General features: G+C 73.0%; 40 protein-coding genes and 1 pseudogene. 15 read left to right on the top strand and 26 right to left on the bottom strand.

From position 1 onward, the window contains the following. Positions 1-296: 296 nt before the first annotated feature. The 3 genes and pseudogenes from ACWDBE_RS36820 to ACWDBE_RS36810 all read right to left on the bottom strand — a co-directional run bounded on the left by ACWDBE_RS36820 (position 297) and on the right by ACWDBE_RS36810 (position 2,263). Complete coding sequence (locus tag ACWDBE_RS36820) at positions 297-1,100, bottom strand: DUF3710 domain-containing protein (protein WP_449793399.1); 804 nt, start codon at positions 1,098-1,100, stop codon at positions 297-299. Positions 1,101-1,102: 2 nt separating this feature from the next. After that, a pseudogene (dut, locus tag ACWDBE_RS36815) lies at positions 1,103-1,637 on the bottom strand (dUTP diphosphatase). Beyond that, positions 1,634-2,263 (bottom strand): PaaI family thioesterase, encoded by a 630-nt coding sequence (locus tag ACWDBE_RS36810; RefSeq protein WP_449793400.1) that lies wholly within the window; start codon positions 2,261-2,263, stop codon positions 1,634-1,636. Before ACWDBE_RS36810 ends, dut begins: the two are co-directional and overlap by 4 nt. A gap of 85 nt (positions 2,264-2,348) precedes the next feature. On the opposite strand from ACWDBE_RS36810, the gene ACWDBE_RS36805 reads away from it, so the two are divergent. Beyond that, positions 2,349-2,798: a DUF3093 domain-containing protein gene (locus tag ACWDBE_RS36805; protein WP_402416375.1), complete on the top strand. Its 450-nt coding sequence runs from the start codon at positions 2,349-2,351 to the stop codon at positions 2,796-2,798. Between the two features lie 268 nt (positions 2,799-3,066). Here the strand turns inward: ACWDBE_RS36805 and ACWDBE_RS36800 are convergent, their stop codons facing one another. The 4 genes from ACWDBE_RS36800 to ACWDBE_RS36785 form a co-directional block, all read right to left on the bottom strand. Then, positions 3,067-3,366, bottom strand: a complete 300-nt coding sequence (locus ACWDBE_RS36800; RefSeq protein ID WP_030285479.1) for a DUF4193 domain-containing protein — start codon at positions 3,364-3,366, stop codon at positions 3,067-3,069. A gap of 472 nt (positions 3,367-3,838) precedes the next feature. Beyond that, complete coding sequence (locus ACWDBE_RS36795; RefSeq protein WP_449810145.1) at positions 3,839-4,822, bottom strand: acyl-ACP desaturase; 984 nt, start codon at positions 4,820-4,822, stop codon at positions 3,839-3,841. A 237-nt stretch (positions 4,823-5,059) separates the two neighbouring features. Beyond that, a complete protein-coding gene (locus ACWDBE_RS36790) occupies positions 5,060-6,358 on the bottom strand; it encodes a sensor histidine kinase (RefSeq protein ID WP_449793402.1) in 1,299 nt (432 codons plus the stop codon). 73 nt (positions 6,359-6,431) lie between these two features. After that, positions 6,432-7,085, bottom strand: a complete 654-nt coding sequence (locus ACWDBE_RS36785; RefSeq protein WP_030057689.1) for a response regulator transcription factor — start codon at positions 7,083-7,085, stop codon at positions 6,432-6,434. 442 nt (positions 7,086-7,527) lie between these two features. Here ACWDBE_RS36785 and ACWDBE_RS36780 point away from each other — a divergent pair, with 442 nt between their 5' ends. Beyond that, positions 7,528-7,713, top strand: coding sequence for a hypothetical protein (locus ACWDBE_RS36780; protein ID WP_030057688.1), 186 nt, complete (start codon positions 7,528-7,530; stop codon positions 7,711-7,713). Positions 7,714-7,874: 161 nt separating this feature from the next. Here ACWDBE_RS36780 and ACWDBE_RS36775 read toward each other — a convergent pair whose 3' ends face one another. Continuing rightward, positions 7,875-8,693, bottom strand: coding sequence for an inositol monophosphatase family protein (locus ACWDBE_RS36775; protein WP_449793403.1), 819 nt, complete (start codon positions 8,691-8,693; stop codon positions 7,875-7,877). A 109-nt stretch (positions 8,694-8,802) separates the two neighbouring features. After that, a complete protein-coding gene (locus ACWDBE_RS36770) occupies positions 8,803-9,945 on the bottom strand; it encodes a ferrochelatase (RefSeq protein ID WP_449810144.1) in 1,143 nt (380 codons plus the stop codon). A gap of 133 nt (positions 9,946-10,078) precedes the next feature. On the opposite strand from ACWDBE_RS36770, the gene ACWDBE_RS36765 reads away from it, so the two are divergent. Both ACWDBE_RS36765 and ACWDBE_RS36760 read left to right on the top strand, forming a co-directional pair. Then, positions 10,079-11,347, top strand: coding sequence for an MFS transporter (locus ACWDBE_RS36765; RefSeq protein WP_449810143.1), 1,269 nt, complete (start codon positions 10,079-10,081; stop codon positions 11,345-11,347). A gap of 104 nt (positions 11,348-11,451) precedes the next feature. After that, on the top strand, positions 11,452-12,774 hold the full coding sequence (locus ACWDBE_RS36760) for a D-arabinono-1,4-lactone oxidase (RefSeq protein WP_449793406.1): 1,323 nt from the start codon (positions 11,452-11,454) through the stop codon (positions 12,772-12,774). 3 nt (positions 12,775-12,777) lie between these two features. Here ACWDBE_RS36760 and ACWDBE_RS36755 read toward each other — a convergent pair whose 3' ends face one another. After that, a complete protein-coding gene (locus ACWDBE_RS36755) occupies positions 12,778-13,665 on the bottom strand; it encodes a hypothetical protein (protein WP_449793407.1) in 888 nt (295 codons plus the stop codon). A gap of 517 nt (positions 13,666-14,182) precedes the next feature. On the opposite strand from ACWDBE_RS36755, the gene sepH reads away from it, so the two are divergent. Next, on the top strand, positions 14,183-15,262 hold the full coding sequence (gene sepH, locus ACWDBE_RS36750) for a septation protein SepH (RefSeq protein ID WP_449793408.1): 1,080 nt from the start codon (positions 14,183-14,185) through the stop codon (positions 15,260-15,262). Positions 15,263-15,318: 56 nt separating this feature from the next. On the opposite strand, the gene ACWDBE_RS36745 is transcribed toward sepH, so the two are convergent. Then, the gene (locus tag ACWDBE_RS36745) at positions 15,319-16,197 is read right to left on the bottom strand and encodes a sulfurtransferase (protein WP_449793409.1); all 879 of its coding nucleotides are present in this window, start codon (positions 16,195-16,197) and stop codon (positions 15,319-15,321) included. A gap of 281 nt (positions 16,198-16,478) precedes the next feature. Here ACWDBE_RS36745 and ACWDBE_RS36740 point away from each other — a divergent pair, with 281 nt between their 5' ends. After that, positions 16,479-17,222, top strand: coding sequence for a VOC family protein (locus tag ACWDBE_RS36740; protein ID WP_449793412.1), 744 nt, complete (start codon positions 16,479-16,481; stop codon positions 17,220-17,222). A 59-nt stretch (positions 17,223-17,281) separates the two neighbouring features. Here the strand turns inward: ACWDBE_RS36740 and ACWDBE_RS36735 are convergent, their stop codons facing one another. The 4 genes from ACWDBE_RS36735 to ACWDBE_RS36720 form a co-directional block, all read right to left on the bottom strand. After that, positions 17,282-17,938, bottom strand: a complete 657-nt coding sequence (locus tag ACWDBE_RS36735; protein ID WP_392883724.1) for a thymidine kinase — start codon at positions 17,936-17,938, stop codon at positions 17,282-17,284. Positions 17,939-17,999: 61 nt separating this feature from the next. After that, entirely contained in the window at positions 18,000-19,187 is a 1,188-nt protein-coding gene (locus ACWDBE_RS36730) for an alkaline phosphatase family protein (RefSeq protein WP_449793410.1), read from the bottom strand. 63 nt (positions 19,188-19,250) lie between these two features. Further along, on the bottom strand, positions 19,251-19,850 hold the full coding sequence (locus ACWDBE_RS36725; RefSeq protein ID WP_392883721.1) for a DUF5998 family protein: 600 nt from the start codon (positions 19,848-19,850) through the stop codon (positions 19,251-19,253). 91 nt (positions 19,851-19,941) lie between these two features. Next, positions 19,942-22,809, bottom strand: coding sequence for a bifunctional acetate--CoA ligase family protein/GNAT family N-acetyltransferase (locus ACWDBE_RS36720; RefSeq protein ID WP_449810142.1), 2,868 nt, complete (start codon positions 22,807-22,809; stop codon positions 19,942-19,944). Between the two features lie 227 nt (positions 22,810-23,036). Here ACWDBE_RS36720 and ACWDBE_RS36715 point away from each other — a divergent pair, with 227 nt between their 5' ends. Continuing rightward, the gene (locus ACWDBE_RS36715; protein ID WP_359817494.1) at positions 23,037-23,318 is read left to right on the top strand and encodes an HPr family phosphocarrier protein; all 282 of its coding nucleotides are present in this window, start codon (positions 23,037-23,039) and stop codon (positions 23,316-23,318) included. A gap of 65 nt (positions 23,319-23,383) precedes the next feature. Here ACWDBE_RS36715 and ACWDBE_RS36710 read toward each other — a convergent pair whose 3' ends face one another. The 3 genes from ACWDBE_RS36710 to ACWDBE_RS36700 all read right to left on the bottom strand — a co-directional run bounded on the left by ACWDBE_RS36710 (position 23,384) and on the right by ACWDBE_RS36700 (position 27,618). Beyond that, a complete protein-coding gene (locus ACWDBE_RS36710) occupies positions 23,384-24,577 on the bottom strand; it encodes an RtcB family protein (RefSeq protein ID WP_449810141.1) in 1,194 nt (397 codons plus the stop codon). Between the two features lie 321 nt (positions 24,578-24,898). Further along, a complete protein-coding gene (locus tag ACWDBE_RS36705; protein ID WP_392923950.1) occupies positions 24,899-26,263 on the bottom strand; it encodes a M16 family metallopeptidase in 1,365 nt (454 codons plus the stop codon). 20 nt (positions 26,264-26,283) lie between these two features. Then, on the bottom strand, positions 26,284-27,618 hold the full coding sequence (locus ACWDBE_RS36700; RefSeq protein WP_449793414.1) for a M16 family metallopeptidase: 1,335 nt from the start codon (positions 27,616-27,618) through the stop codon (positions 26,284-26,286). A 306-nt stretch (positions 27,619-27,924) separates the two neighbouring features. Here ACWDBE_RS36700 and ACWDBE_RS36695 point away from each other — a divergent pair, with 306 nt between their 5' ends. The 6 genes from ACWDBE_RS36695 to ACWDBE_RS36670 all read left to right on the top strand — a co-directional run bounded on the left by ACWDBE_RS36695 (position 27,925) and on the right by ACWDBE_RS36670 (position 34,864). Then, the gene (locus tag ACWDBE_RS36695) at positions 27,925-30,375 is read left to right on the top strand and encodes a DNA gyrase/topoisomerase IV subunit A (protein ID WP_449793415.1); all 2,451 of its coding nucleotides are present in this window, start codon (positions 27,925-27,927) and stop codon (positions 30,373-30,375) included. Positions 30,376-30,530: 155 nt separating this feature from the next. After that, positions 30,531-30,863 (top strand): hypothetical protein, encoded by a 333-nt coding sequence (locus ACWDBE_RS36690; RefSeq protein WP_449810140.1) that lies wholly within the window; start codon positions 30,531-30,533, stop codon positions 30,861-30,863. A 29-nt stretch (positions 30,864-30,892) separates the two neighbouring features. Then, positions 30,893-32,155 (top strand): hypothetical protein, encoded by a 1,263-nt coding sequence (locus tag ACWDBE_RS36685; protein ID WP_449810139.1) that lies wholly within the window; start codon positions 30,893-30,895, stop codon positions 32,153-32,155. 14 nt (positions 32,156-32,169) lie between these two features. Continuing rightward, the gene (locus ACWDBE_RS36680; RefSeq protein ID WP_449793418.1) at positions 32,170-33,186 is read left to right on the top strand and encodes a hypothetical protein; all 1,017 of its coding nucleotides are present in this window, start codon (positions 32,170-32,172) and stop codon (positions 33,184-33,186) included. Between the two features lie 17 nt (positions 33,187-33,203). Then, positions 33,204-33,923, top strand: a complete 720-nt coding sequence (locus ACWDBE_RS36675; RefSeq protein WP_449810138.1) for a hypothetical protein — start codon at positions 33,204-33,206, stop codon at positions 33,921-33,923. Positions 33,924-33,961: 38 nt separating this feature from the next. Continuing rightward, a complete protein-coding gene (locus ACWDBE_RS36670) occupies positions 33,962-34,864 on the top strand; it encodes a sucrase ferredoxin (RefSeq protein ID WP_449793420.1) in 903 nt (300 codons plus the stop codon). Positions 34,865-34,948: 84 nt separating this feature from the next. On the opposite strand, the gene ACWDBE_RS36665 is transcribed toward ACWDBE_RS36670, so the two are convergent. Genes ACWDBE_RS36665 through ACWDBE_RS36655 form a run of 3 tightly spaced genes read right to left on the bottom strand, consistent with a single transcriptional unit; the run spans position 34,949 to position 37,755 of the window. Further along, positions 34,949-36,025: an ABC transporter substrate-binding protein gene (locus tag ACWDBE_RS36665; protein WP_449793421.1), complete on the bottom strand. Its 1,077-nt coding sequence runs from the start codon at positions 36,023-36,025 to the stop codon at positions 34,949-34,951. Between the two features lie 37 nt (positions 36,026-36,062). Continuing rightward, positions 36,063-36,917, bottom strand: a complete 855-nt coding sequence (locus ACWDBE_RS36660; protein WP_449810146.1) for an ABC transporter permease — start codon at positions 36,915-36,917, stop codon at positions 36,063-36,065. Positions 36,918-36,945: 28 nt separating this feature from the next. Beyond that, a complete protein-coding gene (locus tag ACWDBE_RS36655) occupies positions 36,946-37,755 on the bottom strand; it encodes an ABC transporter ATP-binding protein (protein WP_392883708.1) in 810 nt (269 codons plus the stop codon). A 249-nt stretch (positions 37,756-38,004) separates the two neighbouring features. Between ACWDBE_RS36655 and ACWDBE_RS36650 the strand changes: the two genes are divergently transcribed. Both ACWDBE_RS36650 and ACWDBE_RS36645 read left to right on the top strand, forming a co-directional pair. Then, positions 38,005-39,600, top strand: a complete 1,596-nt coding sequence (locus ACWDBE_RS36650; RefSeq protein ID WP_449793422.1) for an ATP-binding protein — start codon at positions 38,005-38,007, stop codon at positions 39,598-39,600. Continuing rightward, positions 39,600-40,286, top strand: a complete 687-nt coding sequence (locus tag ACWDBE_RS36645; RefSeq protein ID WP_449810137.1) for a response regulator — start codon at positions 39,600-39,602, stop codon at positions 40,284-40,286. The genes ACWDBE_RS36650 and ACWDBE_RS36645 overlap by 1 nt, the downstream gene beginning before the upstream one ends. A 95-nt stretch (positions 40,287-40,381) precedes the next feature. Here ACWDBE_RS36645 and ACWDBE_RS36640 read toward each other — a convergent pair whose 3' ends face one another. From ACWDBE_RS36640 to ACWDBE_RS36620, 5 genes are all read right to left on the bottom strand, one after another. Beyond that, on the bottom strand, positions 40,382-42,166 hold the full coding sequence (locus tag ACWDBE_RS36640; protein WP_449793424.1) for a solute symporter family protein: 1,785 nt from the start codon (positions 42,164-42,166) through the stop codon (positions 40,382-40,384). Next, a complete protein-coding gene (locus ACWDBE_RS36635; protein ID WP_449810136.1) occupies positions 42,163-42,789 on the bottom strand; it encodes a DUF485 domain-containing protein in 627 nt (208 codons plus the stop codon). Before ACWDBE_RS36635 ends, ACWDBE_RS36640 begins: the two co-directional genes overlap by 4 nt. A gap of 125 nt (positions 42,790-42,914) precedes the next feature. Continuing rightward, positions 42,915-43,610: a response regulator gene (locus ACWDBE_RS36630; protein WP_449810135.1), complete on the bottom strand. Its 696-nt coding sequence runs from the start codon at positions 43,608-43,610 to the stop codon at positions 42,915-42,917. Further along, on the bottom strand, positions 43,607-44,740 hold the full coding sequence (locus tag ACWDBE_RS36625; RefSeq protein WP_449793429.1) for a sensor histidine kinase: 1,134 nt from the start codon (positions 44,738-44,740) through the stop codon (positions 43,607-43,609). The genes ACWDBE_RS36630 and ACWDBE_RS36625 overlap by 4 nt, the downstream gene beginning before the upstream one ends. Positions 44,741-44,860: 120 nt before the next feature. Next, the coding region (locus tag ACWDBE_RS36620; RefSeq protein ID WP_449810134.1) for a DUF1453 domain-containing protein at positions 44,861-45,330 on the bottom strand (470 nt) is incomplete at its 5' end.

Below are 45,330 nucleotides of genomic sequence, written 5' to 3'. Positions count from 1 at the left end.
CACGCTGTTGAGTTCTCAAGGAACGGACGCTTCCTTCGGACCGCCTTCCAGCGGACCCTCCGGGCTTCGTTCTTTCGTGTTTCCAGCTTATCAGATGTTTTCCGCCCCGTTTTCCGGAGGTTCATTCATCGGATTCGCTTTCCGCTTTGTCGCCCCGGTCTCCCGCGGCGACTCCGGAACTGTACGGGGACGGACCCGCCACATGCAAATCGCCCCTGCCCGGGCTCCCGGGCAGGGGCGATCTGTGCTGATCGGTGCCGATCGGAGCCGGCCGGATCAGGGCCGGCCGGAGTCGGTCAGCGGACCTCGGTGATCTCCGGGCCACGCGCGAACGGGTCGAGCGAGGCGCCGCCGAAGCGGTTGTCGCCCTCACCGGCGGCAGCGGCCGCCCCGCCACCGTCGGCGACCATCTGCGCGTCCTCGGGAAGCTTCAGCACGATCGGGTCGCGCGGGGCCATCGGGGACTCGCCGCGCACGACGACCGTCTGGCGGAAGACCTGCTCCAGGATCCCGGCCATCTCCGGCTGCACCGCGGCCTGGCCCGAGATCACACCGCGCAGGAACCAGCGCGGACCGTCGCAGCCGACGAACCGCACCAGCTGCACACCCTGGGTGCCGTCCGGCAGCTGCACGGGGACCTGGGCGCGGAGGTGCCAGCCGAGCGGGCCCTCCTCCTCCTCGATGAGGCCGCCCTGCGAGGTGATGCCGTTGGCGATCTCCTCCCGGACCTCCCCCCAGATGCCCTCCGACTTCGGGGCCGCGAAGGCCTGGAGCTGGATGGCGCTGTTGCCGAGCACGAGGGTGGCGGCCACGATCGCGTCACCGGCGACCTCGACGCGCAGCTCCATGCCCTCGACGCCGGGGACCAGCAGACCCCCGAGGTCGACCCGCCCCTCCTCGGGGTTCTCCAGCTCGGAGTGGTCCCACGGACCGTCCGGCCGCGGGGCCGGCGGCAGGCCGACCTTGTCGGCCGGGTCCAGCTCGGTCACGTTCTCGCTCTCGGCGGAACCTTCGACGTCATCGGCCGTCTCGTCGGCGCTGATGGCGTCGTCGGCGAGCTGCTCGACAGCGTCCTCGCTCTTCTGGCGACGACGGAACACGGTCACTGTCCTTCCCGGTCCAAGACCGATGCGAATACCTGCTCGGCTTCCTGCGAGGCCGCGGGCATGCTAGACCGCGGCGTGGCCGCCGGTCGACCCGAACCCGCCCTCGGCGCGTGCCGACCCAGGCAGCTCCTCCACCTCGTGGAAGCGGGCCTTCTCGACCTGCTGGATGACCAGCTGGGCGATCCGGTCCCCTCGGCGGAAGCTGACCCCCTCGTGCGGGTCCAGATTGACGACGATCACCTTGATCTCTCCACGGTACCCGGCATCGACCGTCCCCGGGGCGTTCACGAGGGCAACGCCGCAACGAGCTGCCAACCCGGACCGGGGGTGGACGAAGGCCGCGTAGCCGTCCGGCAGGGCGATCGCGACGCCGGTGGGCAGCACGGCCCGCTCCCCCGGGGCCAGCTCGGCGTCGACGGTGGTGCGCAGATCGGCACCGGCGTCCCCGGGCTGCGCGTACGCGGGCAGCGGCAGCTCGGGGTCGATGCGCTTGATCAGGACGTCCAGCTGCGGGCGGGGGGTGTCGCTCAAGGGTTCACCTCAAAGGCTCGTGCGCGCTTCATCAGATCCGGGTCGTCGAGGACCTTCTCGATGTCCTCGGGACGACCGTGCGTGGTGAAGTGTTCCAGTTTCACCTGGACGAAGAGGGCCTGGGCGCGCACCGCGACGGGCCCGTCCGGGCCGCCGATCCGCGCCTCGGCGGCGCTGTAGATCTTCCGTCCGTGCACGCCGGTGATCCAGGCGCGCAGGTGCAGCACCGAGTCGACGGGCACCGGGGAGAGGAAGTCGGTCTCCAGCCGGCCGGTCACGGCGGGGGCGTGCAGCAGCCAGTTGAGCGTTCCGAGGGTCTCGTCCATGGCGGTGGTCAGCAGCCCGCCGTGGGCCAGGCCGGGGCCGCCCTGGTGGGCGTCGCGGACGGTGAACTCGGCGGTCACGTCGAGTCCCTCGCCGGCGACCGCGTCGATCCGCAGGCCGCCGGGGTGCTGCGGGCCGCAGCCGAAGCAGTGCTCGTAGTGGGAGCCGAGCCGGGTGCCGGGGGCGGGCGCCTGGGGGTGGCGCTGCGGCAGGACGGCGTCCGGCGGCGGGGTGGTCGGGGTCGGCGGTGTGGCGGGCGCCGGCCGGTCGGTGGGGGTGCTGGGGGCTGTCGTACCGGTCACGGGGTCCAACCCTACCCAGGGGTAGTGGGCCCTCCGGTGGGGGTGGCGTCCCGGGCCGGACGTCAGGGCGACCACAATGGAGGGCATGTACGACGAACGCCTCACGGTGCCGCGTTCCTGGTGGCTGCTCCCGGTCGCGGTGGGTCTCACGCTCGCGCTGATCCTGATCCGGGTCAGTGGTCCGGCCGCGCTGATCGGGCTGGTGGTGGGCATCGCCGCCGGCGCGGTCGCGATCAGCAGCTACGGCTCGGCCCGCATCCGCGTGGTCCAGGGCTCGCTGGTGGCCGGCCCGGCCCGGATCCCGGTGGACGCGCTCGGCGGCGCGCAGGCGCTGAGCCCCGCCGAGGCGGCGGCCTGGCGCGGCCCGAAGGCCGATCCGCGCGCCTTCATGCTGCTGCGCAGCTACGTCCCGACGGCGCTGCGGATCGAGGTGACCGACCCGGCCGACCCGACGCCGTACCTCTATCTGTCGACCCGCTCGCCGATGAAGCTGGCGGAGGCGCTGGAGGACGCCCGGCGCGGCGCCCGCACCTGAGGCGGGCCCGGGCCGGACGAGAGCCGGCCGGCCCCGACACGAGCCGGCCGGAAGGGTCCGGACAAACGGAGAGGGACGGTTCCGCTGCTGCGGGACCGTCCCTACGACTTTGTCCTGACCGGTGTGCCGGCCGACTCCGTCCTCCCGGGCCCGTCCGACCGGACGGTTCCCGGATCTGCCGTCCGGCCCCGCTGCCCGGGGCCGGAAGGAGCGGTGTGCCGGTCCCGCGGGCGCAGCCGCGGGCACCGGGCCCTGTCCGCCGCGGTGCTCAGGCGCCGCAGTCCCGGCAGATCGGGTTGCCGTTCTTCTCGCTGTAGAGCTGGCTGCGGTGGTGCACCAGGAAGCAGCTCATGCAGGTGAACTCGTCGGCCTGCTTCGGCAGGACGCGGACGGCGAGCTCCTCGTTCGAGAGATCGGCGCCGGGAAGCTCCATGCCCTCGGCGGCGTCGAACTCGTCGACGTCGACAGAGCTGCCGCCCTTGTCGTTCCGCCGAGCCTTGAGCTCCTCGATGGAGTCCTCGTTGAGCTCGTCGTCGGTCTTGCGTGGGGTGTCGTAGTCGGTTGCCATTTTTCGCTCTCCCCCTCCGGGTTGTGCGGTGTGTGCGGTATCTCCAGCGCACGTAACGCATGGGGGGCCGGTCTTGTGCCCGACCCGAGGCGGAGATTTTGCCTTACTTCAAGCCCTGTTACTCAATCGACACTCAGCCCGGGCTCCATCGGGGTGATCCCCGGGGCTGCGGAAGGCCTCACGCTGGGCCATCGTCAGTCCTTCCCGAGCCCGGCGAACCGACCACGCACAGTGAGCGCGGCAGCCGCGTGCGTCTGTGGAATCCCTTGCCCACCAGGGATGCCGACCGATCCCGTGGACCGGCCGGCGGTCGGAATCCGGTCACGGACGGCGATCGACACCACTGATGGGGTGATAACTCTCCGAGGTCGCCCGAAATCGTGGAGCGACACGGTGTGAGCTTGGTCACGTTAAGAATCTTCCAGGGCAAACCACGGAAAATCCACCCAGTCCGACCGTTCGGTGCGGCGCCTCAGCCGGCGTTCTTCCGGGCTGCGCGACGCGCCAGCAGGGCGGCCTGGCGCTCCTCGAACTTCCGGGCCTGGCCGTCCAGCCCGTCCAGGAAGACGCCCAGCTCGTTCTGCGCCAGCAGGCCCTCCGGGCCGAGCCCGCCGATCTCCATCACCTTGAGGTGGCGCAGCACCGGCTGGAGCACGTCGTCGTGGTGGATGCGCAGGTTGTACACCCCGCCGAGGGCGATCTGCGCGGCGGCGCGCTCGAAGCCGGGGATTCCGTGGCCGGGCATCCGGAAGTTGGTGACCACGTCGGCGACGGCCCGCATGGCCTGATCCGGGGCGATCTCCAGGGCGGCCTTCAGGAGGTTCCGGTAGAAGACCATGTGCAGGTTCTCGTCGTTGGCGATCTTCGCCAGCAGCTGCTCGCAGAGCGGGTCTCCGGCGTACTTGCCGGTGTTGCGGTGCGCGATGCGGGTCGCGAGCTCCTGGAAGGCCACGTACGCGACCGAGTGCAGCATGCTGTGGGCGTTGTCGGACTCGAAGCCCTCCGACATGTGGTTCATCCGGGCCCGCTCCAGCTCCACCGGGTCGACGGCCCGGGTGACGAGCAGGTAGTCGCGGATCGCTATCCCGTGGCGCCCCTCCTCGGCCGTCCAGCGGTGCACCCAGGTGCCCCAGGCGCCCTCGCGGCCGAACATGGTCGCGATCTCGTGGTGGTAGCTGGGCAGGTTGTCCTCGGTCAGCAGGTTCACCACCAGCGACACCCGGCCCACGGCCGTCACCTGGGACTGCTCGAGCGACCAGGCCTCGCCGCCCAGCACGCCGTCGAAGTCGCGGCCCTGGCTCCAGGGGACGAACTCGTGCGGCATCCACTCCCTGGCCACGCCCAGGTGGCGGTTGAGCTCCTTCTCGACGACCTCTTCGAGGGCGAGGATCAGCCGCGCGTCGGTCCAGCCGCTCGCGACGAGCGGGGAGCTGCTCTGCACAGGGGCGATGGTCACGGTCTTGCTCCTGAGGGGACGGCACGCGCTGGGACGGGCACGGCGCGCTGGATGGGGACACGTCTTTTCGCACCCGACGGCGGGCTGCCGACGGATTCACCTACGGTTGCGTAGGTTACGACACCGTAAGTTGATCGGGCCGGAAATGACAAGCCGCCCCCGCCAGGCCTTATGTCTTCTTGACGGACCTGACGGGGGCGGCTGGAAACGGTCGCCTGCGGAAGGGGCGTTGGACCCTTACGGAGAGGGGATGCGGACCCTCATGGTGAGGCCGCCGCCGGCGCGCGCGGTGGCCTCGATGGTGCCGCCGTGGGCGCGCACCACCGACCGGACGATGGACAGGCCGAGTCCGACCCCCTTGTCGCTGCGGGTGCGGTCGGCGCCCTTGACCCGACGGAACGGCTCGAAGATGTGCTCCAGCTCGTACCCGGGCACCACCGGGCCGGTGTTGGAGACCACCAGCTCGCCGCCGCCGGGCACCGCGGTGGTGGCCAGCTCGACCCAGCCGCCCGGGGAGTTGTAGCGGACGGCGTTCTGCAGCAGGTTGAGCGCGAGCCGCTCCAGCAGCACGCCGTTGCCGGCGGCCACGGCCGGATCGAGCTTCGCGCGCAGCTCGACCTCGCGCTTCTCGGCCTCGCCCCGGGTCTGCTCCAGCGCCCGGGTGGCCACCTCGGACAGCTCCACCGGGCGTCGGTCGGTCAGCGCGTTCTCGCTGCGGGCGAGCAGCAGCAGGCCCTCGACCAGCTGCTCGCTGCGCTCGTTGGTGGCCAGCAGGGTCTTGCCCAGCTGCTGGAGGTCGGGTGAGGCCGCCGGGTCGGAGAGCTGGACCTCCAGCAGGGTGCGGTTGATCGCCAGCGGGGTGCGCAGCTCGTGCGAGGCGTTGGCGACGAAGCGGCGCTGGGAGTCGAACGAGCGGTCCAGTCGGTCCAGCATGTCGTCGAAGGTGTCGGCGAGCTCCTTGAGCTCGTCGTCCGGGCCGTCCAGCTCGATCCGGCGGTGCAGGTCGGAGGAGGCGACGTCGCGGGCGGTGCGGGTGATCCGGCCGAGCGGGCGCAGCACCCGTCCCGCCATCGCGTAGCCCGCCGCGAAGGCGATCACGGCGAGGCAGACCAGCATGGTCAGCGACTTGCGCAGCAGGGTGTTGAGCGCGGAGTCGGAGCGCGCCAGGTAGTCGGCGGCCTGCCACTGGTTGAAGTCCGCGCTGTTCATGTTGCGGACGGCCCCGTCGGGGCTGGTGACCTGGATGTAGTTGTCGAAGCGCAGCTGGCGCGGGGCCAGGTACGAGACGGCGTCCTGGAAGAACACGTACATCAGGAGCAGCAGCACGACGCCGGCCATCAGGAACATCCCGCCGTACAGCAGGGTGAGCCGCATCCGGATGGTGGGGCGGAAGGGCAGCCAGGCGAGCATGCCGTCGCCGGGGACGTAGTGCCCCGGGCGGTGGACGCTCGGCGGGGCCAGGGGCTTCGGCGGGACGGCGCGCGGGCCGCCGGCGGGCGCGCCGGAGGGCCCGCCGGCCGGGGGCGGGGTGGTCATGATGGTCCTCTCGGGGCGTCCGCCGGGGCGGGCGCTCGCGGCGGGGAGTCGCGGGGTGGGCGGACTCCGGTCGTCAGATCCGGTAGCCGGAACCCGGCACGGTGACGATCACCGGCGGGTCGCCGAGCTTGCGGCGCAGCGTCATCACGGTGACGCGCACGACGTTGGTGAACGGGTCGGTGTGCTCGTCCCAGGCCTTCTCCAGGAGCTGTTCGGCCGAGACGACGGCGCCGCCGGCCCGCATCAGCACCTCCAGGACGGCGAACTCCTTGGGGGCGAGCTGGACGGTGCGTCCGTCGCGGATCACCTCGCGCCGCCCGGGGTCGAGCGAGATGCCGGCGCGCTCCAGCACCGGGGGCAGCGGGATGGTCGCGCGGCGGCCCAGCGCCCTTACCCGGGCGACGAGTTCACTGAAGGCGAACGGCTTCGGAAGGTAGTCGTCCGCGCCGATCTCCAGGCCCTCGACCCGGTCGCTGATGTCGCCGGAGGCGGTCAGCATGATCACCCGGGTGGCCAGGCCCTGCTCGACCACCTTGCGGCAGACGTCGTCCCCGTGGACCAGCGGAAGGTCGCGGTCCAGGACGACGACGTCGTAGTCGTTGACCGCGATGCGCTGGAGCGCGGCCTCCCCGTCGTACACCACGTCGACGGCCATCGCCTCGCGGCGCAGGCCGGTCGCGACGGCCTCGGCAAGCAGCTGCTCGTCCTCGACGACGAGAACCCGCACGGTCGTTGTCCCTTCTCCAGGCCGGCCCCGGAAGCGGACGCACGGCTCCGACGGTGCCTCCATCCTGCCTGGTCCGGCGGTAAAGCAGCGATAAGCTGCCCCACGGGCACGGCCCCCGGGTCCCCGGTGGTGACCGTTCGCATCCGCACCACTCCGCTTGGACTGTGACACAGGCAACTTTCTTCCGCCGGGAGGTTTCCCGGCCTCGGGGGCGGGGAGGACAGCTGCACACCCGCGATCTGGCTGACGGCCGGTCGCACCCACCCGCCGTGCGTTCATCCGCGCCGGCCCTGGGGCTGGGACATCACCGGCAGCGGTCCGTGGCCGCTCCGCACCCCGTCCGGAGATTCACCACCTTCCGGCTTGGGTGCTTTCACCGGCTGGACCTCCTCAGGGCGGAGAGCGCACGACCGTGCACGTCCGACACAGTAAGGGGGCCCGTATGGACGCCTTCAAGGCCGGAATCCTGCAGCGCATAGCCAACGCCGAGCAGGACCTGCACCGAGCGATCGAGGCCGGGGACGAGTTCCTCGCCGAGGTGGAGCAGTCCGAGCTGGACGACCTCCGCCGACTCGCCGCCGAGCACGGCGTGGACACGGTGCTGGAGCGCCACCGCACCGCTGCCTGACCCGTCCGGCACACCGACCCGTCGCCGGATCTCCGGCACCAGCGGCCCTGCGGGGGCCGTGCGAAACCCAGGCCCTGACATCCCCCGTGTGTCAGGGCTCTTCGCATGTCCGGTTCCGCCGCGCCGCGCCCGTGGTCCGCGGGCGGGCGCGGCGGAACCGGTCAGTCCGCCCAGGCGCGCAGCGCGGCCAGCCGCTCCTGGAGCGGCTCGTACACCCCGGGGGCGGCGGCCACGGTCAGCTCGCCGTCCGGGCCGTGCCCGGGGCGGCCGCCGACCAGGGCGCCGGCCTCGGTGGCGATCAGGCAGCCGGCGGCCCGGTCCCAGGGGGCCAGGCCGCGCTCGTAGTAGCCGTCCAGCCGCCCGGCGGCGACGTCGCACAGGTCCACTGCGGCCGCCCCGCCCCGGCGGACGTCCCGCACCTCCGGCATGAGCGCCAGCAGCACCTCGGCCTGCCGGACCCGCACCGACTGGACGTAGTTGAAGCCGGTGGCGATCAGCGCCTGGCCCCACGGCGGGGCCGGGCGGACCGAGAGCGGGCGGCCGCCGAGGCGGGCACCACGGCCCAGGACGGCGTGGAACAGCTCGCCGCGGACCGGGGCGTACACCACGCCGACGACCGCCCGGCCGTCCACCTCGGCGGCCACGCTGACCGCCCAGGAGGGCAGCCCGTAGAGGTAGTTGACCGTTCCGTCGAGCGGGTCCACGACCCAGCGGACCCCGCTGGTGCCCGGCCGCTCGGCGCCCTCCTCGCCGAGGTAGCCGTCCTCCGGGCGGCGGTCAGCGATCAGCTCCAGGACGAGCTTCTCGGAGGCGAGGTCCATCTCGGTGACCACGTCGACCGGGCTGGACTTGGTGCCGGCCACGCCGAGGTCGGCGGGCCGGCCGTCGCGCAGCAGGGCGCCGGCCTGCCGGGCCGCGTCCAGGGCGACCTCCAGCAGGTCGTCGAGGAGCCGGTCGTCGGGCAGGGCGGGGGTGGGCACGGGTTCTCCTCCGGGGCGACGGGACAACGGGACGACGGGACGACGGGGCCCGCGGGACGGACGGGGCCGGCAGGTCCGGCGGGACGGACAGGACGGGCGGAGCCGGCGGTCAGCGCTCGGCGACGGCCGGACGCGGGGCGCGCGGGTTGGGGCAGCAGGCCACCGCGCACACGTCGTGGCTGGGGCCGAGGGTGCCGAGGGCGCAGCGGGTCACCGGCTCGCCGCGCTCGGTGGCGGCCCGCTCCAGGACGAGCTCGCGCACCGCGGCGGCGAACCGGGGGTCGGCGCCGACGGTGGCGGCGCGGGCCACCGGCAGGCCGAGTTCGGCGGCCTTGGCGACGGCCTCGGTGTCGAGGTCGTACCTGACCTCCATGTGGTCGGAGACGAAGCCGATCGGGACCATCACCACGGCGGGCGCCCCGTCGGTCCGCTGGGCCTCCAGGTGGTCGCAGATGTCGGGTTCCAGCCACGGGATGTGCGGGGCCCCGCTGCGGCTCTGGTACACCAGCTCCCACGGCCGGTCGGCCACGCCGGTGCGCTCGGCCACCGCGGCGGCGATCAGCCGGGCCACGTCCAGGTGCTGGGCGACGTACGCGCCGCCGGGCTCGCCGCGGGCCGGGTCGTCCGGGGCGCCGGAGCTCTCGGCCATGGTCTCCGGGATGGAGTGGGTGGTGAACGCCAGCCGGGCGCCGGGGCGGACGGCCTCGGCCAGCCGGTCCAGGGCGGCCAGGGTGGCGTCGATCATGGGCTGGACGAAGCCGGGGTGGTTGTAGAAGTGCCGCAGCTTGTCGACCCGCAGGGCGGGCGCGCCCTCCTCGGCCAGCGTGGCCAGCGCGTCGGCCAGGTTCTCCCGGTACTGGCGGCAGCCCGAGTAGCCGGCGTAGGCGCTGGTGGCGAGCACGGCGATCCGGCGGTGGCCGTCGGCGGCCAGCTCGCGCAGGGCGTCGACCAGGTAGGGCGCCCAGTTCCGGTTGCCCCAGTAGATCGGCAGGTCCAGCCCGTTCTCGGCGAAGTCCTTGCGCAGCGCGGCGAGCAGCTCGCGGTTCTGCCCGTTGATCGGACTGACCCCGCCGAACATGAAGTAGTGCTTGCCCACCTCCTTCAGCCGCTCCTTGGGGATGCCGCGGCCGCGGGTGACGTTCTCCAGGAACGGGACGACGTCCTCGGGGCCCTCGGGCCCGCCGAAGGACAGCAGCAGCAGGGCGTCGTACGGGGCGGCGCCGGACGGTGAGGGATTGCGCGCGTCGGACATGGCACCGATCCTGCCACTGAGGGGGCGGGTGCCGTCCCCGGGGCCGCGCGGGCGTCCGGAAAATACCGTTTGCCAACGTACGTAAGCTGTGTTTGCCAGGCTTGTTCCTTACTCCCCCCTGCCCGGAGCTCCCGTGCTGTCCAGCTACCGCCAGATATTCGCCTCCCCCGGCACTCTGGCCTTCTCCTCCACCGGCTTCGTCTCCCGGCTGCCGATCTCCATGACCGGGATCGGCATCGTGACCATGCTGTCCCAGCTCCGAGGCTCCTACGGGGTGGCGGGCCTGGTCTCGGCCTGCCTCGCGATCTCCGCCGCGGTCCTCGGCCCGCAGGTCTCCCGCCTGGTGGACCGACACGGCCAGCGAAGGATCATCGTCCCCGCCATGGCGATCACCGTCGTCGCGGTCACCGGCCTGCTGCTCTGCGCCCGCCTGGAGGCCCCGGACTGGACGCTGTTCGTCTTCGCCGCCGGCATGGGCGTGATGCCGAGCACCGGCGCGATGGTCCGCGCCCGCTGGGCCCACCTCTACCGCGAGGACACCGGCAAGCTGCACACCGCCTACTCCTTCGAGGCCGTGGTCGACGAGGTCTGCTTCATCGTCGGCCCGATCCTCTCCATCGGCCTGGCCACCTCCGTCTTCCCCGAGGCCGGCGTGCTGCTGGCCGGGATCTTCCTCGCCGTCGGCGTCCTGCTGTTCGCCGGGCAGCGCTCCACCGAGCCGCCGATCCACCCGGCCGCCCGGCACGAGGGCGGCTCGGTGATCCTCAACCGCGGCCTCCAGGTGCTGATCGTGACCTTCGTCGCCACCGGTGCGATCTTCGGCTCGGTCGAGGTGGTCACCGTCGCGTACGCCGAGGCCCAGGGCCACAAGTCGATCTCCAGCGTGATCCTCGCCCTGTGGGCGCTCGGCTCCTGCCTGGCCGGGGTGGTCTTCGGGACCCTCAAGCTCACCGGTTCGATGGCGGTGCGCTTCCTCGGCGGCGTCCTGTTCATGGCCGTCAGCATGGTCCCGCTGCTGCTGGTCGCCCACGCGGTGCACGGCATCGGCGGACTGGTCGCGGTCGGCGCGGCGCTGCTGATCGCCGGCATCGCCATCTCCCCCACCCTGATCACCGCGATGGCCCTGGTCGAACGGCTCGTCCCGGCCTCCCAGCTGACCGAGGGCATGACCTGGACCACCACCGGCCTGGCCCTCGGCGTCGCGGTCGGCTCCTCGGCCGCCGGCTGGGTGGTCGACGCCTCCGGCGCCGCCGCGGGCTACTGGGTGCCGCTGGCCGCCGGCCTGCTCGGGGTGGTCGCCGCCCTCGCCGGCCTCGGCCGGCTGCGCGCCGGACTGGCCGCCGCACCCGGCGTCGAGACGGCCGTCCAGGAGGCCGAACGGACCGTAGACGCCGAACGGTGAACTGACTAGTCTCTCGCCCTACCCACGGGGCTACCTGTGGGTAGGGCGGCCGCGCCGCCCCCGACCGCGCCGACCCGTTCGGCCACGGAGCAGGAGGCAGCGCAATGCCCCAGGCCAGCACCGCGACCCCCACCCGGTGGACCAACTGGGCCGGCAACCAGAGCGCCCGGCCCGCCCGGGCCGCCGCCCCCGGCACCGTGGAGGAGCTGGCCAAGGAGATCCTGCGGGCCGCCGAACAGGGCCGCACCGTCAAGGCCGTCGGCTCCGGCCACTCCTTCACCTCGATCGCCTCCGCCGGTGACGGCGTCCAGATCCGCCCGCACGCGCTCACCGCTGTCCGCGGGATCGACCGCGAGGCCGGCACCATCACCGTCGAGTCCGGCCTCCCGCTGCACCGGCTCAACCGGGTCCTCGCCGCCGAGGGCCTCTCGCTGACCAACATGGGCGACATCGAGGTCCAGACCGTGGCCGGCGCCACCAGCACCGGAACCCACGGCACCGGCCGCGACTCCGGCTCGCTGGCCGCCCAGATCCGCTCCCTGGAGATCGTCCTCGCCGACGGCACCGTCCGGCACTGCTCCCCCACCGAGAACCCCCGGCTCTTCCAGGGCGCGCGGCTCGGACTCGGTGCCCTCGGCGTGATCACCGCGCTCACCTTCGGCGTCGAGCCCGCCTTCCTGCTCACCGCACACGAGCAGCCGATGGGCTTCGACGAGGTGCTGGAACGCCTGGACGACCTCACCGCCGTCAACGAGCACTTCGAGTTCTACTGGTTCCCGCACACCGACCGCTGCTCCACCAAGCGCAACAACCGCAGCCAGGGCCCGGCCGCCCCACTGCCCCGGTTCAAGGAGTGGCTGGAGGACGACTTCCTCTCGAACACGGTCTGGGAGGGCGCCTGCCGGGTCGGCCGGCGCTTCCCCGGCTCGATCCCCTCGATCGCCTCGCTGGCCAGCCGGGCCTGGTCCGAGCGCAGCTTCACCGACACCGCGTACAAGGTGTTCACCAGCCCGCGCAAGGTCCGCTTCGTGGAGATGGAGTACGCCGTGCCGCGCGCGGCCGTCGGCGAGGTGCTGCGCGAACTGAAGGCCCTGGTCGAGCGCTCCGGCTGGAAGGTCAGCTTCCCGGTCGAGGTGCGCTTCGCCCCCGCCGACGACCTCTGGCTCTCCACCGCCTCCGGCCGGGACAGCGCCTACATCGCCGTCCACCTCTACCGGGGCACCGCCGACCAGGGCTACTTCACCGGCGTCGAACAGCTGATGACCGCCCATCAGGGACGGCCGCACTGGGGCAAGCTGCACACCCGCGACGCCGCGTACCTGGCCGGCGTCTACCCGCACTTCGCCGACTTCACCGCGCTGCGCGACGAGGTCGACCCGCAGCGGGTGTTCGGCAACGACTACCTGCGCCGGGTGCTGGGCGCCTAGCGCCTACGGCGTGTCGGCGGCCGGCGGGGCCTTCGCGGGTTCGTTCGCGGGCTCCTTCACCGGATCCCTCGCCGGGTCCTTCGCCGGCGCGTCGCCCGACGCCGGCGGCTGCGGGCTCGCCCCGCCGGTGGGCCTGCCGCCACCCGCCGACGGGGAGGCGCCGGCCGACGGGGTCGCGCTCGGGCCCGCCGAGGGCGAGGCCGACCCCGCGCCGGTGCCCGGCGTGTCGCCCGGCTCCCGGCTCGGCCCGGTGGTCGCCGGGGCCGAGGTGCCGCCGGACGGCGCGCCGCCCTGGCCGGGCCGGCCGCCCGGGGAGGGTCGGTCCGCCGGGGCGTCCTGCGGCCGGGAGGACTTGGGCGCCACCGAGCCGCCGAAGGACGTGCCGCTGCCGGATCCGCCCTTGACCGTCGCCGACACCGGCTGCCCGGTGGCGAGTTCGAACGCCAGGATCGGCGTCATCGCCAGCACGAAGACCAGCCCGGACACCGCCGCGTACGTCTTCCAGCCCCACCGCCGACGCGCCCGGACCACCTGCGGCTCGTTCCACTCCGAGGTGATCACCGGCGGCTGCGCCCGCGTCCCGGGCCGCTCGGCCTCCACCGGCACCTGGCGCAGGGTGTTGGCGGCCTGGTTCGGCCCCCGGTCCACCGCCTCGCGCAGCTGCTCGCCGGTCCGCTTGAAGATGTGCTGGAACACGGCGCTGCCGGTGGTGGCGCCGACACTCACCACGGCGGCGCCCAGGATCGTGCCGTACACCCCCAGTTCGGAGGCCAGCAGCGCACCCACCACCGTGGCCAGCGCACTCGCCGCGACCTGAGCCACACTCAGATCGATGCGCCTGCGCTCCTCCTTGGCCTTGCCGCCCTCCTCGGCGGGGCTCCGCTCCGGCATCAACATCCCTCGGTCCATGCGACTGTTCTTCGAACAAGACTCTCCATCTTGCCCAAAGAAGGACACAAGGGGCGAAAATGCGGTTCTTCGCACCGGGATTGTGTGAAGATGATCACCGTCCATCCGGCAGTGGTCCGCCATTGGGGGAGCGCGCTCTTGAGATTCCCGTGAATCGCGGGAGACTTGAGCGGCGAGCCGCCCCTCTGGATGCCACGAATGGAGTACTGTTCGTAAAGCCCGAGCCTTGGGTCGACTTGTCGACTACGTCTACACCGGTAGCTTGACGGGGAGCCACGGAACGGGCACGCACGGCGACGCCCGTCCCGGATCGTCGCGTTCACTGCGCGTGCGAGGACGGCCGGGACACCCAGGCGCGACGTCGACGGATGGCGTGGCAAAAAGGCAACCGTGCCACAGCGGCGTGCGCGGGCGTAAGCCCGACACGCCGGGGAACTCAGCAAGGTTGTGGCCAGTCGCGAGTGGGCAGGCCACACTCAGTACGGGAGCAGCGACGCAGGTGACGTCGGCAGGCACCACCCGGGAGGTAACCGTGCCCGAACTGCGGGTTGTGGCCGTCAGCAACGACGGCACACGGCTGGTGCTCAAGGCTGCCGACAGCACGGAGTACACCCTTCCCATCGACGAGCGGCTGCGCGCCGCCATCCGCGGCGACCGGCCGCGCCTCGGCCAGATCGAGATCGAGGTCGAGAGCCATCTGCGCCCCCGGGACATCCAGGCCCGGATACGAGCCGGTGCCTCCGCCGAGGAGGTCGCCCAGGCCGCCGGGATCTCCGTCGACCGCGTCCGCCGCTTCGAGGGCCCGGTGCTCGCCGAGCGCGCCTTCATGGCCGAGCGCGCCCGCAAGACCGCCATCCGCCGCAACGGCGAGTCCCCCGGACCGCAGCTCGGCGAGGCCGTGGCCGAGCGGCTCGCGCTGCGCGGCGCCGAGAAGGACACCGAGCGCTGGGACTCCTGGCGGCGCGACGACGGCACCTGGGAGGTCATCCTCTCCTACCGGGCCGACGGCGAGGGCCGCAGCGCGTCGTGGACGTACGACCCGCCCCGGCGCCTGGTCCAGCCCAACGACGACGAGGCCCGCGCGCTGATCGGCGAGAACGTCGAGCGCGAGGAGGAGTCGGTCTTCCCGTTCATCCCGCGGATCGCCCGGCTCCCCCAGGACCGGCCGCCCCGCCCGATGATCGACCGGCCCTCGGCCGACCGCATCATGTCGGCCCGCGAGGTCCGCGAGTCGCGGGAGGCCACCGCCGAGTCCCGGGACTCGCTGACCAGCCTGCTCGACGTGGTCCCCGCCTTCCGCGGCGACCTCGCCGTCGGCGCCCCCGCCTCGATCGAACCGGTACCCGCCGAGGTCGCCGAGGACGGGGAGGAGCCGGCGGCAACGGCCGCCCCGGCGGTCGGCGCGGGCTCGGCCTACGCCGACATCCTGATGCCGCGCGCCGTCGCCCCGCACCGCGAGCGCCTGGTCGGCACCACCGACCGGCAGGCCGAGGCGGACGGCGTCCGGCCCGGGCGCCGGGCCACCGTGCCCAGCTGGGACGAGATCGTCTTCGGCAGCCGGCGCAAGAAGCAGGAGTAGCAGGACGCCGAAGGGGCGGGAGGCCGGGCCTCCCGCCCCTTCGGCGTACCCGGGGATCAGCCCGGCTGCCCGGTGACCGCCACCGGGCGCGCCTCGTCGCTCGACCACTCGCTCCACGAGCCCGGGTACAGCGTGGCCGGCAGACCCGCCACCTCCAGCGCCAGGATCTGGTGCGCCGCCGTCACGCCCGAACCGCAGTACACCGCGGTCTCCCGCTCCCCCGCGCCCAGCGCCCGGAAGCGGGCGGCCAGCTCGGGCGCCGGCAGGAACCGGCCGTCCGGGCCCACGTTGTCGGCCGTCGGCGCCGAGACCGCGCCCGGGATGTGCCCGGCCCGCGGGTCCACCGGCTCGGCCTCGCCCCGGTAGCGCTCCCCGGACCGGGCGTCCAGCAGCAGGCCTCCGCGCGCCCAGGCCGCGGCACCGTCCCCGTCCACCGTCGGCAGCTGCCCCGGCACCGGCTTGAAGTCGCCCTCCGCGGGCTCCGGCAGCTCGGCCGTCACCGGCAGCCCGGCCTCCCGCCAGGCCGCGAAGCCGCCGTCCAGCACCCGCACGTCCCGGTGCCCGGCCCAGCGCAACAACCACCAGGCCCGGGCCGCCGCCATCGAGGCCGCGCCGTCGTACACCACGACTGGGCGCCGCGCGCTCACCCCGAAGCGGCGCATCGCCGCGCCGAACCCCTCCGGGTCCGGCAGCGGGTGGCGCCCACCCCGGCCGGGGGCGCCGGGCGGGGCCGCCAGGTCCCGGTCCAGCTCGACGAAGTGGGCGCCCGGCAGGTGACCGGCCCGGTACTCCTCGGCTGCGGTCGGGCCGCCCGGTGCGGCGCCGACCAGCTGGTAGCGCACGTCCAGCAGCACCGGCGGCAGCGCGGAGGCCAGCGCCTCCCGCAGCCCGGCCGCGGAGATCAGCGGGGAACCGTCGTTGTAGGTGGTGGTCATGGCGGCCATTGTCGCGCAGCGCGGGTGTCCGGCGGCGGGACATCCGGCTCCCCGCCGTGGTCCGACCGCCGAAAGCGGGGCATCCGGCTCGCAGCCGTGGTCCGACCGCCGGAATCCGACGGAATCCGCAGCGACACGCCCGAACCACCGCTCTTTGTGGGGTCTTTGCCGGACTTTCCGCGCGGCCCGAGGGTTGGGCGCCCGCCAGGGTGGAAGCATCACCCTCGCGCCCGAGGATTTCCGTGCGCCAACCACCCACGAGGAGGCCCGCATTGCCCGCGGTGGAACTCCGACTGGCCCAGGGCACGCCCTGCTGGGTCAGCCTGCTGACCGATGACCTGCCCGGCGCCCGCGCCTTCTACGGCGCCCTGCTCGGCTGGACGTACACCCCCGGCCCGGGCCAACTCGGCGACTACGTCCGGGCCGAGCTCGACGGGGCGCCGGTGGCCGGCCTCGGCGTCTCCACCGCCACCGGCTTCCCGGTGCAGTGGACCACCTACTTCGCCGTCGACGACGCCGACCGCACCGCCCAGCTGGTCCGCGCGTGCGGCGGCACCGTCGCCGTCGGGCCGCTCCAGGCCGAGCGTGCCGGGCGGATGGCCATCGCCTCCGACGTCTCCGGCGCGGTCTTCGGCCTCTGGCAGGGCGAGGAGCACCTCGGCCGGGAGGCCGGGCGCGAACCGGGCGCCCCGGCCTGGGCCGAACTGCTCACCCCCGACGCGCCGGGTGCGGCCACCTTCTACGCCACCGTGCTCGACCGCCCGGTCCGCTCCACCCCGGAGGAGAGCGCGCTGCTGGTACACGGGCAGCCGGTCGCCGGCATCCGGCACCGCGCCGAGCTGCGCGGCCACCCGCCGCGCTGGCGCACCCACTTCGCGGTCCACGACGCCGCGCTGACCGCCCGGCGCACCGTCGAACTCGGCGGCCGGGTCCTGGTCGAACCGCAGGACACCGCCCGCGGCCGCGCCGCCCGGCTGGCCGACCCGCAGGGCGGGCACTTCTCCGTACTGGAGGTGCTCCCCTAGATCCCTGGACGGCTCCGGCTGGACCCGGGACGGCTTCGGATCCCGGGCCCGCGGTGGGCTCAGGCCTGCTGCTCCTCGAAGGGCAGCACGTCCGGGGAGAGCACCGAGGCGCGCGCAGTCGCGGCGGTCAGCCGGCGGCGGTGGTGGCGGCGGCACAGCACCTCGTAACCGACCTCGTCCCGGGCCACCGAGATGTCGCCGATCACCACCTGGGCGCCCTCGACCACCATCACCCCGCCGACCGTCCGGGCGTTGTGGGTGGCCCGCGCGCCGCACCAGCACAGCGCCTCGACCTGGAGCACCTCCACCCGGTCGGCCAGCTCGATCAGCCGCTGCGAGCCGGGGAACAGCCGGGTGCGGAAGTCCGTGGTGATGCCGAAGGTGTAGACGTCGATGTCCAGTTCGTCCACCACCCGGGCCAGCTGGTCGACCTGCTCGGCGGCGAAGAACTGGGCCTCGTCGCAGATCAGGTAGTCCACCCGGCCGCCGGCCGAGAGCCGGTGCACCACGTGGGCGTGGAAGTCGAAGTCGTCCGTCACCTCGACCGCGTCCGCGCGCAGGCCCAGCCGGCTGGAGATCGTCGCCGCGCCCGCCCGGTCGTTGCGGGTGAGGATCACGCCCTGTCGGCCGCGCGCGGTGTGGTTGTGGTCCATCTGCAGCGCCAGCGTCGACTTGCCGCAGTCCATCGTGCCCGAGAAGAACACCAGTTCAGCCATGGGTGGAGCAAGGGCCTTTCAAATCAGGGGAGTTCGGGCACAGAAGAGTCAAGTGAGCGGATCAGCCGCGGATTTCGAGCAGCGGCACGAACTGCTCGACCGGAGTCATCGAACCATGCAGACCGATCATCGCGGACTCGCCGGGCTCGTTGCGGGAGGCGACGATCGCGATGTCGTCGCGCGCCGCGGCGACCACGTCGCCGATCCGGGCGTACACCCGGTCGTCCACCACCGGGCCGAACCAGCCCGCCGCGATCGCCTGGTCCCGGGTGGCCACCCACATCCGGTCGCCCAGCACCTCGCTCCACACCGTGTGCACGTCGGCCGCCGCCCCCGGCACCGCGTACACGTGCCGGGCCCGGCCCTCGCCGCCGAGCAGGGCGACACCGGCGCCCAGCTCCCAGTCCTCGTCGAAGTCGATCCGGTCCTCCGGCGCGATGTCGATCATGCCGTGGTCGGCCGTCACGTACATCGCCGAGCGCGGCGGCAGCTGCTCGGCCAGCCGGCGCGCCAGCCGGTCCACCGCGTCCAGCGTCATCCGCCACTCGTCCGAGTCCACCCCGAAGCGGTGGCCCGCGCCGTCCAGCTCGCTGACGTAGGTGTACACCAGCGCCCGGTCGTGCTCGGCCAGCCAGGCGGCCGCCTGGTCCATCCGCTCCTCGCCCGTGGTGCGGCCCATGAAGGTGCCGCCGGACAGCGCCACCCTGGTCAGCGGGGTCTGCGCGAACAGCGGGGACGAGACCTGCGCCGTCGCCACCCCGGCCTCGTGGGTGCGCTCGAAGACCGTCGGGTACGGCTGCCAGGCGTGCGGGTCGGTCGGCGGCTGCCAGCGGAGCTGGTTCATCAGGTAGCCGGCGCCCGGCACCGCCACGGTGTACCCGGCCAGGCCGTGCAGGCCCGGCGGCGTACCCGTGCCCACCGAGGCCAGCGAGGTCGCCGTGGTGGACGGGAAGCCCGCGGTCAGCGGACGGCCGCTGCCCCCCAGCGAACTCCCGGCGAGCGAGGACAGGAACGGCGCGTACTCGGGGTGGCGCAGCAGCAGCTCCCAGCCCAGGCCGTCCACCAGGAACACCACCACCCGGTCCGCCGGGGCGATCGGGAGCGTCGCGGTGAACCCGGGAACGCCGAGCCCCGCCGCCACCGAGGGCAGCAGGTCGCAGAGCGAGCCGCTGCCGTACGGGGGCGCGGGGGCCGTGGCCGGGTCGAGGATCTCGAAGGCGTCGAAGCCGTCGGCAGGAACGAAGGACATGGAACCGGATTCGTAGCGGGCGGAAACGGCGGCGATCAGACGGCGGCGGTCAGACGGCGGCGGTCAGACCCGCGGGCCGTTGTTGATCGTCGCGTCGGACAGCGCCCGGGCGAACACCAGCGCCTGGGCCACCGTCTCCGGGCCGTCACCGGCCTCGCTCACCCGCAGCGAGAGGTCGTCGGCCGTGGCGGAACCGGTGTAGCCGTGGTCCGCCTCGCAGTTCGGGTCCGAGCAGCCGGCCGGCTCCAGGTCCAGGCGCTGCACCGCGCCCCAGCCGATCGTCAGCACCACCTCGCGCGGCAGGGTGCCCGGGGTGTACGTCTCCGGGTTGGCCACCATCCGGCTCACCACGACCGAGCCGATCCGGTCCAGTCGGACGCTCTCCGTCGACGTCGTCGCGAACGGCACCGCCGGGCTGCCCTCGGCGCCGGACTGCTCGTCGGTGTGGCTCACCACGAACCGGGTCGGGGTGAGCACCAGCACCGTCACGTGCCGACGCACCTCGTTGGCGTCGAAGGTCGTCTCCTGGTGCACCAGGTAGGAGCTGATCGGCTCCGGGCCCACCGCGGACTCGACCGCCTCGGACACCAGGGCCGGGTAGTAGCCGCTGCGCTCGATCGCCGAGCGCAGGTCCTGAGTGGTGGTGGTACCGGTCTTCGCCATATCTCCATCCTGGCATGGTCCGCCGACGAAGCGGGCGGCACGGCGCCGAGCTTCGGACAACAGCGCCCGGGCAGGGCGCAACCAAGGAAGGTTACAGCGTGCTCATGGCGCGCGGACCCAGATCGCTGCGGACCGGCAGTGGTGCGACCCGCACCCGCGCCCCCAGGATCGCCAGTCCGTGCGGGGCCACGACCACCGGTTCGAGATCCACCGAGGCGATCTCCGGCACGTCGTCCACCAGCTGCGACACCCGCAGCAGCAGCTCCTCCAGCGCGTCGGTGTCCACCGCCTCGGCCCCGCGCCAGCCGAACAGCAGCGGCGCGGCCCGGACCTCCCGGATCAGCCCGGCGACGTCCTGGTCGGTGGCCGGAACCAGCCGGTGCGCGGTGTCGCCCAGCAGTTCGGCCGGGGCGCCCGCCAGACCGAAGGACAGGATCGCGCCGACCGCCGGGTCCACCGTGGCGGCGATCACGGTGTCCACCCCGCGCGGTGCCATCCGCTGGACCACCAGGTCGGCCGGCGCGGCGCCGCCGAGCAGCGCGTCCAGCTCGCGGTGGGCGCGGCGCAGGCCCGCCTCACCGGTCAGGTCCAGCCGGACGCTGCCCAGGTCGGGGCGGTGGCGCAGGTGCGGGGCGGTCGCCTTCAGCGCCACCGGGTAGCCGAGCGTCCCGGCGGCCCTGACGGCGGCCTCCTCGTCCGGGGCCGGCAGCACCGGCGAGACGTCGATCCCGTAGCGGGCCAGCAGTTCCTGCGCCTCGGCCTCGGACAGGGTGATCCGGGCGCCGCCGGGCTGGGTGCGCAGCACGACGGTGCGGCGCGTAGCGCCTCGGGCAAGGGTGGTGGTGGGCGACGGGCGGGCGGCGGCCCGGGTGCTCAGCGCCGCCTCCACCAGCCGGCGGGCGCCGGGCTCGTCGATCCGGTCCAGCTCCGGGACGCGTGCCGTCTCCTCCGCCTCGGCCGTACGGCGGCGCCACTGCGCGTAGTGCACGGCGTGGGCGAGGGCGTGCACGGCCCGTTCGGGCGCCGCGTACGCGGGGATGCCGCCGGGGCGCAACCGGGCCGGCAGGTCGGTCAGCGCCAGGTGGGTGAGCAGCAGCGGCTTGCCCAGCTCCCGGGCGCGGTGGCCGGCGTCGAGGAGGGCGGCGGCGATCTCCGGGTCGTCCGAGCCCATCGCGGGGTCGTCCTCGCCGGTCAGCCGGCCGCCCATGAAGGCGTGGGCGGAGGTGCCGATCGGCGGGATGGCGACGGCGATCACCGCGTCCACGGCCGGGTCGGCGAGGGCGACGTCCAGGGCGATCCGGAAGTTCTCGCCGGTCGCGGCGGTGGTGAGGTCGACGGGCGTGCGCGGGCGCAGGCCGGCGCTCAGCAGCGCGTCGTAGGTGAGCAGGCCGAGCGAGTCGGAATTGCCGACCACCGCGACCCGGTTGCCCGGCGGCAGCGGTTGCTGGGCCAGCAGCTCGCCGGTGTCGTACAGCTCGGTGATGGTCGACACCCGGGTGACGCCGGCCTGTTCGAACAGCGCGTCCACGGTGGCGTCGCGCAGACCGGTGGCGGTGGCGGGGACGGCGTGGCCGGGCGGCAGGCTGCCGGTGTGCCGGGCGCCCTTGACCACCACGACCGGCTTGACGGCGGCGAGGCGGCGGGCGATCCGGGTGAACTTGCGCGGGTTGCCGAAGGACTCCAGGTACAGCAGCACCACCTGGGTGGCCTCGTCCTCGGCCCAGTACTGGAGGAAGTCGTTGCCGGAGACGTCGGCGCGGTTGCCGACCGACGCGAACGAGGAGACGCCGAGGCCGCGCTTGTGGGCGGCCTCCAGCAGGGCCACACCGATCGCGCCGGACTGGCAGAAGATCCCGAAGCCGCCGCGGCCGGGCAGCCGTGGGGCGAGCGAGGCGTTCAACGGGCGCTGCGGGTCGGTGTTGATCAGGCCGAAGGCGTTCGGGCCGATCACCCGCATGCCGGCCGCGCGGGCCTGACGGACCAGCGCGCGCTGGCGGTCCCGGCCCTCCGAGCCGGTCTCCGCGTAGCCGGCGGTGACCACCACCAGGCCCTGCACCCCGTGGGCGCCGCAGTCGGCGACGGCGGCCGGGACGGCGCCCTCGGGGACGGCGATCACCGCGAGGTCCACCGGCCCGGGAATGTCCAGAATCGAACGGTGGACCGGAACGCCGTCCAGCTCGGTGCCGGGTACGGCGTTGCGGTTCACCGCGTACACCGGGCGGTCGGCCCGGGCGTCGTCGCCCAGCAGGTCGCGCAGGATGGCGCGGCCGACGGTCTGCGGGGTGCGGGAGACCCCGATCACCGCCACCGAGCGCGGGGTGAGCAGCCGCTGCACCGAACGTGCCTCGGCGCGGTGCTCGCGGGCGCGCATCACGGCGAGCGAGCGGTCGGTCTGTTCGAGGTCGAACTCCAGGTGCACCACGCCGTCGGCGAAGCTGCGGTGCTGGGTGTAGCCGGCGTCGGTGAAGACCTTCACCATCTTCCGGTTCTCCGGCAGCACTTCGGCCTGGAAGCGGCGGATGCCGCGCTCCTGCGCGACCGCCGCGATGTGCTCCAGCAGGGCGGAGGCCACGCCGCGGCCCTGGTGGGCGTCCTGCACCAGGAAGGCCACCTCGGCGTCGGTGCCGGTGTCGGAGGGACGGCCCTCGGCGTCGATCCGGTCGTAGCGGACGGTGGCGATGAAGCGGTCCCGGACCACCACCGCGAGGCCGACCCGGTTCACGAAGTCGTGGTGGGTGAAGCGGCGGACGTCCTTGTCGGAGAGCCGCGGGTAGGGGGCGAAGAACCGGAAGTACTTGGACTGGTCCGACACCTGCTCGTAGAACTCCACGAGCCGTCCGGCGTCGTCGGGCGTGATCGGACGGATCCGGGCCGTGCCTCCGTCGCGCAGCAGGACGTCCGCTTCCCAGTGCTGCGGGTAGTCGGGTTGCTCGGGGCTCGCCACCGCGGGGTCTTCCACATTCGTCAGGTTATCCGGCAATGAGCCGGATGGCGCCGGACGCGTGCCCACGGCAGGGTGGACAGGACCATCGACCGGGTTTTATGCCCCGAAAAGAAACAATCACAACTCCTGAACGCAGCGGTTCCCAGGGGCCACCTGCGTGCAACACTGGTCTAGACAACATGGCCGCTTCCCCCGCTCCCCCGAGCACGGCCGTGACCAGCTTCACCGGAAAGGCACGTCTCATGGCTGAGCGCCGCGTCACCATCGGTTGGGCCGAGGGCCTGCACGCCCGTCCCGCCTCCGTCTTCGTCCGGGCCGTCACGGCCACCGGCGTGCCGATCACCATCGCCAAGCCGGGCGGCAATCCGGTCAACGCCGCCTCCATGCTCGGCCTCCTCGGCCTGGGCGCCCAGGGCGGCGACGAGGTCATCCTCGCCTCCGACGCCGAGAACGCCGACGACGCCCTCGACCGCCTCGCCAAGCTGGTCTCCGAGGGCCTCGACGAGCTCCCCGCCGCGGTCTGAGCTCGCAACACCCACCCGATCGGGGTGCCGCCACAGTGTGGCGGCACCCCGATCGGCTTTCGGTCTCAGCCCTTCACGCAGACGACCTGCTTGAGGTGCGCGACCACCTCGACGAGGTCCTTCTGCTGCTCGATGACCTTCTCGATGTTCTTGTAGGCACCCGGGATCTCGTCCACCACGCCGCCGTCCTTGCGGCACTCCACGCCCTTGGTCTGCTCGACCAGGTCCTGGGTGGTGAACCGCTTCCTCGCCGCGTTGCGGCTCATCTTGCGGCCGGCGCCGTGCGAGGCGGAGTTGAACGACGCCGCGTTGCCCAGGCCGCGGACGATGTAGGAACCCGTCCCCATCGAGCCCGGGATGATCCCGAGGTCCCCGGAGCCGGCCCGGATCGCGCCCTTGCGGGTCACCAGCAGGTCGACGCCGTCGTACCGCTCCTCCGACACGTAGTTGTGGTGGCAGCTGATCACCTCGTCGAAGGCGACCTCCGCCTTGGGGAACTCCCGCCGGACGACGTCCTGGAACAGCGCCATCATCACCGCGCGGTTGTGCTTCGCGTACTCCTGCGCCCAGAAGAGGTCCTGGCGGTAGGCCGCCATCTCCGGGGTCTTCGCGAGGAAGACGGCCAGGTCCTGGTCGATCAGGCCCTGGTTGTGCGGCAGCGAGCGGGCGGTGCTCATGTGGTGCTCGGCCAGCTCCTTGCCGATGTTGCGGGAACCGGAGTGGAGCATCAGCCAGACCGCATCAGTCGTATCGACACACAGTTCTATGAAGTGATTTCCTCCGCCGAGCGTGGCCATCTGCTGCATCGCCCGCTCGCGGCGCCACCTGACGTCCTCCGCGATGCCGTCGAAGCGCCGCCAGAAGTCGTCCCAGCCCGTCGCGCGGAAGCCCTGCAGCTTCGCCGGGTCGACCGGGTCGGTGTGCAGGCCGCGGCCGACCGGGATGGCCCGCTCGATCTCGCGGCGCAGGCCGGAGAGGTCGTCCGGGAGGTCCTCGGCGGTGAGCGAGGTCTTCACCGCGCTCATGCCGCAGCCGATGTCGACGCCGACGGCCGCCGGGCAGACCGCGTCCTTCATGGCGATGACGGAGCCGACGGTGGCGCCCTTGCCCAGATGGACGTCGGGCATCACGGCGAGGCCGTGCAGCCAGGGCAGGGAGCTGATGTTGCGCAGCTGCTGCAGGGCCTGGCCCTCGACCGTCGCCGGGTCGGTCCACATCCGGATCGGCACCCGGACGCCGGGCACCTCGGTGTACGTCATGGTCGAACGACCTCCAGAGGTCGGGAAGTTCACGTGAGGATGCTGCCGCGCGTGGAATCCCGGCGCGGCTCGGGGAAGTTCAGGGGGTGGGGCTCAGCGGCCCAGGGCGACGGGACAGGGGGAGTACGGCCGTGGGGAGCGTCGTATGACTCGCTCGACCCGCATGGTGACCGCCTCCCTTCCTTCGTCGCCGGTTCGCACGTGCGGTGCGCCGGGGAACATCTATCCACGGAACGGGGGCGGCCCGCAACGGATTTAACAACGCGTCCGGCCCGGCGGAGCGGGTGCTCCACCGGGCCGGACGGGGATCCGACGGACGGATCAGCTGACGACGGTGACCTCGCCGATGCCGAGCGCCCGCACGTCGTCGGCGATCACGGCGGCGTCGCCGACCAGGACGGTGACGAGGCGGTCCGGCGGGAAGGCCGCGACGACCGCCTCGGTGGCGGCGGCGGTGGGCAGTTCGGCGAGCTGCCGGTAGACCTCGGCCTGGTAGTCGTCCGGCAGGTGCTGCTCCACCTGGTCGGCCAGGGTGCCGGCGACCGAGCCCGCGGTCTCGTACTTCAGCGGGGCGACGCCGACCAGGAACTGCACGGCCTCGTCGCGCTCGGCGTCGGTGAGGCCCTCGGCGGCGAGGGTGCGCAGGATGGTCCAGGTGTCGGCCAGCGCCGGGGCGGTGGAGGCGGTGTCCACCGAGCCGCTGATGGCGAGCATCGCGCGCCCGCTGCCGTCGGCGGCCGAGCGCAGCGGCTGGGCGAAGGCCCGCACGCCGTAGGTGTAGCCCTTCTCCTCGCGCAGGACGCGGTCGAGGCGGGAGGTGAGGGTGCCGCCCAGGCAGTAGGTGCCGAGGATCTGGGCGGCCCAGAGCGGGTCGTGGCGGTCGGGCCCGATCCGGCCGATGAGCAGCTGGGTCTGGACGGAGCCGGGGCGGTCCACGATGACGACGCGGCCGCGGTCGTCGCCGGTGACCGGGGCGTGGGCGGACGGCTCGGCGGCCGCCGCGGTCCAGGTGCCGAGGGTGCTCTCCAGCAGCGCGGGCAGGTCGACGCCGGTGAGGTCGCCGACGACCACGACGGTGCTGGTCGCGGGGCGCACATGGGCGTCGTAGAAGGCCTTGACGGCCGCGCGGTCGATCGACTTGACGGTGTCGGCGGTGCCGGCGCGGGGCCGGGAGAGCCGGTCGGCGGCGTCGAACAGCTCGGCGTACAGGGCCTTGGCGGCGCGCCGGGCGGGATTGGCCTGCTCGTGGACGATCTCGTCCAGGCGGTTGGCGACCAGCCGCTCGATCTCCGCCTCGGGCAGGGCGGGGGCGCGCAGGGCGTCGGCCAGCAGGGACAGGCCGCGCTGGAGCCGGGAGGCGGGGACCTCCAGGGAGATCCGGATGCACGGGTGGTCGGCGTGGGCGTCGAGGGTGGCGCCGGCGCGCTCCAGCTCGGCGGCGAACTCCTCGGCGCTGAGGGTGTCGGTGCCCTCGCTGAAGGCACGGGCGAGGATGCCGGCGATGCCGTCGAGGCCGTCGGGCTCGGCGGCGAGCGGGGCGTCGAGCAGCACCTCGACGGCGACCAGCTGCTGGCCGGGCCGGTGGCAGTGCAGGACGGTGATGCCGTTGCCGAGGGCGGCCCGCTCGGGGGCGGGGAAGTCCCAGGGGCTGGGCGTGCCCGGCTGGGGCTGCGGGTGGAAGGTCATGGCGGGGACGTAGTCGGTGCTCATACGGCGGCACCCTCCTCTTCGGAAGCGGCGTCGGTCTCGGCGGCGGTGGGCTCGTAGACGAGGACGGCCCGGTTGTCGGGGTGGAGCCGGGCCTTGGCGATGGCCTGGACCTCCTCGGCGGTGACGTCGAGGACCTTGGGGAGGGCGTCGTTGAGCAGCTTGGGGTCGCCGAACAGGACGGCGAAGCGGCACAGTTCGTCGGCACGGCCGGCGACGGTGGTGAGCCGGTCGAGCCACTCGCGCTCGATCTGGGCCTGGGCGCGTTCGAGTTCCTCGGCGGTGGGGCCCTCGGCGGCGAAGCGGGCGAGCTCCTCGTCGACGGCGGTGCCGATCTGCTCGACGGTGGCGTCGCCGGAGGTCTTGACGTCGAGCCAACCGAGGCTGGGGGCGCCGGCCAGGCGCAGCAGGCCGAAGCCGGCGGCGACGGCGGTGCGGTCGCGGCGGACCAGCCGGTTGTAGAGGCGGCTGGACTCGCCGCTGCCGAGGATGGTGAGGGCGAGGTCGGCGGCGTCGGCCTCGCGGGTGCCGTCGTGCGGGAGCCGGTAGGCGGCCATCAGGGCGCGCGAGGGGACGTCCTCGCGGATCTCCTCGCGGATCTCGCGGCCGATGGTCTCGGGGAGTTCGCCGGAGCGCGGCGGCTGCTTGCCGTCGTGCGCGGGGATGGAGCCGAAGTACTTCTCGACCCAGGCGACGGTCTGCTCGGGGTCGATGTCGCCGACGACGGACAGGACGGCGTTGTTGGGCGCGTAGTACGTCCGGAAGAACGTGCGGGCGTCCTCCAGGGTGGCCGCGTCGAGGTCGGCCATGGAGCCGATCGGGGTGTGGTGGTACGGGTGGCCGTCGGGGAAGGAGAGCGCGGTGAGCTTCTCGAAGGCGGTGCCGTACGGGACGTTGTCGTAGCGCTGGCGGCGCTCGTTCTTGACGACGTCGCGCTGGTTCTCCATGGACGTCTCGTCGAGCGCGGCGAGCAGCGAGCCCATCCGGTCGGCCTCCAGCCAGAGGGCGAGCTCCAGCTGGTGGGCGGGCATGGTCTCGAAGTAGTTGGTGCGCTCGAAGCTGGTGGTGCCGTTGAGCGAGCCGCCGGCGCCCTGGACGAGCTCGAAGTGCCCGTTGTTGGAGACGTTGGCCGAGCCCTGGAACATCAGGTGCTCGAAGAGGTGGGCGAGGCCGGTGCGGCCCTTGACCTCGTGGCGGGAGCCCACGTCGTACCAGAGGCAGACGGCGGCGACCGGGGTGAGGTGGTCCTCGGAGAGGACGACGCGCAGGCCGTTGGCCAGGCGGTGCTCGGTGATGGCGATGCCTCGGCTGGAGGCGGGGGCCGGGTTGGCCATGCGCTCGGGTCCTTCCCGTCGTCGATGTCGGGGTTCGTGTGGCGTCCCCCATTGTGGTGCAACGCGCGGGAGCCGTGTTCGTGTCCGCGCGCGGGGGGCGTTCGCCAGGGGCGGAAGAGGGCCGCTGACCGGGAGTGTCGGCCCGAGGGTCCACAATGGGGGCGCCGCGCCCTGTCGACGGTGCCCGGTTGACGGGTCCGGCGGCGGGGGTGGCGAGGAGACGGCCGACGTTCGCCCCACGGCGCGCGGCGGCCGGCCGAGACGGACCGAGACACAGCCAGCGACACGTAAGGGAGCCCCGCCGCGATGGCCCGCCGCAGTTCGCAGACCCCGCCGCCCGGAGACTTCGAGGAGCGGATCCTCGACGTCGACGTCGTGGACGAGATGCAGGGCTCCTTCCTGGAGTACGCCTACTCGGTGATCTACTCGCGTGCACTGCCCGACGCGCGGGACGGCCTGAAGCCGGTGCACCGCCGCATCCTGTACCAGGCCAACGAGATGGGCCTGCGCCCGGACCGCGCGCACGTGAAGTGCGCCCGCGTGGTGGGCGAGGTGATGGGCCGGCTGCACCCCCACGGTGACGCGTCCATCTACGACTCGGTGGTGCGCATGGCGCAGCCGTTCTCGATGCGGCTGCCGCTGATCGACGGGCACGGCAACTTCGGTTCGCTGGGCAACGACGACCCGCCGGCCGCGATGCGCTACACCGAGTCGCGGCTGACGGCCGCGTCGATGGCGATGGTGGAGTCGATCCACGAGGACACCGTCGACTTCGGTCCGAACTACGACGGCAGCGAGCAGGAGCCGCTGGCGCTGCCGGCCGCGTTCCCGAACCTGCTGGTGAACGGCGCCACGGGCATCGCGGTGGGCATGGCGACGAACATGCCGCCGCACAACCTGTCCGAGGTGGTGGCTGCGGCCCGGCACCTGATCAAGCACCCGAACGCGGACCTGGACACGCTGATGCGGTTCGTGCCCGGACCGGACCTGCCGACCGGTGGGCGGGTCGTGGGCCTGTCGGGCATCCGGGACGCGTACGAGTCGGGCCGCGGCACCTTCAAGATCCGGGCGACGGCGTCGGTGGAGGCGGTGACGGCCCGCCGCAAGGGCATCGTGGTCACCGAGCTGCCGTACAACGTCGGCCCGGAGAAGGTCATCTCGAAGATCAAGGACCTGGTCAACGCGAAGAAGCTCCAGGGCATCGCGGACGTCAAGGACCTGACCGACCGCGAGCACGGGCTGCGGCTGGTCATCGAGGTGAAGAACGGCTTCGTGCCGGAGGCGCTGCTGGAGCAGCTGTACAAGCTGACGCCGATGGAGGAGACCTTCGGCATCAACAACGTGGCGCTGGTGGACGGGCAGCCGCTCACACTGGGGCTGAAGGAGCTGCTGGAGGTCTACGTCGACCACCGCTTCACCGTGGTGCGCCGGCGCAGCGACTTCCGCCGCCGCAAGCGCGAGGAGCGGCTGCACCTGGTCGAGGGCCTGCTGGTGGCGCTGCTCGACATCGACGAGGTCATCGCGATCATCAGGTCGAGCGACAACGCGCAGCAGGCGAAGGAGCGCCTGATGGAGCGCTTCTCGCTGTCGGAGACGCAGACGGCGTACATCCTGGACACCCCGCTGCGGCGGCTGACCCGCTTCGACCGGGTGGAGCTGGAGCAGGAGAAGGCGAAGCTGACCGCGGAGATCGCGGAGCTGACCGAGATCCTGGAGTCGGACACCAAGCTGCGCAGTGTGGTGTCCTCCGAACTGGGCGCGGTGGCGAAGCAGTTCGGCACGGAGCGGCGCACGGTGCTGCTGGAGGCGGGGGCGGTGCCGTCGGCGGCGCTGGCGGTGCCGCTGGAAGTCGCGGACGACCCGTGCCGGGTGCTGCTGTCGTCGACGGGGCTGCTGGCGCGGACGACGGACGGCGAGCCGTTCGAGGTGTCGGAGAAGCGGGCGAAGCACGACGTGATCGTGTCGGCGGTGCACGCGACGGCGCGGGCGGACGTCGGTGTGGTGACGTCCGCGGGCCGGGTGCTGCGGCTGCCGGTGATCGACCTGCCGGCACTGCCTCCGACGCCGTCGCCGACGCTGGCGGGCGGGGCCGCGGTGGGCGAGTTCCTGCGGCTGGAGGCCGGGGAGCGGGTGCTGGCGCTGACCACGCTGGACGAGTCCTCGCCGGGGCTGGCGCTGGGCACGCTGCAGGGCGTGGTGAAGCGGGTGGTGCCGGAGTGGCCGGCGAACAAGGACGAGTTCGAGGTGATCGCCCTCAGGGAGGGTGACGAGCTGGTGGGCGCGGTCGAACTGCGCACCGGCGAGGAGGACCTGGTCTTCATCGCCTCGGACGCCCAGCTGCTGCGCTACCCGGCGGGCCAGGTGCGTCCGCAGGGCCGCCCGGCGGGCGGCATGGCGGGCATCAAGCTGTCGGACGGCGCCCGGGTGCTGTCCTTCACGGCGGTGGATCCGGCGGCGGACGCGGTGGTGGTCTCGGTGGCCACGGCCACGGGCACGCTGTCCGACGGCGAGCAGACGACCTGGAAGGTCACCCCGTTCGAGCAGTACCCGCGCAAGGGCCGTGCCACCGGTGGTGTGCGCTGCCAGCGCTTCCTGCGCGGTGAGGACGGCCTGGCCTTCGCCTGGGCCGGTGCCGCCCCGGCCCGTGCCGCCACCGCCAAGGGCGCCCCGGTCGAGCTGCCCGAGCGTGACCCGCGCCGCGACGGCTCCGGCACTCCGGTCACCACCCCGATCGCGGTGGTCGCCGGCCCGGCGTAGCGGCTCTCGCCCTCGCTCGGGCGGAGGGGTACCGGAGACCATCCGGTACCCCTCCGCTTTTTCGTGCCCGTCCGACCGGGAATGCGGAACGGCGATCACCAATTCCCGGGCATGGCCGGAACTTTGCCCACCCATGGGTTAGGTTCGCCGAACAGGTGCTCCAACAGCACATCACCATCTCCGGGGGCGGGAAGTTGGCCGAGGAATTCAAGATCGACATGGGCCGGATGAGAACGGTGGCCAAACAACTCGACGAATGCGGCATCCGCATGGGGGCTGTCGCCAAGAGCCTGGAAAACCTCGGCAAGGGCAAACAGTTGGGCACCGAACGGCTCGACTCTGCCTGCAAGGGCTTCGAGGACCACTGGCAAGGCGGCATCAGCCGGATGGCCAAGCTCGCCCACGGCCTGCGCGAGGGCCTGGACGCCTCGCTCAAGAACTACGGGGACAACGAGCAGGGCACCGCCAAGGGCCTCGGCGCGACCTGAGCCCACACGCAGGGGGACTGACTTCCACCATGAGTGACACGAACTGGCCGGGCCTCGGCTTCTGCCCGGCCCCGGGGGACCTCCCGGCCATCGCCAAGATGTACGCGGACGTCGACACCGTCGCCCGCGAACTGGAGGAACTGCGCCACGCGCTCGCCGACCTCGGCTCCGAGGGCAGCGCCTGGCAGGGCGAAGCCGCCCGCAACTTCGCCGGCAAGCTGGGCGAACTGCCCAAGTACCTCACCCAGGGCCACGAATCGATGGCCGCCTGCTCCCGAGCCCTCAAGTCCTGGCACACCCAGCTCACCGGGCTGCTCTCCACCGGCCGGACCATGGAGGCCCAGGCCGTCGAGCTGCGCTCCCGGCTGGGCGAGGTGAACATCCAGTGCGACGCTGCGGGAAAGGCCCTCGACGCCTCCGCGCAGTCCGCCGACACGGCGGCCCGGGCGAAGGCCAAGGCCGACTTCGAGGCCGAGCTCCAGGCCCAGCAGCAGCTCGTGCACCAGCTCGACGAGCTGATCGCGAGCGGCCACAAGCAGCTGTCGGACCACAAGAACAAGGCCGAGGTGGCCGCCAAGGCCATCATGGAGGCGTCCCGGCACCACCCGCCGGACCCGAGCTTCCTCAAGCGGATGCTGGACAAGGTGGAGCACGCGTGGCAGAAGTCGCTGGACTTCCTGGCCGAGCACGCCGACGACCTGTCCAAGATCTCGGCGGGGTTGGCCATCGCGGCGCTGGTGATCCCCGGGGCCGGCCCGATCCTGGGCGCCGCGGCCATGCTGACCAGCGCGGCCGCGATGGCCGGGCACAGCATCGCCAAGTCCCGTGGCCAGGAAGTCTCCTGGCTGAAGATCGGGCTGGACGGGCTCGGGGTGATCCCCGGCGTCGGCGCCGTCAAGGGCTTCGCCACCGCCGGGAAGTCGATCACGAAGGTTCAGGGTGTGGGCGTCGTCAACAAGGTGATCCGAGCCCCGATCAGGAACATCAGGACGTCGGTAGCCGCCGAGGGAGCCGGCGTCGCCGATCGCACCTCGGCCGCCGGCGCGGGCCTCTTCGAGAAGACCGTGAACCCGATATCGACCAAGGCCATCGTCGGCGGGCTCAAGAAGGCGGGCATCGAAGTGGATCCCCGCGCGGTCACGATCACGAACAAGGCGAACGGACTTGCCTACGGTTTCTACCACGACGCGGAGAAGGAGAAGGCCCGGGAGTCCTGCGTCGAGGCCCCGGGGCCGCTTCCGAAGCCCGCGTACCGACCGGCGGCCGCACCGTTTCTGAACGCCGTCGGCTGAGAGAGGAGCAGCTCATGGTCAAGGACCTCCATGTGACGCTGCCGGTTTCGGGCGGACAGCTCGCTGCCGTGCCCGAGGTGGCCGAGGCGGCATGGCGGGCCGAAACGCTCTACGGGGTCACCCTGTTGAACGACGACGTGGCCCGCAACGTGGTGATCAAGCACATGCGGAAGCGGGGGCAGCAGGACTGGCACGACGAGGCCGCCTTCCTCCTCGTCCTCGGTGGAATCGTGGTCTCCTTGGTCACGGGCAACTGGGCAGCAGCGATCCTCGGGGGTCCGGCCGGGATCGCAGTCTGGCTGCGTGGCATGAACCACAGCTCGGCGAAGAACAGCGCCTCCGTACACTTCACCGCGTACATCGGTCTGCTGAATCAGGCCCGACGTGCCGGGCTGACGTTCCAGATTCCCAGCGAGTGGGGGGCCGACGCCGATCGGGCTTCGTGGGAACAGGGCGCCGCGGCCACTCCGCAAGCACCGGCCGCCCCTGCCCCGTACCCCTCCGCTGCGCCTCCGCCCACCGCTCCCGCACAGCCCGGCTCGTGGTGGCCGACAGACGCCGTCATCGACCCGAAGTTCCCGGTGCTGCCGACCGCCGCACTCACGCGCCACTGGGCACTGGCCGGCCGGGCACGTGAGATCGGCGCTCCGTACGGCCTTGACTTCCTCAACGAACAGGCCGTCCGGGGACTGCTCACCACCTTGCGGCGCTGCCGTCACTGGCACCTCGTGTGGAGGTCGGTCTCCATTCTGGCTCTGATCACGGCCGTGACCGTCTTCTCCATCGGCCAGGATCCCTCTCACATCGAGCGCGCCCAACAGTTCCGATCAGCCGCCATCGGGCTGGTGGCCGTCGCTGTGTGCGCGGCCCTGCCGGCTCTGAAGTCGTACCGGAGTTGGCATCGCTCCGGGATGCACGACCATGCCAACGCCTACCTAGACCTGCTGATCGAGGCTCGCGCGTACGGCGTCCCGGTCCCCGTCCCGCCGGCCTGGCTGGATGTCCGCAACCGGATCCGCAAGCCCTCATGACCTCCGTGGAAGGCCCGATGGACATTCCGATAACCACCGGGGACACCCGCCTCCAGATCCGCTTCGTCGTCCCCCCCGCCTTCCACGAGGTCCCGGTGCTCGGCACCGACGACCAGGTGGCCGAGGAGCTCTGGGAGTTGGTCTGCGAGGTGCTGGCCTCCCGGTCCGAGGAGGTGCGGGTGCGCTGGGCCGTGGCACTGGCCGGGCTGATCCCGCCGATGGCCGAGGCCGGGGTGATCCACGCCGGGATGTGCCTGGTGGACGTGGACGGCCGTCCGAGCACGGCATCGATCGTGGCCTCGGTGTGCCCGCTGGTCGGCACCGACTACGCGGGCGCGGTGGACTTCCTGCTCGCCCGGCTGGCCCGGGCCCGTCCGGAGGCGGAGGTGACGGCGATCGAGCTGCCGGCCGGCCGGGCGGCGGCGGTGATCGACGCCGTGGCGACCGCGCTCGACGACGGGTCGACCCCGCTGGACGGCCTGGCGGTCCCGCTCGTCGACGGGGTGCTGACCACCTCGGTGATCCAGGTGCACCTGCCGCTGCCGAACGAGTCCCAGCTGCTCTCGCTGGAGCTGAGCACCCCGTGCTCCGAGGACTGGGGGCTGTACTCCGAGCTGTTCGCGGACGTCGTCCGCAGCATCCACCTGGAGTTCGCCGACCTCCCGACCGTCTCCGAGCCGCCGTACGACACAGTGGACGAGGCGGTCGCGCAACGAGTGAAGGCCGCGTTCGGGTGATCGACTGAAGGCGATCAGGTGAGGGTAGCCTTGCCCAAGTGAGCACCTGTGCGACCGTGTCGCGTGAACTTTCGGAGCCGCTGGCCGCGACGGCGGCGGTGGCCACCACCTGGCTGCTGGTGGAGCAGAACGGACCGTGGGGCGCGAAGGCGCTGGGCGAGAGCCATCTGGACGCCGCGGTCGGGCGGGCGCTGGAGGCGGCCGCGGCCGGGACGGGCGTGCGGGTGGCCCTGATCCGACGGCCCGGGCGGCACGCCGACTGCCTGCCGACCGCGCGCCACGAGGTGCTGGTGGCGCACACCGTGCCCGGCCGCGGCTGGGTGCGCCGGGCGGGGGTGGCGGATCCGGCGGAGCTGCTGGAGCTGGACTTCGCCGCGCTGGGCGCCGGTGACCACACCGGTTTCGGGGCGGAGCACGTCGGTGGCCCGGTGGCCCTGGTGTGCACCAACGGGCGGCGGGACCGCTGCTGCGCGCTGCTGGGCCGTCCGCTCGCGGCGGAGCTGGCCGCGGCCGGGCACAGCGAGGTGTGGGAGGTCACCCACCTGGGCGGGCACCGCTTCTCCCCCACCATGCTGGTGCTGCCGTACGGCTACGCGTACGGGCGGCTGACGCCGGAGACCGCCAAGGAGGTGCTGGCGGCGACGGCGGCCGGGCACACGGTGCCGGAGTGGTCGCGCGGCTGCTCGGGCTGGGAGCGTCCGGGCCAGGCGGCCGAGCACGCGGTGCGGGAGCTGATCGGCGAGACCCGGGTGGACGCGCTGACGCTGGCCCAGCGGCCGGACGGCGAGGGTCGCTGGGTGGTCGGGGTGCTGCACCGGGACGGCCGGTCCTGGGAGGTGGACGTGATCGAGGCGGCCAGCGAGCCGGCGCGTCCGGAGAGCTGCGGCAAGGCGGCGGGGACGCCCTCGCGGATGGACGTGCTGTCCGTACGAGGGGTCTGAAGCGCTACGGCCCCGCGCCTGTGGGGGTGGGCGCGGGACCGCAGCGGCGGGGGGCACCGCGGGCGGGGCCGCAGGCGCCGGGGGTCAGCCGGTGGCCTTGCCGACGAACTCCGTGGTGTACGTCTTCGCCAGGTCGATCGACTCCTCCTTGCCCTTGACGTCCGGGTGGAACGCGGCGAGCACGGCGAGCACGGTCTTCGGCCCGTCGGCCGGCATCACGCCGTCCGTGGTGAACATCGGCAGGGTCGCCTTGATCGCCGCCGCGTACTGTTCGGCGCCGCCCTGCGCGTAGTCGGCGGGCATCTTCGCGGCGATCTCCTCGGGGCTGTGGGTGGCCATCCACTTCAGGGTCTTCACGAAGGCGTCGGCGAGCTTCTGGGTGGTGTCCCTGTTCTTCTCCACCCAGTCGGTGTTCATGTACAGCGACGAGGACGGGTAGAGGCCGCCGAGCGCCTCGCGCGAGCCCTCGGGGGTGCGCATGTCGTAGAGGACCTTGCCGAGGCCCTTGTCCAGGACGGCGGCGACGGTCGGGTCGGTGGTCATCCCGGCGTCGATGCTGCCCTGTTGGAGCGCGGCGATGAAGGTCTGGCCGGCGCCGACCGCGATCGGGCTGAACTCGCTGACGGCGGTGCCGTTCTTGACCGCGAGGTACTTGGTGAGGAAGTCGGTCGAGGAGCCGATGCTGGTGACGCCGAGCTTCCTGCCCTTGAAGTCGGCGCCGGACCTGATCGCGTCGGCCTGCTTGGCGGAGACCACCTCGACCTCGCCGGGCGCCTGGGCGAACTGCACCACGGACTCGACCTTCTTGCCCTTGGCCTGGAGGTCGATGGTGTGGTCGTAGAAGCCGACGGCGCCCTGGACGTCCCCGGCGAGCAGCGCGGTGGTGGCGTTGACGCCGGCGGGCTCGGTCATCAGCTCGACGTTGACGCCGGCCTCGGCGAAGAAGCCGAGCCGCTGGGTGAGCATCGCGGGCAGGTAGATGACCTTGTCCAGGCCACCGACCATGATCTTGACCTTGGGCCCGTCGACCTGCTGCCCGGCGGGGGCGGCGACGGCTCCGTGGCCGGCGGTGGCGGCGTCGTTGGCGCAGGCGGAGAGCGGGAGGAGCAGGACGGCGGCGAGGGCGGCCGCGGCTGATCTGCCGGTCGGGTTGGGGCGCATGGGTGGGGGCCTCTTTCTCGGTTCTGACAGGGGGAGTTCAGCGGCCGTCGCCCGCGTCGGCGGGCTTCCAGCGGAACAGCTTCTTCTCGGCGAAGGTCAGCAGCCCCTCGGTGAGCAGGGCGACGACGGCGAGGATGGTCATGGCCGCGTACACGCCCGCGGCGTTGAAGGTGCCCTGGGCGGCCGCGACGAGCAGGCCGAGGCCCTTGGTGGCGCCGATGTACTCGCCGACGATGGCGCCGATCAGCGCGAAGCCGAAGCTGACGTGCAGGCTGGTGAAGATCCAGGTGGTGGCGGCGGGGATGACCACCTGGAGGGTGACCTTGCGGTTGTCGGCGCCGAGTATGCGGGCGTTGGCGACGAGGTTGCGGTCCACCTCGCGGGCGCCCTGGAAGGCGTTGAAGAACACCGGGAAGAACACCAGCACCACCGCGGAGGCGACCTTGGAGGCCGGGCCCAGGCCGAACCAGATCAGGAAGATCGGCGCGAGCACGATCCGCGGAATGGCGTTGAGCACCTTGATGTAGGGCCCGAACACGTCGGCCAGGAAGCGGATCCGGCCGAGCGCGATGCCCAGCAGCACACCGCCGACGACACCGATCACCCAGCCGGTGAGGGCCTCGTAGAGGGTGTAGCCGATCTGCTCGCCGAGTGAGCCCTGGGCGGTGCCGTGGGTGATCCACTGCCATATCTGGTCCCAGATCCTCGACGGCTGGGAGAAGTTGAACGGGTCGATGACGTCCGTACGGGCGCAGACCTCCCACAGCCCCAGGAAGGCGAGCAGCACCGCGGCCCGGGCGCCGTGGACAAGCGACTTCCGTTGGCGGGCGGCCCGTTCGCGGGCCTCGGTTCTCGTCGTGACGGCCGTGGGTTTCCCGGCGCCGGCCGGCACGGGCGCGGACTCGGATGCGGACGCGGTCTCAAGCGGCACGACCCGCTCCTCTCTCCCTGGTGATGCGCACCTCTTCGCCGAGCGAGGCCCAGATCTCGCGGTACAGCTCGACGAACCTCGGCTCCAGCCGGACGGCCTCCACGGTGCGCGGGCGGGGCAGGTCGACGGTGAAGACCTCCTTGACGGTGGCGGGGCCGGCCGTCATGACGACGACCCGGTCGGCGAGCGCGATGGCCTCGTCCAGGTCGTGGGTGACGAAGACGACGGACGAGCCCGTACCGGCCCACAGCTCCAGCAGCTGGTCCGACATCAGCGCCCTGGTCTGCACGTCCAGCGCCGAGAAGGGCTCGTCCATCAGCAGGATCGCCGGGTCGTTGACGAAGGTCTGGGCGAGCGCGACGCGCTTGCGCATGCCGCCGGACAGCTGGTGCGGGTAGCGGTCCTCGAACGCGGCCAGGCCGACCCGGCCGAGCCAGTCCCGGGCCCGCTCCCTGGCCTCGGCGGCGGGCACGCCGCGGAAGCGCGGGCCGGCCGTCACGTTGGACAGGACGGTGCGCCACGGGAAGACGGCGTCCTGTTGGAAGACGAAGCCGACCTTGGGGTCGATCCCGCGCACGGGCTCGCCGTACACCCGGACCTCGCCCTCGGTGGGCTCCTCCAAGCCGCTGACGAGGGTCAGCGTGGTGGACTTGCCGCAGCCGGTGGGGCCGACGACGGCGACGAACTCGCCTTGGGCGACGGTCAGATCGAGATCGCGGACGGCGGTGTGCAGCGCCCCGGACGGGGTGCGGAACCGTTTGGTCGCGCCGGTCAGCTCGATCGCCGGGGTGTTGCTCATGTCCATCCTCCGGGGTCTGTGCCTGCCCCGGAAAGGTAGGAGCGGGCCCGGCCCCGGCGGGAGCCTTCTTCGCGTAGTGCGACTTCTCCGCATAGAGGGGTGTTCTGCTCGTTTTGCTTCCGCTACAACTGCGGGGACGCGGCTGACAGGAACACCCCGGAAACATAGGGTGTCCCGACCCACCCACCGGCGCCCCCGACCGCCCTCCGAGGACGCCCGATCCCCCGCAGCCGCCGAGAGGAGGCCCGGATGAAGCTCCCCCGCGGACCCCGCCGGGTCTTCGCCCAACTGCTGCTGAGCCAGACCGTCGTCACCGTCGGGGTCACCGCCGTGACCGCCGGACTGTTCCTGGCCCCGGTCAGCAGCGAGCTGGACCACGACGCGATGCAGCGGGCGCTGTCGATCGCCCAGGCCACCGCCACCGACGAGAGCATCGCCCGGGCCGCCGCCGCCCGCGACGTGGTGGCCGCGCAGCGCAACGCCGAGCAGATCCGGCTGGCCACCGGCGCCAGCTTCGTGGTGGTCACCGACCTGGACGGCATCCGGCTCTCGCACACCGACCCGGGCCGGATCGGCCAGCGGGTCAGCACCGACCCGGAGCCGGCCCTCAGCGGCCGCAGCGTCACCGCCATCCAGGAGGGCACCCTGGGCCGCACCGCCCGCGGCAAGGTGCCGCTGCGGATGGCGGACGGCCGGATCGTCGGCGAGGTGTCGGTCGGCATCAGCGACGACTCGATCCGCCGCCGACTGCTGACGATGCTCACCGGGATCCTGCTGTGCGCGGCCGCCGGTCTGGCCGCCGGGACGATCGCCACCCTGCTCCTGGCCCGCCGCCTCAAGCGCCGCACCCACAACATCGCGCTGGCCGACATCTCCGCGCTGCTGGTGGAGCGGGAGGCGATGCTGCACGGCATCCGCGAGGGCATGGTGGCGCTGGACGAGCGCGGCCGGATCCGGCTGGCCAACGACGAGGCCCTGCGGCTGCTCGGCCTGCCCGAGGACTGCGCCGGCCGCCCGATCGGCGCGGTGCTGCCGCCCGGCCGGCTGGCGGACGTGCTCGCCGGACGGATCCCCGGCACCGACCTGCCGGCCGTCCGGGACGACCGCGTCCTGGTGGTGAACCGGACGGCCACGCCCGAGGGAGGCGCGGTGGTGACCCTCCGCGACCGCACCGAACTGGAGTCGCTGGTCCGCGAGTTGGACACCACCCGCAGCCTCACCGAGGCCCTGCGGGCCCAGGACCACGAGCACGCCAACCGGATGCACACCTTGCTGGGCCTGCTGGAGCTGGGCCGCCACGAGCAGGCGGTGGCGTTCATCTCGGAGCAGTCCGGCTCGCACGCGGTGGTCGCCGCGCGGATCGCCGAGCAGGTGCAGGACCCGCACGTGGCCGCGCTGCTGGCGGGCAAGACCGCGGTGGCGGGCGAGCGCGGGGTACGGCTGGCGCTGGCCCCGGCGGCGCACCTGCCGGACGCCGTGGTGGACGCCCGGGCACTGGTCACGGTGCTCGGCAACCTGATCGACAACGCGGTGGACGCACTGGCTGCGGGCGGCGGGGGCCGGGTGGAGGTGAGCCTGGCCGCGGCCGGCCCGACCCTGCTGCTGCAGGTCGCGGACAGCGGCCCGGGGGTGCCGGAGGAACTGCGCGAGCAGGTCTTCGAAGAGGGGTGGACCAGCAAGGACGCGCCCGCGCACCGTCCGCGCGGGCTGGGGCTGGCGATGGTGCGGCGGCTGGTCGAACGGACCGGCGGCCGGATCGTGCTCGACGGCGGGCCGCTCGGCGGCGCCCGCTTCACCGTCGAGCTGCCCGAGGCCCTGCTCACCACTCGGCTCGTGGAGGCGTGATGATCGACGTACTCGTGGTGGACGACGACTTCCGGGTCGCGGACGTGCACGCCGCGTACGTGGCGAGGGTCCCGGGCTTCCGGGTGACCGGCACCGCGCACTCGGCCGGGGAGGCACTGGCCGCCGTGGAGCGCCGCCCGGTGGACCTGCTGCTGCTCGACCACCACCTGCCCGACGAGACCGGCCTGGCCCTGGTGCGCCGCCTTCGGGACCGCCAGGTGGCCTGCGACGTGATGATGGTGACGGCCGCCCGGGACGTGTCGACGGTGCACGCCGCGATGCAGCACGGCGCGCTCCAGTACCTGGTCAAGCCGTTCACCTTCGCCGGACTGCGGGACAAGCTGGTGGCGTACGCGCAGCTGCGGCACGCGCTCGCCGCCCCGGCCAGGGAGGCCGGCCAGGACGAGGTGGACCGGCTGTTCGCGACCCTGCGCAGCGCCGCCGCCCCGGCCGGAACGCTCCCCAAGGGCCACTCGGCGCCCACCACCGACCTGGTGATGGGCGTGCTGCGCCGAGCCGGCCGGCCGCTCTCCGCCCAGGAGGTCGCCGAGGCCACCGGGCTGAGCCGCTCCACGGCGCAGCGCTACCTCAAGCAGCTGGAGCGGGACAGCCGGCTGCGGCTGACCCTGCGGTACGGCGACACCGGCCGTCCGGAGCACCGCTACGCGCCGGCGGCCCGGGCCTGAGGCGCGCCCCGGTTCCGGCCCGGGGCCGGACAGGGGCCGGACAGGGGGGAACCCCGGCGGCCCCAGGCCCGCCGGGGTTCCCCGGGCGCGACGGCTCAGGCCGCGCCCGCACCGGTGAGGGCCCGTACCTCCAGCTCGGCGAACCGGTCCGGGTCGGCGGGCTCGGACGAGGTGACCGTGCCGATCCAGCCGGCCAGGAAGCCGAGCGGGATGGAGACGATGCCCGGGTTCTCCAGCGGGAACCAGTGGAAGTCGACGCCCGGGAACAGCGCCTCGGCGGAGCCGGACACCACCGGCGAGAAGCACACCAGCACGATCGCCGGGATCAGCCCGCCGTACACCGCCCAGACCGCGCCGCGCGCGGTGAACCGCGACCAGAACAGGCTGTACAGCAGCACCGGCAGGTTGGACGAGGCGGCGACGGCGAAGGCCAGGCCGACCAGGAAGGCGACGTTCAGCTGCTGGGCGAAGAGGCTGATCACGATCGCCGTCGCACCGATCCCGGCGGCGGCGATCCGGGCGACCACCACCTCCTGCTGTTCGCTGACCTCGGACTCCGACTCCTTCGCCGCCCGGGAGGCCGGGACGGCCTCGCCCCGGCGGCGCCGCCCGCGGCCGTCCTGCGTCTGCTCGCGCCCCGGCCGGGCGCGCCAGGCGCCGGCCCAGATGTCGTGGGCGAAGGCGGCCGAGGAGGCCAGGGTCAGCCCGGCGACCACCGCGAGGATGGTGGCGAAGGCGATCGCCGAGATCAGCGCGAACAGCACCACCCCACCGGTGCTGCCGTTGCCGCCGCCGAGCATCAGGGCGAGCAGCGGAACGGCGGTGTTCCCGGCCGAGTTGGCGTGCCGCACCTCGGCCGAGCCGATCAGCGCGGTGGCGCCGAGGCCGAGCACGATCGCCATCAGGTAGAAGCTGCCGACCAGGCCGATCGCCCACATCGTGGAGCGGCGGGCGGCCCGCGCGGTGGGCACCGTGTAGAAGCGGGACAGGATGTGCGGGAGGCCGGCGGTGCCGAGCACCAGGCCGAGGCCGAGGCTGACGAAGTCCAGCCGGCTGGTGAGGCTGCCGCCGTACTTGAGTCCGGGCTCCAGGTAGCGGTGCCCGGCGCCGCTGTGCTGGGCGGCCTGGCGCATCAGCTCGCCGAGGTCCCCGTGGAAGCGGACCACCAGCAGCACGGTGAGCAGGACCGAACCGCCGGTCAGCAGGAAGGCCTTGATGATCTGGATCCAGGTGGTGGCCCGCATCCCGCCGATGGTGACGTAGACGATCATCAGGGCGCCGACGGCGATGATGGTCCAGGTGCGGGCGTGCGGGCTGCCGGTGCCGAGCAGCAGGGCGACCAGCGAGCCGGCGCCGACCATCTGGGCCACCAGGTAGAGCAGGGTGACCACGACGCTGGCGCCGCCGGCCGCGGCGCGCACCCTGCGGCGGCGCAGCCGCAGCGCGAGCACGTCGGCGAGGGTGTACCGGCCGGCGTTGCGGACGAGTTCGGCGACCAGCATCAGCACCACCAGCCAGGCGACCAGGAAGCCGATGCTGTAGAGCACGCCGTCGTAGCCGTACAGCGCGATCAGCCCGGCGACGCCCAGGAAGGAGGCGGCGGAGAGGTAGTCCCCGGAGAGCGCGAAGCCGTTCTGCAGGGGGGTGAAGTCGCGGCCGCCGGCGAAGAAGTCCTCGGCGGCGTTGCCCTGGCGGCCGACCCAGAGGGTGACCCCCAGGGTGACCAGGACGACGACGGCGAAGAGCGCGATCGCGAGCGAGTGATGGTCGCCGGTGGGGGCGACGGGCGGCGGGGTGGCGGTCGTCACCGCGGTGCGCACCGCGGTCCGTACGGCGGCCACGGCGGCGTCGGTGGGCATGGTGGGCATCACGGTCGTCATCGCAGTTGGTCCTGGGTGTCCCAGCGCAGGCCCAGGGCGGCGCGGTCGCGCTTGGTCCGGGAGTTGCGGGCGTAGAGCCAGGTGAGCAGGAAGGTCGAGGCGAACTGCAGCAGGCCCAGCAGCCAGGCCACGTTGAGCGGACCGGCCACCGTCCTGCGCATCAGGTCGGGGGCTCCGGCCTGGGCGGCGACGAACAGCAGGTACCAGGCGAGGAAGGCGCTGGTGATCGGGAAGACGAAGGTCCGGTAGCTGCGGCGGATCTCGCGGAACGTGTCGCTGGCCTGGACCGCCCGGTAGACCTCGGTGCGGTCGGCGACCGGCTCCTCGTCAAGTGGCGCGTGCGGTACGGCCGGTGACTCCCCGTCGTCGGGGTCGGACTGGGCGAACGGCTCGTCGGCGGCCCCGTGGACCGGTGCGCCGACGGCCACTGACCCGACGACGGCCTCCGCCGACTGGGCCGTACGGGCGTGGTCCGTACGGTCGGGGCCCGACTGCGCCGGTACCGCCGTCCGGCGGTGCGCGGCCGATGGCTCGGCGGACTCAACGGGGGTGCCGGCGGCCGGAGCGGCCCACCAGTCGAATTGCTGTCCCGGTCCGGGACTGCTCGTCTGCTGCTGTGGCACTGCTGCTCCTGGACGGCCGGATGTTCTGACCCGAACCATGATGGCGGCCCCCGGACAGCGCCCCTGACCATCGCAGATACGTTCACTCGATGAGGTGATCGATCATCCGACAGACACTCATCCGACTACTGCTGCGTCCCGGTGATTCCGTGTCGGAAGGCGTAGGCGACCGCCTGCGCCCGGTCCCGCACCGCCGTCTTGGCGAACAGATTGTTGATGTGGGTCTTCACGGTCGCCGGACTGACGAAGAGCCTCCGGGCGATCTCGGCGTTGGACAGCCCCTCGGCGATCAGCGCCAGCACCTCGGCCTCCCGGACGGTCAGCCCGTCGGGCAGCTCCCCCAGCCGCGCCGCGGGCCGCTCGGCGGTCTTCCCGGAGCCGGCTGGCTGCTCCGAAAGCCTTTCCAGCAGGCGGAGTTGGACCTGCGGGGAGAGCCCGGCCGCGCCCGAGCGGACGTCCGCGATGGCCCTCGCGATCTCCTCGGCGCCGGCGTCCTTGGTGAGGTAGCCACGGGCCCCCGCCTGGAGCGCCGGGAACAGCGAGTCGTCGTCGGCGTAGGTGGTGAGCACCACCACCTCGGTCTCCGGGTGCGCGACACGGATCCGCCGGGTCGCCTCGACGCCGTCGCAGCGCGGCATCCGCAGATCCATCAGCACCACGTCCGGGTGATGACGCTCCACCAGGGCAACCGCCTCCTCCCCGTCCCCCGCCGCACCGACCACCTCGATGCCGGGCAGCAGCCCCAGCAGCATCACGATGCCCTCGCGCACCACCGTCTGGTCGTCCGCGACCAGCACCCTGGTCGCCCCCGCCGCCGTCATGCCGGCACCCGCAGCAGCACGCGCCACCCTCCGTCCTCCGGGCCCGCCAGCAGCGTGCCGCCGAGCAGTTCCGCGCGTTCGCGCATTCCCAGCAGACCGTACCCGCTGCCGCTGTCGGCCAGCTCCCCCGGCTGCGGCCGGTCCTCGGACGGGCCGCGCGGCGGCCGGGCGTTGCGCACCTCCAGCTCCACCGCCCCCTCCAGGTAGCGCAGTCGGACGGAGCAGCGGGCGCCGGCCGCGTGCTTGCGGACGTTGGTCACCGCCTCCTGCGCGGTGCGCCGCACCGCGAGGGCAGCCTCGGCGGCGAGCGGCCGGGGCGTGCCGGTGACGGTGAGCTCGGCACGCTCCCGCCCTGCCAGCTCGACCAGGAACTCCCCGACCGGGGTGAACTCCCCGCGCAGCGCGGACAGCGCCTGCCGGGTCTCGGCCAGCCCGTCCTGCGCCATCCGCCGTGCGGCGACGACCCGTTCGCGGATCTGCTCGCGATCCGTCCCGGCGTCCAGCATCAGCCGGGCCGCCTCCAGGTGGACGAGCTGCGCGGACAGGCTGTGGGCGAGCACGTCGTGGATCTCCCGGGCGATCCTGGCCCGTTCGGCGAGCGCCGCGCTCTCCGCCTCGGCGGCCCGGGCGGCCCGCTCCTGGGCGAGCAGCCGGCGGGAGGTGCCGCGCGCCTCGATGTCCAGCCGCAGCAGGTAGCCGAGCAGGGTGATCCCACCGACGGTGGCCGCGATGCTGAGCCAGCTCGACGTGGTCACCGCCGCGTACGAGGCCAACGAGGCCGCCGCGGTGATCAGCCCGGGCGCGGGCGGCATCCGGACCAGCGCCATCACCGCCAGGCCGTACCAGAGCACGTCGGCGAGCAGGCTCGCCCCACCGGTGTTGGCCAGCCACGCGGCACCGACCAGCGCCCCGGTCAACAGGTACGCGGGCAGCGCACGCTGCTCCCGGGTGGCGCGCAGCCAGGCCGCGCAGAGCCCGAAGGCCGCGACCAGTCCGGCCGTCGCGGCCACCGCCGCCAAGCCGGCGTACCTGCCGTCGGCGAGGGTCCCCCAGGTGACGGTGGCCACCAGCACGATGCGGCCCAGCACGGTCAGGGCCCGCCGCGGCCGGCTCTCGGCCTCGCGGTCCATCCCCTCGCGGGACGGCCAGCGGGTCCAGTACCAGCCGGCCACGGCTGCCTCCTCGGTGCTCAGGGCGGTGCTCACGGCGGTGCCCAGGGCGATGGGTCGGTGCGTCGGGATCGGTGCGGTTCAGTGCAGGAGGGCGGTGGGGGGCGTGGGCTCCAGCGCCCGGGCCCTCCAGTTCACCACGAGCGCGCGGACCAGCAGCAGGACCGCCATGCCGAGCATCAGGGAGCTGCCGGACTGGTGGACGTGCAGCGCCCCGCCGATCCCGTACAGGCCGAGCCGGATGGCGAGCATCCCGATCCACGCGGCGACCGTGGCCTTGGTGCCCTTGAGCATGACCGAGCCGTCCACGGCCCGCCAGAGCCGTACGGTCCAGCCCCAGACGGAGCCCATCGCGAGCACGGCGACCAGCCCGACGGCCAGCAGGCCCCCGGACAGCACGGTGTGCTGGTGGTCGATGATCTGCGGGTCCCGCAGCGCGAGCGCGCCCAGGATCAGCGGAAGGATCCAGAAGCGGCGCTCGGAGTCCAGGCGCTGCACGCGCATCTGTCGCCGGACGACCAGGACCAGCACCGCGGCGACCACGAGCAGGT

Source organism: Kitasatospora sp. NPDC001132 (assembly GCF_053598415.1).
Note: the sequence above shows the minus strand (reverse complement) of the source record. Positions and strands in the feature narration are given on the sequence as shown.

What these genes read in the sequence shown, in the direction of transcription:
- ACWDBE_RS36735 (WP_392883724.1), bottom strand. Translation starts at nt 17,938, where the DNA reads ATGGCTGAACTGGTGTTCTTCTCGGGCACGATGGACTGCGGCAAGTCG.
- ACWDBE_RS36630 (WP_449810135.1), bottom strand. Translation starts at nt 43,610, where the DNA reads ATGACGGCGGCGGGGGCGACCAGGGTGCTGGTCGCGGACGACCAGACG.
- ACWDBE_RS36665 (WP_449793421.1), bottom strand. Translation starts at nt 36,025, where the DNA reads ATGCGCCCCAACCCGACCGGCAGATCAGCCGCGGCCGCCCTCGCCGCC.
- ACWDBE_RS36640 (WP_449793424.1), bottom strand. Translation starts at nt 42,166, where the DNA reads ATGACGACCGTGATGCCCACCATGCCCACCGACGCCGCCGTGGCCGCC.
- ACWDBE_RS36780 (WP_030057688.1), top strand. Translation starts at nt 7,528, where the DNA reads ATGGACGCCTTCAAGGCCGGAATCCTGCAGCGCATAGCCAACGCCGAG.
- ACWDBE_RS36770 (WP_449810144.1), bottom strand. Translation starts at nt 9,945, where the DNA reads ATGTCCGACGCGCGCAATCCCTCACCGTCCGGCGCCGCCCCGTACGAC.
- ACWDBE_RS36805 (WP_402416375.1), top strand. Translation starts at nt 2,349, where the DNA reads ATGTACGACGAACGCCTCACGGTGCCGCGTTCCTGGTGGCTGCTCCCG.
- ACWDBE_RS36800 (WP_030285479.1), bottom strand. Translation starts at nt 3,366, where the DNA reads ATGGCAACCGACTACGACACCCCACGCAAGACCGACGACGAGCTCAAC.
- ACWDBE_RS36725 (WP_392883721.1), bottom strand. Translation starts at nt 19,850, where the DNA reads ATGGCGAAGACCGGTACCACCACCACTCAGGACCTGCGCTCGGCGATC.
- ACWDBE_RS36745 (WP_449793409.1), bottom strand. Translation starts at nt 16,197, where the DNA reads ATGACCACCACCTACAACGACGGTTCCCCGCTGATCTCCGCGGCCGGG.
- ACWDBE_RS36685 (WP_449810139.1), top strand. Translation starts at nt 30,893, where the DNA reads ATGAGTGACACGAACTGGCCGGGCCTCGGCTTCTGCCCGGCCCCGGGG.
- ACWDBE_RS36760 (WP_449793406.1), top strand. Translation starts at nt 11,452, where the DNA reads ATGCCCCAGGCCAGCACCGCGACCCCCACCCGGTGGACCAACTGGGCC.
- ACWDBE_RS36625 (WP_449793429.1), bottom strand. Translation starts at nt 44,740, where the DNA reads ATGGACCGCGAGGCCGAGAGCCGGCCGCGGCGGGCCCTGACCGTGCTG.
- ACWDBE_RS36715 (WP_359817494.1), top strand. Translation starts at nt 23,037, where the DNA reads ATGGCTGAGCGCCGCGTCACCATCGGTTGGGCCGAGGGCCTGCACGCC.
- ACWDBE_RS36710 (WP_449810141.1), bottom strand. Translation starts at nt 24,577, where the DNA reads ATGACGTACACCGAGGTGCCCGGCGTCCGGGTGCCGATCCGGATGTGG.
- ACWDBE_RS36755 (WP_449793407.1), bottom strand. Translation starts at nt 13,665, where the DNA reads ATGCCGGAGCGGAGCCCCGCCGAGGAGGGCGGCAAGGCCAAGGAGGAG.
- ACWDBE_RS36790 (WP_449793402.1), bottom strand. Translation starts at nt 6,358, where the DNA reads ATGACCACCCCGCCCCCGGCCGGCGGGCCCTCCGGCGCGCCCGCCGGC.
- ACWDBE_RS36675 (WP_449810138.1), top strand. Translation starts at nt 33,204, where the DNA reads ATGGACATTCCGATAACCACCGGGGACACCCGCCTCCAGATCCGCTTC.
- ACWDBE_RS36695 (WP_449793415.1), top strand. Translation starts at nt 27,925, where the DNA reads ATGGCCCGCCGCAGTTCGCAGACCCCGCCGCCCGGAGACTTCGAGGAG.
- ACWDBE_RS36655 (WP_392883708.1), bottom strand. Translation starts at nt 37,755, where the DNA reads ATGAGCAACACCCCGGCGATCGAGCTGACCGGCGCGACCAAACGGTTC.
- ACWDBE_RS36730 (WP_449793410.1), bottom strand. Translation starts at nt 19,187, where the DNA reads ATGTCCTTCGTTCCTGCCGACGGCTTCGACGCCTTCGAGATCCTCGAC.
- ACWDBE_RS36705 (WP_392923950.1), bottom strand. Translation starts at nt 26,263, where the DNA reads ATGACCTTCCACCCGCAGCCCCAGCCGGGCACGCCCAGCCCCTGGGAC.
- ACWDBE_RS36700 (WP_449793414.1), bottom strand. Translation starts at nt 27,618, where the DNA reads ATGGCCAACCCGGCCCCCGCCTCCAGCCGAGGCATCGCCATCACCGAG.
- ACWDBE_RS36650 (WP_449793422.1), top strand. Translation starts at nt 38,005, where the DNA reads ATGAAGCTCCCCCGCGGACCCCGCCGGGTCTTCGCCCAACTGCTGCTG.
- ACWDBE_RS36680 (WP_449793418.1), top strand. Translation starts at nt 32,170, where the DNA reads ATGGTCAAGGACCTCCATGTGACGCTGCCGGTTTCGGGCGGACAGCTC.
- ACWDBE_RS36645 (WP_449810137.1), top strand. Translation starts at nt 39,600, where the DNA reads ATGATCGACGTACTCGTGGTGGACGACGACTTCCGGGTCGCGGACGTG.